53 protein-coding genes and 1 tRNA gene (2 of these 54 running past the window's edge) are annotated in these 55856 nt (G+C 71.2%); 26 read left to right on the plus strand and 28 right to left on the minus strand.

Features of this window, described 5'->3' with window-relative positions; all coding sequences use genetic code 11:
• The 9 genes from pdeM to RC1_RS09755 form a co-directional block, all read left to right on the plus strand.
• On the plus strand, window positions 1–85 hold the 3' end of the coding sequence (pdeM, locus tag RC1_RS09715) for a ligase-associated DNA damage response endonuclease PdeM (RefSeq protein ID WP_049766680.1). 656 nt of this gene lie to the left of the window's left edge; only the last 85 of its 741 coding nucleotides appear in the window; the start codon falls outside the window, past its left edge; its stop codon occupies window positions 83–85.
• Window positions 86–471: 386 nt separating this feature from the next.
• On the plus strand, window positions 472–1941 hold the full coding sequence (locus RC1_RS09720; RefSeq protein WP_012567204.1) for a cryptochrome/photolyase family protein: 1470 nt from the start codon (window positions 472–474) through the stop codon (window positions 1939–1941).
• Between the two features lie 53 nt (window positions 1942–1994).
• Window positions 1995–3332, plus strand: coding sequence for an NAD(P)/FAD-dependent oxidoreductase (locus RC1_RS09725; RefSeq protein WP_012567205.1), 1338 nt, complete (start codon window positions 1995–1997; stop codon window positions 3330–3332).
• Window positions 3333–3340: 8 nt separating this feature from the next.
• The gene (locus tag RC1_RS09730; RefSeq protein ID WP_012567206.1) at window positions 3341–4087 is read left to right on the plus strand and encodes a DUF1365 domain-containing protein; all 747 of its coding nucleotides are present in this window, start codon (window positions 3341–3343) and stop codon (window positions 4085–4087) included.
• A gap of 106 nt (window positions 4088–4193) precedes the next feature.
• Window positions 4194–5444, plus strand: coding sequence for an SAM-dependent methyltransferase (locus RC1_RS09735; protein ID WP_012567207.1), 1251 nt, complete (start codon window positions 4194–4196; stop codon window positions 5442–5444).
• 72 nt (window positions 5445–5516) lie between these two features.
• Window positions 5517–6953, plus strand: a complete 1437-nt coding sequence (locus RC1_RS09740; protein WP_012567208.1) for an MFS transporter — start codon at window positions 5517–5519, stop codon at window positions 6951–6953.
• Between the two features lie 2 nt (window positions 6954–6955).
• Entirely contained in the window at window positions 6956–7534 is a 579-nt protein-coding gene (locus RC1_RS09745) for a DUF3833 domain-containing protein (protein WP_012567209.1), read from the plus strand.
• Between the two features lie 134 nt (window positions 7535–7668).
• The gene (locus tag RC1_RS09750) at window positions 7669–8538 is read left to right on the plus strand and encodes a 50S ribosomal protein L11 methyltransferase (RefSeq protein ID WP_012567210.1); all 870 of its coding nucleotides are present in this window, start codon (window positions 7669–7671) and stop codon (window positions 8536–8538) included.
• A 107-nt stretch (window positions 8539–8645) separates the two neighbouring features.
• Window positions 8646–10667 (plus strand): aminopeptidase P family protein, encoded by a 2022-nt coding sequence (locus RC1_RS09755; protein WP_012567211.1) that lies wholly within the window; start codon window positions 8646–8648, stop codon window positions 10665–10667.
• Window positions 10668–10770: 103 nt separating this feature from the next.
• Here the strand turns inward: RC1_RS09755 and pepF are convergent, their stop codons facing one another.
• The 3 genes from pepF to RC1_RS22135 all read right to left on the minus strand — a co-directional run bounded on the left by pepF (window position 10771) and on the right by RC1_RS22135 (window position 17663).
• On the minus strand, window positions 10771–12738 hold the full coding sequence (pepF, locus tag RC1_RS09760) for an oligoendopeptidase F (protein ID WP_012567212.1): 1968 nt from the start codon (window positions 12736–12738) through the stop codon (window positions 10771–10773).
• A gap of 148 nt (window positions 12739–12886) precedes the next feature.
• Window positions 12887–13966 (minus strand): methyl-accepting chemotaxis protein, encoded by a 1080-nt coding sequence (locus tag RC1_RS09765; RefSeq protein ID WP_049766681.1) that lies wholly within the window; start codon window positions 13964–13966, stop codon window positions 12887–12889.
• A 160-nt stretch (window positions 13967–14126) separates the two neighbouring features.
• The gene (locus RC1_RS22135; protein ID WP_012567214.1) at window positions 14127–17663 is read right to left on the minus strand and encodes a UvrD-helicase domain-containing protein; all 3537 of its coding nucleotides are present in this window, start codon (window positions 17661–17663) and stop codon (window positions 14127–14129) included.
• Between the two features lie 211 nt (window positions 17664–17874).
• Between RC1_RS22135 and RC1_RS09780 the strand changes: the two genes are divergently transcribed.
• Window positions 17875–18234, plus strand: coding sequence for a hypothetical protein (locus tag RC1_RS09780; RefSeq protein ID WP_012567215.1), 360 nt, complete (start codon window positions 17875–17877; stop codon window positions 18232–18234).
• 78 nt (window positions 18235–18312) lie between these two features.
• Here RC1_RS09780 and RC1_RS09785 read toward each other — a convergent pair whose 3' ends face one another.
• Window positions 18313–19452: a GGDEF domain-containing protein gene (locus tag RC1_RS09785; protein ID WP_012567216.1), complete on the minus strand. Its 1140-nt coding sequence runs from the start codon at window positions 19450–19452 to the stop codon at window positions 18313–18315.
• A gap of 175 nt (window positions 19453–19627) precedes the next feature.
• A complete protein-coding gene (locus tag RC1_RS09790; protein WP_012567217.1) occupies window positions 19628–20143 on the minus strand; it encodes a pentapeptide repeat-containing protein in 516 nt (171 codons plus the stop codon).
• A gap of 184 nt (window positions 20144–20327) precedes the next feature.
• Between RC1_RS09790 and RC1_RS09795 the strand changes: the two genes are divergently transcribed.
• Window positions 20328–21395: a homocysteine S-methyltransferase family protein gene (locus RC1_RS09795; RefSeq protein ID WP_041786279.1), complete on the plus strand. Its 1068-nt coding sequence runs from the start codon at window positions 20328–20330 to the stop codon at window positions 21393–21395.
• 12 nt (window positions 21396–21407) lie between these two features.
• Here the strand turns inward: RC1_RS09795 and RC1_RS09800 are convergent, their stop codons facing one another.
• Both RC1_RS09800 and RC1_RS21750 read right to left on the minus strand, forming a co-directional pair.
• Window positions 21408–21821, minus strand: coding sequence for a type II toxin-antitoxin system VapC family toxin (locus RC1_RS09800; RefSeq protein ID WP_012567218.1), 414 nt, complete (start codon window positions 21819–21821; stop codon window positions 21408–21410).
• On the minus strand, window positions 21818–22078 hold the full coding sequence (locus RC1_RS21750; RefSeq protein ID WP_012567219.1) for a FitA-like ribbon-helix-helix domain-containing protein: 261 nt from the start codon (window positions 22076–22078) through the stop codon (window positions 21818–21820). The genes RC1_RS09800 and RC1_RS21750 overlap by 4 nt, the downstream gene beginning before the upstream one ends.
• A 78-nt stretch (window positions 22079–22156) precedes the next feature.
• Between RC1_RS21750 and metH the strand changes: the two genes are divergently transcribed.
• Window positions 22157–24868 (plus strand): methionine synthase, encoded by a 2712-nt coding sequence (metH, locus tag RC1_RS09810; RefSeq protein ID WP_049766682.1) that lies wholly within the window; start codon window positions 22157–22159, stop codon window positions 24866–24868.
• 21 nt (window positions 24869–24889) lie between these two features.
• On the opposite strand, the gene RC1_RS09815 is transcribed toward metH, so the two are convergent.
• Both RC1_RS09815 and RC1_RS09820 read right to left on the minus strand, forming a co-directional pair.
• The gene (locus tag RC1_RS09815; RefSeq protein WP_012567220.1) at window positions 24890–25516 is read right to left on the minus strand and encodes a hypothetical protein; all 627 of its coding nucleotides are present in this window, start codon (window positions 25514–25516) and stop codon (window positions 24890–24892) included.
• A gap of 26 nt (window positions 25517–25542) precedes the next feature.
• A complete protein-coding gene (locus RC1_RS09820) occupies window positions 25543–25752 on the minus strand; it encodes a DUF2188 domain-containing protein (RefSeq protein ID WP_012567221.1) in 210 nt (69 codons plus the stop codon).
• Between the two features lie 168 nt (window positions 25753–25920).
• Here RC1_RS09820 and RC1_RS20085 point away from each other — a divergent pair, with 168 nt between their 5' ends.
• Window positions 25921–26100: a hypothetical protein gene (locus tag RC1_RS20085; RefSeq protein ID WP_012567222.1), complete on the plus strand. Its 180-nt coding sequence runs from the start codon at window positions 25921–25923 to the stop codon at window positions 26098–26100.
• Window positions 26101–26148: 48 nt separating this feature from the next.
• On the opposite strand, the gene RC1_RS09830 is transcribed toward RC1_RS20085, so the two are convergent.
• The 5 genes from RC1_RS09830 to RC1_RS09850 form a co-directional block, all read right to left on the minus strand.
• A complete protein-coding gene (locus tag RC1_RS09830; protein ID WP_184446178.1) occupies window positions 26149–27651 on the minus strand; it encodes a sensor histidine kinase in 1503 nt (500 codons plus the stop codon).
• A gap of 153 nt (window positions 27652–27804) precedes the next feature.
• On the minus strand, window positions 27805–28428 hold the full coding sequence (locus tag RC1_RS20090) for a beta/gamma crystallin-related protein (protein WP_049766683.1): 624 nt from the start codon (window positions 28426–28428) through the stop codon (window positions 27805–27807).
• Between the two features lie 134 nt (window positions 28429–28562).
• On the minus strand, window positions 28563–29066 hold the full coding sequence (locus RC1_RS09840) for a DUF2141 domain-containing protein (RefSeq protein ID WP_012567225.1): 504 nt from the start codon (window positions 29064–29066) through the stop codon (window positions 28563–28565).
• 16 nt (window positions 29067–29082) lie between these two features.
• Window positions 29083–30027, minus strand: coding sequence for a methylenetetrahydrofolate reductase (gene metF, locus RC1_RS09845; protein ID WP_012567226.1), 945 nt, complete (start codon window positions 30025–30027; stop codon window positions 29083–29085).
• A complete protein-coding gene (locus RC1_RS09850; RefSeq protein ID WP_012567227.1) occupies window positions 30024–31013 on the minus strand; it encodes an ArsR/SmtB family transcription factor in 990 nt (329 codons plus the stop codon). Before RC1_RS09850 ends, metF begins: the two co-directional genes overlap by 4 nt.
• 399 nt (window positions 31014–31412) lie before the next feature.
• Here RC1_RS09850 and RC1_RS09855 point away from each other — a divergent pair, with 399 nt between their 5' ends.
• The 7 genes from RC1_RS09855 (at window position 31413) to RC1_RS09885 (ending at window position 37819) form a co-directional block, all read left to right on the plus strand.
• Entirely contained in the window at window positions 31413–32267 is an 855-nt protein-coding gene (locus RC1_RS09855) for an MlaA family lipoprotein (protein ID WP_012567228.1), read from the plus strand.
• 80 nt (window positions 32268–32347) lie between these two features.
• Window positions 32348–32998 (plus strand): MlaC/ttg2D family ABC transporter substrate-binding protein, encoded by a 651-nt coding sequence (locus RC1_RS09860; protein WP_012567229.1) that lies wholly within the window; start codon window positions 32348–32350, stop codon window positions 32996–32998.
• A 141-nt stretch (window positions 32999–33139) separates the two neighbouring features.
• On the plus strand, window positions 33140–33934 hold the full coding sequence (locus RC1_RS09865; RefSeq protein ID WP_012567230.1) for a hypothetical protein: 795 nt from the start codon (window positions 33140–33142) through the stop codon (window positions 33932–33934).
• An 84-nt stretch (window positions 33935–34018) separates the two neighbouring features.
• Entirely contained in the window at window positions 34019–34651 is a 633-nt protein-coding gene (locus RC1_RS09870) for a TetR/AcrR family transcriptional regulator (RefSeq protein ID WP_012567231.1), read from the plus strand.
• The gene (locus tag RC1_RS09875) at window positions 34648–35700 is read left to right on the plus strand and encodes an HlyD family secretion protein (protein WP_012567232.1); all 1053 of its coding nucleotides are present in this window, start codon (window positions 34648–34650) and stop codon (window positions 35698–35700) included. Before RC1_RS09870 ends, RC1_RS09875 begins: the two co-directional genes overlap by 4 nt.
• Window positions 35697–36683, plus strand: a complete 987-nt coding sequence (locus tag RC1_RS09880) for an ABC transporter ATP-binding protein (RefSeq protein WP_012567233.1) — start codon at window positions 35697–35699, stop codon at window positions 36681–36683. Before RC1_RS09875 ends, RC1_RS09880 begins: the two co-directional genes overlap by 4 nt.
• Window positions 36680–37819, plus strand: coding sequence for an ABC transporter permease (locus RC1_RS09885; RefSeq protein ID WP_012567234.1), 1140 nt, complete (start codon window positions 36680–36682; stop codon window positions 37817–37819). The genes RC1_RS09880 and RC1_RS09885 overlap by 4 nt, the downstream gene beginning before the upstream one ends.
• 7 nt (window positions 37820–37826) lie before the next feature.
• On the opposite strand, the gene RC1_RS09890 is transcribed toward RC1_RS09885, so the two are convergent.
• The 3 genes from RC1_RS09890 to ettA all read right to left on the minus strand — a co-directional run bounded on the left by RC1_RS09890 (window position 37827) and on the right by ettA (window position 42125).
• A complete protein-coding gene (locus RC1_RS09890) occupies window positions 37827–39026 on the minus strand; it encodes an MFS transporter (RefSeq protein ID WP_012567235.1) in 1200 nt (399 codons plus the stop codon).
• Window positions 39027–39172: 146 nt separating this feature from the next.
• Window positions 39173–40210, minus strand: a complete 1038-nt coding sequence (locus RC1_RS09895) for an ATP synthase subunit B family protein (RefSeq protein WP_012567236.1) — start codon at window positions 40208–40210, stop codon at window positions 39173–39175.
• 235 nt (window positions 40211–40445) lie between these two features.
• Complete coding sequence (ettA, locus tag RC1_RS09900; RefSeq protein WP_012567237.1) at window positions 40446–42125, minus strand: energy-dependent translational throttle protein EttA; 1680 nt, start codon at window positions 42123–42125, stop codon at window positions 40446–40448.
• Window positions 42126–42388: 263 nt separating this feature from the next.
• Here ettA and RC1_RS09905 point away from each other — a divergent pair, with 263 nt between their 5' ends.
• The gene (locus RC1_RS09905; RefSeq protein ID WP_202795600.1) at window positions 42389–42850 is read left to right on the plus strand and encodes a YaiI/YqxD family protein; all 462 of its coding nucleotides are present in this window, start codon (window positions 42389–42391) and stop codon (window positions 42848–42850) included.
• Window positions 42851–42932: 82 nt separating this feature from the next.
• Here the strand turns inward: RC1_RS09905 and RC1_RS09910 are convergent.
• Together RC1_RS09910 and RC1_RS09915 are read right to left on the minus strand one after the other, a co-directional pair.
• Window positions 42933–43008 (minus strand) — tRNA-Ile (locus RC1_RS09910).
• A gap of 1178 nt (window positions 43009–44186) precedes the next feature.
• A complete protein-coding gene (locus RC1_RS09915; protein ID WP_012567239.1) occupies window positions 44187–44534 on the minus strand; it encodes a DUF4870 family protein in 348 nt (115 codons plus the stop codon).
• A 168-nt stretch (window positions 44535–44702) separates the two neighbouring features.
• On the opposite strand from RC1_RS09915, the gene RC1_RS09920 reads away from it, so the two are divergent.
• Window positions 44703–45332 (plus strand): 2-hydroxychromene-2-carboxylate isomerase, encoded by a 630-nt coding sequence (locus RC1_RS09920; RefSeq protein ID WP_012567240.1) that lies wholly within the window; start codon window positions 44703–44705, stop codon window positions 45330–45332.
• Between the two features lie 90 nt (window positions 45333–45422).
• On the plus strand, window positions 45423–46604 hold the full coding sequence (locus RC1_RS09925) for a DUF3667 domain-containing protein (RefSeq protein ID WP_012567241.1): 1182 nt from the start codon (window positions 45423–45425) through the stop codon (window positions 46602–46604).
• Window positions 46605–46610: 6 nt separating this feature from the next.
• On the opposite strand, the gene RC1_RS09930 is transcribed toward RC1_RS09925, so the two are convergent.
• The 3 genes from RC1_RS09930 to def form a co-directional block, all read right to left on the minus strand.
• The gene (locus RC1_RS09930) at window positions 46611–47627 is read right to left on the minus strand and encodes an MBL fold metallo-hydrolase (protein ID WP_012567242.1); all 1017 of its coding nucleotides are present in this window, start codon (window positions 47625–47627) and stop codon (window positions 46611–46613) included.
• Complete coding sequence (locus RC1_RS09935; RefSeq protein ID WP_012567243.1) at window positions 47624–48418, minus strand: COQ9 family protein; 795 nt, start codon at window positions 48416–48418, stop codon at window positions 47624–47626. Before RC1_RS09935 ends, RC1_RS09930 begins: the two co-directional genes overlap by 4 nt.
• 62 nt (window positions 48419–48480) lie before the next feature.
• Window positions 48481–49041, minus strand: coding sequence for a peptide deformylase (gene def, locus RC1_RS09940; protein WP_012567244.1), 561 nt, complete (start codon window positions 49039–49041; stop codon window positions 48481–48483).
• 258 nt (window positions 49042–49299) lie between these two features.
• Between def and rpsU the strand changes: the two genes are divergently transcribed.
• On the plus strand, window positions 49300–49503 hold the full coding sequence (rpsU, locus tag RC1_RS09945; RefSeq protein ID WP_012567245.1) for a 30S ribosomal protein S21: 204 nt from the start codon (window positions 49300–49302) through the stop codon (window positions 49501–49503).
• A 277-nt stretch (window positions 49504–49780) separates the two neighbouring features.
• Here the strand turns inward: rpsU and RC1_RS09950 are convergent, their stop codons facing one another.
• The 5 genes from RC1_RS09950 to RC1_RS09970 form a co-directional block, all read right to left on the minus strand.
• A complete protein-coding gene (locus tag RC1_RS09950) occupies window positions 49781–50128 on the minus strand; it encodes an HNH endonuclease signature motif containing protein (RefSeq protein WP_012567246.1) in 348 nt (115 codons plus the stop codon).
• Window positions 50129–50248: 120 nt separating this feature from the next.
• Window positions 50249–51673, minus strand: a complete 1425-nt coding sequence (locus RC1_RS09955; RefSeq protein ID WP_012567247.1) for an NAD(P)(+) transhydrogenase (Re/Si-specific) subunit beta — start codon at window positions 51671–51673, stop codon at window positions 50249–50251.
• Between the two features lie 18 nt (window positions 51674–51691).
• The gene (locus tag RC1_RS09960) at window positions 51692–52120 is read right to left on the minus strand and encodes an NAD(P) transhydrogenase subunit alpha part 2 (protein WP_049766684.1); all 429 of its coding nucleotides are present in this window, start codon (window positions 52118–52120) and stop codon (window positions 51692–51694) included.
• 5 nt (window positions 52121–52125) lie between these two features.
• On the minus strand, window positions 52126–53343 hold the full coding sequence (locus RC1_RS09965; protein ID WP_012567249.1) for a Re/Si-specific NAD(P)(+) transhydrogenase subunit alpha: 1218 nt from the start codon (window positions 53341–53343) through the stop codon (window positions 52126–52128).
• Window positions 53344–53674: 331 nt separating this feature from the next.
• On the minus strand, window positions 53675–54397 hold the full coding sequence (locus RC1_RS09970; protein ID WP_012567250.1) for a hypothetical protein: 723 nt from the start codon (window positions 54395–54397) through the stop codon (window positions 53675–53677).
• Between the two features lie 204 nt (window positions 54398–54601).
• On the opposite strand from RC1_RS09970, the gene RC1_RS09975 reads away from it, so the two are divergent.
• Window positions 54602–54811, plus strand: coding sequence for a hypothetical protein (locus tag RC1_RS09975; RefSeq protein ID WP_012567251.1), 210 nt, complete (start codon window positions 54602–54604; stop codon window positions 54809–54811).
• 31 nt (window positions 54812–54842) lie between these two features.
• On the opposite strand, the gene idi is transcribed toward RC1_RS09975, so the two are convergent.
• Window positions 54843–55445: an isopentenyl-diphosphate Delta-isomerase gene (gene idi / locus RC1_RS09980; RefSeq protein WP_083759291.1), complete on the minus strand. Its 603-nt coding sequence runs from the start codon at window positions 55443–55445 to the stop codon at window positions 54843–54845.
• A 312-nt stretch (window positions 55446–55757) separates the two neighbouring features.
• Between idi and chlG the strand changes: the two genes are divergently transcribed.
• Window positions 55758–55856 carry the beginning of a chlorophyll synthase ChlG gene (gene chlG, locus RC1_RS09985; protein ID WP_012567253.1) on the plus strand. It continues 798 nt past the right edge of the window, so the window shows 99 of its 897 coding nt (coding positions 1–99); the start codon lies at window positions 55758–55760; the stop codon falls past the right edge of the window.

Below are 55856 nucleotides of genomic sequence, written 5' to 3' on the forward strand. Positions count from 1 at the left end.
GGCCGCGCGCCTGTCGCCCGGGAGGCCGGGGCCGGCGGCGCTGGGTCCGGCGGCGCTGGCCGCCCGGCAGGCATCGCGCCGCTGAGGGCCGGCCCCGACAAGAGCGGCTTCGAAAAAGCGCGGCCCTGAAAAGGACTGGCCCGGAGCGCGGGGGAACGCTCCGGGCCTTTACGAGCCGCCACCGCTGCGGAGGAGAGGGCGTCCCGGGATAATGCCCGGGCCACCCGACCGGCGACGCCCATGGGTAGTCAATTAGGTACGGATCGGGCTGCTGCAAGCGGTGTTCCGCTGGAAATCTGCACAGCTTGACAAGGGACCCCGCCGGCGTTCCCGAACCGGTCCGGAGCGGCCCGCAGGACCCGCTTTTCTGCGGCCCGGAGCCGTGCAGAAAAGCGGAAGGGACCGGACAAGGCGTTGACGGATCGCCGCGCCGGCACACTTAACGGGATCATTCCTTCGGCTACCCCTTCCATGCGCGCCACCCCCATCCTCGTCTGGTTCCGCCAGGACCTCCGCCTCGCCGACAATCCCGCCCTGAGCGACGCCGCCCGCAGCGGCCGCCCGGTCGTGCCGGTGTTCGTCCTGGACGACGACACCCCCGGCGGCTGGCGGCCGGGCGGCGCGTCGCGCTGGTGGCTGCACCACAGCCTGGCATCCCTGAGCCGGTCGCTGGCGACGGCAGGCTCGCCCCTGGTGCTGCGCCGCGGGCGCGCCGACGTGGCGATCGGGGAACTGGTGCGGGAGACCGGGGCCGGCACGGTTCTCTGGAACCGCTGCTACGAGCCCTGGGCGACGGAGCGGGACAGCCGGCTGAAGGCCGACCTGCGTGCCGCGGGCGTGGAGGTGAAAAGCTTCAACGGGTCGCTGCTGCGCGAGCCGATGACGGTCCGGACCGCGGCCGGGGAGCCCTACCGGGTCTTCACGCCGTTCTGGCGGGCCGTCTCTTCCAGCCCCGACTGGCCGGAGCCGCTGGCCGCGCCCGACCGGCTGGAAGCACCGCCGACGGCACCCGCATCCGATCCTCTGGAGTCCTGGGGCCTGCTGCCGACGACGCCCGACTGGGCCGGCGGGCTGCGGCAGGCGTGGCAGCCGGGAGAAGCGGCGGTGGCGGCCCGGCTCCGCGCCTTCCTGGAGGGCGCCGCCGCCGACTATGCCGAGGGACGCGACCGGCCCGGCAGCGACGGCACCTCCCGCCTGTCGCCCTACCTGCATTTCGGGGAAATCTCGCCCCGGCAGGTCTGGGCGGCGACGCGCGACGCGATGCTGTCCGGCAACCCACCCGAGCACCGGCGGCATGCGGAATCCTTCCTGCGCGAGTTGGGATGGCGCGAATTCTGCTACAACCTTCTGTACCATTTCCCTAAACTTCCGGAACGGCCCCTGAACCCCCGTTTCGAGGACTTCCCGTGGCAGCCGGACAGCGCAGCACTGGATTCCTGGCAGCGCGGACGCACCGGCTATCCCATCGTCGATGCGGGCATGCGCCAGCTCTGGACCACGGGCTGGATGCACAACCGTGTCCGCATGATCGTAGGCTCGTTCCTGGTGAAGCACCTGCTGCTGCCCTGGCAGGAGGGGCAGCGCTGGTTCTGGGACACGCTGGTGGACGCGGATCTGGCGAACAATGCCGCGGGCTGGCAGTGGATCGCCGGCTGCGGCGCCGACGCCGCCCCCTATTTCCGGGTCTTCAACCCGGTGCTGCAGGGCGGGAAGTTCGACCCCGACGGACGCTATGTCCGCCGCTGGGTGCCGGAGCTGGCCGCCCTGCCCGACACGCTGATCCATCAGCCCTGGACCGCCACCGCGGAGACCCTGCGGCGCGCCGGCATCCGGCTGGGCACGGACTATCCCGCCCCCTGCATCGAGCACAAGCGGGGCCGGGACCGCGCGCTGGCCGCCTTCGCCACGCTCAGGCAGGCGGGCGACGCCGCAGACGCCTGAGAGAACGCACCATTGGACGCCTTGGAACCGACTGACGAAGGGAACTGGAGATCATGCGGATCGCTGTGATCGGGGCTGGCATCTCGGGGTTGAGTGCCGCCTGGCTGCTGGACCGGCACGGCCATGACGTCACCGTCTACGAGCAGAACGCCTGTCCGGGCGGGCATTCCAACACGGTGGACGCCCCCGCGCGCAACGGCGGCACGGTGCCGGTGGACACCGGCTTCATCGTCTACAACGAGCACACCTATCCCAACCTGACCGCGATGTTCGAGCATCTGGGGGTGGAGACGGACCGCTCGACCATGTCCTTCGCCGTCAGCCTGGACCGTGGCCGGCTGGAGTATTCCGGCAGCAATCTGGCCGGCATGTTCGCGCAGAAGCGGAACCTGCTGTCGCCGTCCTACCACCTGATGCTGCGCGACATCATGCGCTTCTACAAGGCGGCGCCGAAGCTGCTGGACGACCCCGCGGTCACCGGCATGACGCTGGGCGAGTATCTGGTGCGTGAGCGGTTCGGCCACCGCTTCATCTACGACCACCTGCTGCCCATGGGGGCGGCGATCTGGTCGTCCACCATCGCGGAGATGCTGGCCTTCCCGCTGCACTCCTTCATCCGCTTCTTCCACAACCACGGCCTGCTGAACCTGAAGCGCCGGCCGCAGTGGCGCACGGTGCGGGGCGGCAGCCGCAGCTACGTCGCCAGACTGGTCTCGCAGCTCCGCGGCCCGGTCCACACGGGCCGCGCCATCAGCTCCCTGCGCCGGACCCCGGCGGGGGTGCAGGTGCAGGACGCCGAGGGCCTGTCGGAGCTGTACGACCACGTCGTCATCGGCGCCCACGCCGATCAGGCGCTGGCGATGCTGACCGACGCCAGCGAGGACGAGCGCCGCATCCTGGGCGCCTTCCGTTTCCAGTTGAACCGCGCCGTGCTGCACCGCGACCCGGTGCTGATGCCGCGGCGGCCGAAGGCCTGGTCGAGCTGGAACTATCTTGCGAACGGGACGCGCGACCGGCAGGCCAAGGTCAGCGTCACCTACTGGATGAACCTGCTGCAGAACATCGACCGGCGCAGCCCGCTGTTCGTCACCCTGAACCCGATCGTCGAGCCGCAGCAGTCCCTGAAGATCAAGGAGTTCATCTACGACCACCCGATGTTCGACGCCGCCGCGGTGAACGCGCAGCAGGAGCTGTGGCGCATCCAGGGCGTGCGCCGCACCTGGTTCTGCGGCGCCTGGTTCGGCTACGGCTTCCATGAGGACGGGCTCTCCGCCGGGCTCGCGGTGGCCGAGGCGCTGGGCGCCAAGCGGCCGTGGAGCGTGACCGACGCCTCCCCCGCCGGGCGCAACGCCCGGCCGCGCGGGGCCGAACTGGCCCCGACCGCCGGATGAGACCGCCCATGGGGGAGCATGCGCTCTATCTCGGCCGCGTCATGCACAGCCGGCTGCGGCCGTTCCGGCACAGGTTCGACTACCGGGTCTATTCGCTGCTGGTGGACCTGGACGGGCTGGACCGGCTGCCCTGGCCCCTGCGGCACAACCGCTTCGGCCTCCTGTCCATCGACGACCGCGACCATGGCCGCCGCGACGGCTCCCCCCTGCGCCCCTGGGTGGAGGAGGAGCTGGCACGCCACGGCATCCGCCTGGACGGGGGGACGGTCCGGATGCTCTGCTTTCCGCGGGTGCTGGGCTACGCCTTCAACCCCCTGACCATCTATTTCTGCCACGGCGCGGACGGCCGGCTGGCGGCCCTGCTGTACGAGGTCAAGAACACCTTCGGCGACCAGCACGTCTATGTCTGCCCCGCGGACGGTGACGCAAGCGGGCCGGTAACGCACGCCCAGGCGAAGGAGTTCCACGTCTCCCCCTTCATCGGCATGGACGGGGAATACCGCTTCCGCCTGCGGGTGCCCGATGAGCGCCTGTCCATCCTGATCCGCCAGACCGACCCGGGCGGCGACCTGCTGCTGGCGACCTATACCGGGCAGCGGGCGCCGCTGACCCGCGGGGCACTGCTGGGGGCGTTCCTGACCCACCCGCTGCTGACGCTGAAGGTGATCGGAGCGATCCACTGGGAAGCGCTGCGGCTGTGGCGGAAGGGGGCGGTCTTCCACCGGCGGCCCGACCCGCCGGTCCGCACCGCCTGATGCGCCGGGGCCGGCGGTCGGACGGAAGAACGGACGGCCCCGGCAGCGGACGGGCAGACAGACCAAGCAAACAAACAAAGAACCAGTCCCATGGAGGTTGAGAGAGATGACCGAGAGCAGCCTGACCGGCGGGGGAACCCTCGCGCGCGGCTACCGGCCGTCGCGGACCATGCGCCTGCTGCTGGCGACGGCGCGGGCGCTGCGCATCGGCAGCCTGACGGTGGTCCTGCCCGATGGCACGACCCACCGTTTCGAGGGGACGGAGCCCGGCCCGTCGGGCGTGCTGGCGGTGCATGACGACCGCGTGGCGCGGCGGCTGCTGACCGGCGGCAGCCTGGGCTTCTGCGAATCCTACCTGGACGGCGACTGGTCCAGCCCGGACGTGCCGGCGCTGTTCGAGATGGCGCTGCTGAACGAGGAGATGCTGGGGCGGACGCTGCACGGCCGGCCCTGGTACAGGCTGGCCTCGCACCTTGTCCACGCGCTGCGGCCGAACACCCGCACGGGCAGCCGGCGCAACATCGCCTACCACTACGACCTGGGGAACGAGTTCTACGGGCGCTGGCTGGACGAGACGATGACCTATTCGTCCGCCGTGTTCGCGGGGGAGGCCGACGGTGACGCCGCCGGGGCGGCCGGCCCGGCGCTGGCCGAGGCGCAGCGGCGCAAATACGCCGAGATCGCCCGCCGCATGGGGCTGGAACCCGGCCACCATGTGCTGGAGATCGGCTGCGGCTGGGGCGGCTTCGCCGAGTTCGCGGCGGGCGAGGTCGGGGCCCGCGTCACCGGCATCACCATCAGCCCGCGCCAGTTCGCCTTCGCGTCGGAGCGCATCCAGCGGGCCGGGCTGGGCGACCGGGTGGAGATCCGGTTGCAGGACTACCGCGACACCGCCGGCCGCTTCGACCGCATCGCCAGCATCGAGATGTTCGAGGCGGTGGGCGAGCGCTACTGGCCGGACTTCTTCGGCACGGTGCGCGGGCGGCTGGCCGAGGGCGGCCGGGCGGCGCTCCAGATCATCACCATCGCCGACCGGCATTTCGAGCGCTACCGCCGCGGCGGCGATTACATCCAGCGTTACATCTTCCCCGGCGGCATGCTGCCCTCCCCCACCGCCCTGCGGCGGGAGGTGGAGACGGCGGGCCTGCGCTGGCGCGAGGCGGCCAGCTTCGGCCCGCACTACGCCCGCACGCTGGCGGAATGGAACCGGCGCTTCCAGACCGCCTGGCCCGAACTGTCCGGCATGGGCTTCGACGGCCGCTTCAAGCGCATGTGGGAGCAGTATCTCTGGTACTGCCAGGCGGGCTTCAAGGCCGGGTCCATCGATGTCCTGCAGGTCGCGCTCGCCCGCGACTGATCCCCTCCCCTCTTCGGGCCGGACGGCGGCCATCCGCCTCCGGAAACACTGACGCCAGTGGGAGCGACCGCGGTGAGGGAAGCAAAGACGGGCGGGGGCACGGGCGCCGGCTCGGGCGGCGGCGCGCGCCTGTCGGCGTGGCGGCTGCTGGCCTACGGGCTGCCGGCCCTGCCGCTGGCGGCGCTGACGCTTCCCGCCTTCGCGCTGGTGCCCAAGCACTATGCCGGGCTGGGGCTGCCGCTGGGCGCGGTCGGGCTGGCCATCCTGCTGGCGCGGCTGTGGGACGTGGTGACGGACCCCCTGGTCGGCTGGCTGAGCGACCGCACCCGCGGCCGCTTCGGCCGGCGCCGGCCGTGGCTCATGGCCGGGTTGCCGCTGGTGCTGCTGTCGGTCTGGATGCTGTTCCAGCCGCCGGCCGGTGCCGGCATCGCCCACCTGACCGGCTGGAGCTTCGCCCTCTATCTCGGCTGGAGCATGATCTTCGTGCCCTACGCGGCCTGGGGGGCGGAGCTGTCGGGCGACTATGACGAGCGCACCCGCATCGCCGCCTGGCGCGACGTGCTCTTCCTCGCCGGTTCCATCGCCGCCCCCGTGCTGGTCACCGCGGCCGGCGCGGGCGAGGCGGGCAGCGAGGGGGCGGCGCTGCTGGCCCTGGCAGTCTTCATCCTGGCGGCACTGCCCGCTGCGGTGCTGCTGGCAGTGTTCGCCGTGCCGGAACCGGAACTGCCGCCGACCCGGCCAAGGACAGGGCTGCGGCGCGGCTGGGTCGTCCTTGTGCGCAACGGGCCTTTCCGCCGGTTGCTCCTGGCCTATTTCCTGAACGGGTTGGCGAACGGCCTGCCCGGCCAGCTCTTTCTCTTCTATGCCGCGCATGTGCTGGGAGAGGGGGAGCGGGCGGGCATCCTGCTGCTGGCCTATCTCGTCCCCGGTCTCCTGGCGGTGCCGCTGTGGTTGGCCCTGAGCAGACGCTTCGGCAAACATCGGGTCTGGTCCTGGGCCATGCTCTGGGCCTGCGGCTGGTTCGCCCTGGTGCCCTTCCTGGGGCCGGGCGATTTCGGGGGCTTCCTGGCGGTCTGCCTGATGACGGGGGCCGTGCTGGGGGCCGATCTGGTGCTGCCGGGCGCCATGCAGGCGGACGTGGTGGACCGCGACACGGTCCGCACCGGAACGCCGCGGACCGGGCTCTATTTCGCGCTCTGGGGGCTGGCCTGGAAGCTGGCGCTGGCCCTGTCGGCCCTGGGGCTGACTGTGGCCGGCCTGTTCGGCTTCGCCGACCGGCCCGGCAACCCGCCGGAGGCGCTGGCCGCGCTGACGGCGATCTACAGCCTGCTGCCCATCCTCTTCAAGCTGGGGGCCGTCGCCCTGCTCTGGCACTGGCCGGTGACGGCGGAGGTCCAGGCCGATCTCCGGCGGCGGATCGAGGCGCGGCGCGCCCGCTCCCCGGCCACGTCCCAGGCCATGTCCCAGGCCACGCCCCCCGCCCCACCCCTCCCCCCTGACATCGGATAGCCATGCTCCGCCGACTTCTCCTTCTCGCCGCCACCGTCGCGGCCCTTGCCGGATGCAGCAACATGAAGCCTGAACAGTTCGCCGGCACCGAACCGGCCCTGCACCTGGAGGAGTTCTTCCAGGGCCGATCCCGCGCCTACGGTCTGGTCGAGGACCGCTTCGGCAATGTCCGCCGCCAGTTCGTCGTGGACATCGAGGGGCGTTGGGACGGCAAGGTGCTGACCCTGACCGAGGATTTCGTCTGGAACGACGGCGAGACCGAGCGCCGCGTCTGGGAGCTGACGAAGCTGGACGAGCACACCTGGGAAGGCCGCACCGCCGACGCCATCGGCGTCGCCACCGGGCGGCTGTTCGGTCAGGCCTACAACATGAACTACGACTTCAACCTGAAGATGGGCGAGCGCCGGATGAAGGTGCATTTCGACGACTGGATGTTCCTGCAACCCGACGGCGTGCTGCTGAACCGGGCGACCATGAGCAAGTTCGGCATCGATCTCGCCACCATCACCATCGCCTTCCGCAAGGAGGGGGCGACCGCGGCCCTGCCGCAACCGGCGCCGGCCGAACGCGCCGCCGAGTGAGGCCACGGGTAACGCGCGTGAAACCCTTCGCCCGGCGCGGACTTGTTTCCGACGCCGGGCGCGGTCTATAGAGGCGGACCGGCCCGGGGAGCGGTTCCCCGGACCCGCCCTGCCCTGCCCTGAAGGAGTGGTCCATGCAGCCCATGTGGCGCGTCGCGTTCGAGGTGCCGGAGGCGATGGCCCCGCTGTTCGCCGAGATCGTCGAGCCGCACATGGACGCGGTGGCCACCTTCGAGTTGCAGGAGGGCGGCAACTGGCTGATCGAGGGGACCTCCCACGCCGAGCCGGACGGCAGCCGCCTCTCCACCAAGCTGGCCATCCTGGCGGCCTCGCTGGGCCTGCCGGAGCCGGCCCTGACGATCGAGCCGATCGCGCCGATCGACTGGGTGACGCAGACCTATCTCAGCTTCCCGCCGATCCGGGTCGGCCGCTTCTTCGTCCATGGCAGCCATCACAAGACTGGGGTGCCGGCCGGTTGCGTCGGCCTCCAGATCGAAGCCGCGATGGCCTTCGGCTCGGGCGAGCACGCCACCACCCAGGGCTGCCTGAAGGCGCTGGACGATCTCAGCCGCAGCCTGCCGCTGGGCCATGCGCTGGACATGGGCTGCGGCTCGGGCATCCTGGGCTTCGCCATCGCCAGGCTGTGGCGGATGCCGGTGCTGGGCGTGGACATCGACGACCTGTCGGTGGAGATCGCGGCCGAGAACGCCGTGCTGAACCGGGTCGCCCATCTGGTCGATCTGCGGGCCGGCAACGGCTATGACACCCCGGAGGTGCGCCGCCGCGCGCCCTTCGACCTGATCGTCGCCAACATCCTGGCGAAACCGCTGGCGCGGATGGCGCCGCAGCTCCGCCGCCATCTGGCGCCGGGCGGCACGGCGGTGCTGTCGGGCCTGCTGCGCCGGCAGGAGAACATGGTGCTGGCCGCGCACCGGGCGCAGGGGCTGCATCTGGTCCGGCGCTACCGCATCGGCGACTGGTCCACGCTGGTTCTGCGCCCGTGAGGGCGCTTGCGGGGCTGCCCGGCGGGCACTAGGGTCTAGCGGTCAGGCCGCGGGCCGGGTCGCGGGATCCGGGCCGCAGCCGCCCCTCCGACCGTGAGTGACCAGCCTTGGATGCCGTCCGATCCGCCTATCGGGGCGATGCAGAACTGGAGCGCCTGTTGCAGGGCGCCGGGATCGACCGCAGCGTCGCGGAGATCCGCGACCTGATCGCCGGGGTCAACGCCGCCCCGGACGGGGAGCATCCCGACCGCTGGCTGGCCCTGGTGGGGGAGGACCTGCCGGCGGAGCTGGCCACCCAGCTCCGGCTGCTGCGCCGGAGCATCCCCCACCCCGCCGCCCCGGAGGCCGGCGACCATGCCGCCCGGCTGGCAGCGCTGCGGGCCGAGTTGCACCGGCGCGGGCTGGACGGCTTCGTCATCCCGCGCGGGGACGAGCACCAGGGCGAATACGTTCCCCTGCGCGCCAACCGGCTGGCCTGGCTGACCGGCTTCACCGGCTCCGCCGGCATGGCGCTGGTGCTGAAGGAGAAGGCCGCCATCTTCATCGACGGCCGCTACACGCTCCAGGTCCGGCAGGAGGTGGACAACGCCACCTACGAATACCGCCACCTGATCGACGAGTTCCACGGCGACTGGGCGGCCGGACTGCTGCGCACCGGGCAGAAGCTGGGCTTCGATCCGTGGCTGCACACGGTCGGCTGGGTCGAGCGGATGCGCAACGCGCTGGCCCGCTGCGGCGCCGAACTGATCGCCGTGGACGACAACCCCATCGACACCGTCTGGCACGACCAGCCGCCGGCGCCGCTGGGGCTCGTCACCGCGCACCCCGAGCGCTACGCCGGCAAGAGCGCCGCCGACAAGCGGGCCGAGGTGGCGCGCGAGCTGGAGCGCAGCGGCACCCGCGCCGCCGTGCTGACGCAGCCCGACAGCATCGCGTGGCTGCTGAACGTGCGCGGCTCCGACGTGCCCTGCACGCCGCTCCCGCTGTCCTTCGCGCTGGCGCGCGACAGCGGCGAGGTGGACTGGTTCGTGGACCGGCGGAAGCTGGCGCCGGGACTGGAGGAGCATCTGGGCAACCAGGTCGCCGTCCGTCCGCCGGAGGAGCTGGGGGACGAGCTGGACGCGCTGGGCAAGGCCGGCGCCAAGGTGCGGGTGGACCCCGGCAACAGCGCCGTCTGGATCTTCGACCGGCTGCACGTCACCGGCGGCCGGGTCGAGCGGGAGGCGGACCCCTGCATCCTGCCCAAGGCCTGCAAGAACCCCGTCGAGATCGCCGGCGCCCGCGCGGCGCATGTGCGCGACGGCGTGGCCATGGCCCGCTTCCTCTGCTGGCTGGAGCAGGAGGCGCCGGCCGGCCGGCTGGATGAGATCGCGGCGGCACAGCGGCTGCTGGCCTTCCGCCGCGAGGGCGAGCTGTTCCAGGACCAGAGCTTCGAGACGATCTCCGCCGCCGGACCCAACGCGGCGCTCTGCCACTACCGGGTCAGTGAGAAGACGAACCGGCGTATCGAGAACAACAGCCTCTATCTGGTGGACAGCGGCGCCCAGTACCTGGACGGCACCACCGACATCACCCGCACGGTCGCGGTGGGCGAGCCGACGGCGGAGATGAAGCGGCTGTTCACCCTGGTGCTGAAGGGGCACATCGCCATCAGCACCGTCCGCTTCCCCGGCGGCACGACGGGGTCGCAGCTCGATGCCCTGGCCCGGCAGTATCTCTGGGCGGAGGGGCTGGACTACGACCACGGCACCGGCCATGGCGTCGGCAGCTTCCTGTCGGTGCATGAGGGGCCGCAGCGCATCGCCAAGATGCACAATCCGCAGCCGCTGCTGCCGGGCATGATCCTGTCCAACGAGCCCGGCTACTACCGGACCGGCGGCTTCGGCATCCGCACCGAGACGCTGGTGCTGGTCACGGCGCTGGAAGTGCCGGGGGCGGAGCGGCCTGTCCTGGGCTTCGAGACCCTGACCCTGGCGCCGATCGACCGCCGGCTGGTGGAGCCGTCGCTGCTGACCCCGGCGGAACGGGACTGGCTGAACGGCTACCATGCCCGCGTCCGGCAGGAGATCGGGCCGCGGCTCGACGACGCCACGCGCGGCTGGCTGGAGCGGGCGACCGAGCCGGTGTGACGGCCGGCCCGTCCCGCTCCTTCCCGAAACTCCCGCCCGAACGGAAAAGGGGCGCCGGCTGGCAGGCCGGCGCCCCTTCCCTTTTCCGGACCCGCTTCCGGGCTCAGCGCCTGGCCGGCTTGGCGGCCTGCTGGTCCAGGATCTTCTCCATCTCGTCCATGATGGTGTCCATGCGCTTGATCAGCGCCTGGTAGGGGGTCGGCGACGCCATGTCGAGGCCGGCCTTCTTCAGGAGCTGGTAGGGGTATTCCGAGCCGCCGGCCCGCAGCACGGAGAGATAGGCGTCGCGCGCCGTCTCGCCCTTCTGCTCCACCTGCCCCGCGAAGTAGGCCGCCGCCGCCATCGACGTGGCGTACTGGTAGACGTAGAAGGGCCGGTAGAAGTGCGGGATGTAGGCCCATTCCGCACAGTAGGCCGGGTCGATCTTCATCACGCCCTCGGCATCGCCGTGGTAGCGCTTGAGCAGGTCGCAGTAGATCGCCGTCATGCGCTGGCCGCTCAGGGCCTCGCCGCGCTCGACCGCGTCATGGGTCGCCAGCTCGAACTCGGCGAACATGGTCTGGCGGAAGAAGGTGCCGCGCATCCCCTCCAGCGCATAGCCCAGGTAATAGAGCCGCTCCTGCGGAGTCTCGGCCCGGGACAGCATGTAGTCGGACAGCAGGATCTCGTTCGTGATGGAGGCGATCTCCGCCACGAACAGGGAATAGTCCGCCGTCTCATAGGGCTGGCTGGCGTTGGCCAGCTTGGTGTGCATGCCGTGGCCCCACTCGTGGGCGAAGGTGCTGACCCCGTCGAAATTGTCCTGGTGGTTCAGGAAGACGAAGGGATGCACCCCGTAGACGCCCGTCTGGTAGGCGCCGGACTGCTTGCCCTCGGCCGGGTAGACATGCATCCAGCGGCCGTCCAGGGCCTCCTTCAGCTTCGCCTGGTATTCAGGGCCGAGCGGCTTCACGGCCGCGAGCGTCAGCGTGCCCGCCTCGGCGATCGGGTACTTGCGGTCGATCCGCACGACCGAGGGGTAGATGTCGTAGTAGTTCAGGTCCGGCAGGTCCAACATCCGCTGCCGCAGCTTGAAGTAACGGTGCAGCGTCGGCAGGCCCTTGTTCGCCTCGGCCACCAGGGTGCGATAGACCTCCTCCGGGATGTCGTTGTCGGCCAGGGAGGCGGCGACGGCGCTCTTGTAGCCGCGCAGGCGCGCGTTGATCGTGCCCGCCTCCACCCGGCCCGCCAGGGTGGACCCGAAGGTGTTCGTGTACTGGCCGAACTTCGTCCAGAAGGCGTCGAAGGCCTGCTTGCGCACGGCCCGGTCGGGATGCTCGCGCAGGCGCTGGTAGCCGATCTGGTTGAGCTTCACCTCCTGCCCCTCGACCGTGAGGGTCGGCCAGTCGATATCGACGGTGGCGAGCAGGTTGTAGGTGGTGCCGGGCGCGTACATCACCGGGGCGAAGGCGGCCAGCGCGGCTTCCGCCTCCTTGGACAGCGTATGCGCCTTGGTGCGCAGGATGTCGCGCAGGCGGAAGGCGTGCGGGGCCAGCCCCTTCTCGGCCTTGATGAAGGCTTCCACCTTCTCGGCGCCGATGTCCTGCACCTCCGGCGACAGCCAGGAGACGGCGGCGCCGAAACGGCCGCCGAGCTGGCGGATCAGACCCGCCCGCTCCTGGTTGCGGGCGTCGCGGCTGTCGGTGGAGGCCTGGGTGGAGGCATAGACGGCCAGCCGCTCGAACCGCTGCGACAGGGCCGAGATGCGGTCCAGAGCCGCGCGCATGGTGGCGGCGTCCTTGCCCAGCGTGCCGCGCAGCGCCTCGATCCCGGCCAGGTCCGCCAGCACGGCCTTGCGCTCGGCGTCCCAGTCGGCATCCGTCTTGAACAGCGTCGTCAGGTCCCAGACATAGCGCGGGTCCGGCGTCGCCGCCGGAGCGGCCGCGGGCGCCTCGGCCGCATCGGTGCCGCCGGGACCGGCGACGGCCGTCGCGGCCTGGGCCGTGGCAAGGCACAGGGGCGTCAGCCCGACGAGGAGGGCGAGGGTGGCGGCGCCGGCAAGGCGGACGCGCAGCGGGGATCGTGAAGCCATTGTCTGCCATTCCCTGTTCGGACCGCACGGCACCGGAGCCGCACGGATGTTCTGCGTCCGACGGGTTATAGCGGCGCGGCGCCGACGGTTGCGGACCGAAATTGTAACGGGTCGGTTTCGCCCGCCCGGACGGGAGCGCCGCGGCGGGTCAGCCGGGCGGGGCCTGGACGATGCAGCCGTACCAGCCCAGCCCGCGGTAGGTCTCGTAACCCGGCGTCAGGGCGAAGCCGACGGTGTTGCCGTCCTTGTCGCGATAGTGGCCCAGCGGACGGCCGCCCGTGTCCAGCGGGAAACCGGCCGTCAGGATGCCCTTGCCGTCGGAGGCGGCGATGATGCGCAGCCGGTTGTCCAGCAGCAGCACGCGGGTGCGGCCGGCCTCCTCCCCGGAGAGGCGGACGCCGCGGCAGACCGTCTCCGCCTGCGGACCCCAGTCGAAATGGATGCCCAGCACGCCCTGCGCGGTGCCGCCGCGGGCGCCGTCGGGGAAGATGGGGGCGGCGTAGGTCGCCGTCTGGCGGCCGCCCAGGGCAGGGCTCGCGGTGATGTCGGCGACGGCATAGTCGTCGCCGCTGCGGCTCTCCAGCGCCTGGCGGAACCAGGGTTCCTGCCCGACATCCAGCCCGGCGACGCGGAAGCGGTCGGGCCGGCCGCTGGCGATGACCCGGCCGTCGCGGCCGACGATCCAGAGGTCGAGATAGACGGTGTAGGCGTCCAGGATCACGCCCAGCCGCCGGCCGGCATGCTCCGCATCGGCCGGGGCTGCCGTCTCGGCGGCGCGGACGATGGCGCTGTCCGTCGCCCACCAGCGCACGTCGCAGGTGCGCTCGTAGAGGTTCCGGTCGATGATCTCGATGGCGTTGAGCGCAAGGTCGGCGAGACGCTGACCGCGCACCTCCTCGATCATGCGGGCGCCGAGCAGTTCCAGGTCGCGCACCTTGGCCGACAGTTCGGTGTCCAGCTCGTAGGCCACCTGCTCGATCCGGGTGGAGACGGACTTGACCTCGTTGGCGACGACGGAGAAGCCACGTCCCGCCTCGCCCGCCCGGGCCGCCTCGATCAGCGCGTTCAGCGCCAGGATGCGGGTCTGCCCGGTGATCGCCCGGATCGCCTCCGTCCGGGCCCGGACGGAACTGCCGACATCGGCCGCCAGCTCCATGATCCGTTCCGGACTCGCGGCCGAGGCCTCGGCCCCCCTGGCTTCGACCGACGCCGCGAATTCCGACACCATCGTATGCATGTCCTGGCCGCCCCCGCCCCAGGTAAGATCAGGGCGGAGGATTGCAGGCGACTTGCCGTTCCTTCAAGGGAATTCGTTTGAATTCATAAGTCTTTATCCTCCAGGCGGCGAAGGGTCCCAGGGGGAAGTTTCAGGATTGCCTGATAAACCCTCAGCCTGCCTGTTCGGCGGGCACGACGAAGCTGTCCATCACCTTCTTGACGCCCGTGGCGTCGAACTTGATCTCCAGCTTGTCGTTCTCCACGGCCACCACGGTGCCGTAACCGAATTTCTGGTGGAAGACGCGGGAGCCCGGATTGAAGGGCCGGTCGGGGCGGGAGCGCGGCGCCACCTGACAGGCGGTGCCCTCGATCACCCGGCCGCGCGCCGGCGCCTGCGCCGCCTGCCGGCCCATGCGGTTGAAGCGGTCGCCGAAACCGGACCAGCCGCCGCCCGCCGATGCCCCCCCGAACCCGCCGGAGCCGAATCCGCCGGACCCGAAGCCGGCGCCGCCGATGCCGGGGGCGTTCTCCACCTCGACATGCTCGGCCGGCAGCTCGTCCACGAAGCGCGACGGCAGGGAGGTCGCCCAGGAGCCGTGGATGCGCCGGTTGGCGGCGTGGCTGACATGGACGCGGATGCGGCCGCGGGTGATGCCGACATAGGCCAGCCGCCGCTCCTCCTCCAGCCCGGCGATGCCGTTCTCGTCCAGCGTCCGCTGCGAGGGGAACAGCCCCTCCTCCCAGCCGGGCAGGAAGACGACATCGAACTCCAGCCCCTTGGCGCCGTGCAGGGTCATCAGGCTGACCTGCTCCAGCCCGGACGCCTCGGCATTGTCCATCACCAGGGCGACGTGCTCCAGGAACCCGGTCAGGTTCTCGAACTCGCCCATGGCGTTGATCAGTTCCTTCAGGTTCTCCAGCCGGCCCGGCGCCTCGGGCGACTTGTCCTGCTGCCACATGCGGGTGTAGCCGCTCTCGTCCAGGATGGCCTGGGCCAGATCGGTGTGGGGCGTGCGGTCGATCTGGCCGCGCCAGCGCGCGATGTCCTCCATCAGGGCGCGCAGGGTGCTGCGGACCTTGCCGCGCAGCTCGTCCGTCTCCGTCAGCCGCCAGGTGGCCTCGGCCAGCGAAACGCCCAGCGTGCGCGCGGCGACGTAGAGCTGGCGCAGCGTGGCGTCGCCGATGCCGCGCTTGGGCACGTTGATGATGCGCTCGAAGGCCAGATCGTCGTCGGGCTGGGCGACGATGCGCAGATAGGCCAGGGCGTCGCGGATCTCCTGCCGCTCGTAGAAGCGCGGGCCGCCGATCACCCGGTAGGGCAGGCCCAGGGTGATGAAGCGCTCCTCGAACTCGCGGGTCTGGAAGCCGGCGCGCACCAGCACCGCCATCTGGCCGAGCGACAGGCCCTTGCGTTGCAGCGCCTCGATCTCGTCCCCGACCCAGCGCGCCTCCTCCTCCGCGTCCCAGAGGCCGCGGACCCGCACCTTCTCGCCGCCGTCCACCTCGGTCCAGAGCTGCTTGCCCAGCCGGCCCTGGTTGTTGGCGATGATGCCGTGCGCCGCCCCCAGGATGTGCGCGGTGGAGCGGTAGTTCTGCTCCAGCCGGATCACGCGGGCGCCGGTGAAATCGTGGTCGAAGCGCAGGATGTTCCCCACCTCCGCCCCGCGCCAGCCGTAGATCGAATTGTGGGTGATGATGCCGTTGGCGATGAAGTTGTGGGTCCGGCTGACGTCGATGTCATGGACGGTCGCCACCCCCGGTTCCGTCCTCACGGAACGGACGATGGCGAGCCCGCCATCGGCCCGGAACATCGCCATCCCAGGCCGGACGGAACCGGCCGGGATCATCGGGAGGCTCGACCGGACGCGCGCCGGCGCGGGCGCCGCTGTCAGCAATTCGCCATCGTCCGGCGCCGGGCCAGGGTCCAGGTCGGTCCCGGCCTCCCCGCCAGCCCCGAAGCGACCGAACTGAACGAGGGCCACGTCACCGTCGAAGGCCCGCCGGATCTGCTCGACCGTTGCCATGATGCGTCCGAGGTCGGCCATGGCCGTCTCGTACCGCCAGCCCGGATTGCTCTTCTTGGACGGGCGGATCGAAAGCCCGAGCGAGGCCAGGACGGCCGCGTCGTCCGGGTCGCTGCCGATGACCGAGATACGGTGGAGAGCCGCCGCGGCCCGGTTGTCGCCACAGAGCGTCACGGTCACGTTCCGCCGCCGGCCCGTATGGGCCTGCGGCCGGTAATGGGGATAGTCCCGGGAAAGGCCGAAGCGGGTGAGCACCGCCTCCCCGGCCGTCTCCGTCGGCCGCTCCTTGAACAGACGGTCCAGAATCGACTGGTCGTGGACGAGGCCGGCGGTCGATCCGCCCTTGCGGGCGACGAACGGGAAGGTCGGGATTCCGTAATCCAGCGAGAGGGTGTATTCGAGGAACCGGGCCTCGTTCTCGGAACCGTGGACCGCCAGGACCCAGACCGCGTCGGCATGCTCCTGCCGGCACCGCAGTTCATAGCCCAGAACGGGCTCGATCCTGGCGCGGGTGTAGGTCTGCGAGGTGCCCAGCCGGAAACCGTACCCCCGCTTGTGCATGAGATAGGTGAAGTAGAGCTGCGGCGTGACGCCGAGCCGGTAACCGGCGAAATGCCGGTGCTCCGGCGTGCTGACGAGCCGTGTTCCGTCCTCCAGTTCCACCGTCACCAGATCGCCGCTGTAGCTCCGCGCATAGGTGCGGGAGACGACGGAAGCGCCGCACGCCCCGCCCCCCCGGGCCGACAGGACGGCATCCCCGGCCCCCACGGTCTCGATGGGCCGTTCGCTCCCGTCCGCCATGCGGATCAGCGTTCCCGCCACAAGGCACTGGTCGTCATCCCCGACGCAGCAGATGTTCCGGTGCGCCTGGGCCAGCAGGCGGAGCCAGAGGTACTGGGCGACGTTGGTGTCCTGGTACTCGTCCACCAGGATGTAGCGGAAGCGGTCCTGATACTCCCGCAGGACGTCGTTGTGCTTCTGGAACAGGGCGATGTTGTGCAGCAGCAGGTCGCCGAAGTCGCAGGCGTTCAGGCTCAGCAGCCGGTCCTGGTACTGGCGGTAGAGGTCGATCAGGCGGCCGCCGGCCATGTCGCCGGCATCCTCGCGCTTCAGCCGGTCGGGGGTCAGCGCCTTGTCCTTCCAGCGCTCGATGGCGCCCAGCAGGACGCGCGCCGGCCATTTCTTGGAGTCGATGTTCTCCGCCTCCATGAGCTGCTTCAGCAGGCGGATCTGGTCGTCGGTGTCCAGGATGGTGAAGCTGGGCTTCAGCCCGACCAGTTCGGCATGGCGGCGCAGGATGCGCGCGGCGAGCGCGTGGAAGGTGCCCATCCACCAGCCCTCGGTGGGCACGCCGACCAGCGCCTCCACGCGCTCGCGCATCTCCCGCGCGGCCTTGTTGGTGAAGGTCACCGTCAGGATGTTCCACGGGCCGGCCCGGCGCGTCACCAGCAGGTGGGCCAGCCGGGTGGTCAGGACCCGGGTCTTGCCGGTTCCCGCCCCCGCCAGCACCAGCACCGGCCCGTCCAGCGCCTCCACCGCCTCGCGCTGCGCCGGGTTCAGGCCGGCGAGATAGGCCGGCTCGGCACCGGCTGCGGGCACGGGAACGGAGGCGGGCGTCGTCGCGGACGGCGCCGTGCTGGCAGGCCGGCCGGTCGGGGGCGGATCGGAGAAGAGGTCGCTCATGCGGGAACATATACAGCACAGGGCCGGGAGCGTCTTCCCCCGAGGCCCCCGAGACACCCTGTCGCCCTGTCTGCCGGCTTCCCCCCGCACCGGACGGGATGCCGGCTCCCTCCCCGACCTTTGCGCAGGGCGCCCCTACCGTGCGAGAACATTGCAGAACGCCCGCCGGAATGGAAAGATGCGCGGCCACGCAGGCTCCAGGAGTGAACCGATGCCCGTTCGGCTGTCCGACCCCGCGACGCTGGAGGCGATCCGCATCCTTGCCGACGTGCTGGACGAGATCGCGGGTCCCGAGAAGCTGGAATGCCTGATGGCGGCGAACGCGCTGCGCCAGGTGCTGGAAACCCAGTCGGAGACCGCCCTGAACTTCGCCCGGCAGGCGTTCGAATCGCTGGACCCGCAGGTGCGCCGCCAGATCCAGACGGACGCCACGGACAGCGCCGTCCGGGTGATGCAGGAGACGCGCAAGGCCCGCGCCTCCGGTGCCATGCCCAAGCGCCCGCCGGGACCGAGCAGCCCCTTCCTGGATGCCATCAACAGCGGCGGCATGAAGACCGAACGCAAGTGGTGAGCGCCCCGATGCCGTGCGGCGGCTGAGGGCCGTGCGGCGGCTGATCGGCAGCGGCGCGCCGTCAACGGCGTCCGGCGCTCAGCGTGTCCCGGTGGCCCTGCCCTGGGACGCCGCCCCCTTCTCCGGCCCGGCCCTGCCGGGAACCTGCGGGTCGGGCGCGGCGACATCCTCCGGCGGCTGGGCGGCGAAGTCCGCCGCATCCGCCACCACCCGGTTGCGCCCACCCGCCTTGGCGGCATAGAGCGCGGCATCCGCCCGCTGCACGAAGGCGGCCAGCGTCTCCCCCGGCCGGTAGATGGCAACGCCCGCCGACAGCGTGATGCTGCCCATCGATTCGCCCGAGGTGCGCTTGACGATCTGGCGGCCGGCGGTGGCGCGGCGGATGCGCTCGGCCACGGAGACGCCGGCGGTCAGCGGCGTGTCCGGCATCACCAGCGCGAACTCCTCCCCGCCGAAGCGGGACGGCGTGTCGCTGCCGCGCACGCTGTCCGCCAGGGTTCGGGCGACCAGACGCAGCACCTGATCGCCGGCGACATGGCCGTGGGTGTCGTTGAAGAGCTTGAAGCGGTCGATGTCGATCATCGCCAGCGCCAGCGGCCGGCCCGATTCCATCGCCTGCCCGGCGGCGGCGCGCAGCACCTGGTCGAAGCGCTTGCGGTTGGCGATGCCAGTCAGCGCGTCCGTCAGCGCCTCCTGCCGGACCACGGCCAGATCGTGGCGCATCGACTCGATCTGCACGGCGCTTTCGGAAAGCTGCGCCTCCAGCGCCTGGTTGTTGCGGGCCATCCGCGCCGTCTCGTCCGCGACGGAGCGGACCAGCGCCTTGAGCTGCTCCAGCGTCGCGGCGAGGTCGAGCTGCCCGCGGGCGGTCGCCAGGACATCGTGGTAGCGGCCGACATCGGCCCCGGCCTCGCGCAGGGCGGCCATCACCGATTCGAGGGCGGAGCCCAGCTTCTCGCTGGCGACATGGACGGCGTCGTGCTCCGCCTCCATCCCGAAGAAGCGCTCGTAGAGGTCGGCGCAGTGCGCCTCCCCCACCTGGGCCTGATTCGTTTCGAGGATGTCGATGGCCCGGCTGAGCGCGGGGAAGCGGCCGCTGAAATGGGCGTACCAGACCGTGTAGTGCTCCGGCGTGGGGGCCACGCCGTTTGCCCGGAGGCGCTCCAGCGCCGCCGCAGAGAGCTGCGCCGCCACTTCCTTCGTTTCCGCGAACAGCACGTCAGCGTCCCCCCGCCCCGGCCGCATGGCCGGACCCACGCAGGATACGGCGCTGCCCCACGCCCGCCAAGCCTGCGGCGGTATAATCCGACGTTTGTGTTTTAAGAGTCGTAACGGGGGGTATGCCCCGACCCCGCGACAGGTCGGCGCTGTCCGCTGTGCGGGGAAGCGGGGCTCAGTTGCACTGGCCCACGGAAGGCGCGGCGCAGACCCGCCTGCCGTCGATCCAGAGCGCCCCCGACAGATCGGCATTGCGCAGATCCGCCCCGTCCAGCCGGGCATCCGTCAGGTCCGCCTTCGTGAGATCGGCGTTCACCAGCTTGGCGTTGCGCAGATCCGCCCCCTTCAGCGACGCCCCCGCCAGCACGGCGCGGGTGAAGTCGGCCTCGATGAAGCGGGCGCCGTCCAGCGTCACACCGCCCATCCGGGCGCTGACGAACTTCGCCCGGTAGGCGTCGGCGCCGGCCAGGGTGGCGCCGGTCAGATCAGAACGCTGGAACGTCGCCTCCCGCAGCATGGCGCGGGAGAGATCGACGCTGCGAAGATCGCGTCCGTCATGATAGCAGCGCCGCCAGTTCACCTCCGGCATCGCCGGGTCCGTGCAGGCGGCCTGCGCCGCCGACGGCAGGGCCGTCAGCAGCAGGATCGGGACCAGAAGGCGGAGAAAGGGGGACAGGCGGGCGGGAACCATGGCGCAAGAGATAGTGTGTCCGGCCGCCCAAGCCAACCGGAACCCGCCCAGGACAGGAAATTTCCGGAACACATAAAGATATCTTTATGTTTGCATGTCCCGATCCGGGCCTGTATGAAAAGCAGACGTGCCCAGTGCGGGCGCCGGCCGGTCCGGCGCCCCGGTTCCGTCGGTGGAGGAGTGGATGACCCGGGAGCAACGGTTGGCCAAGCTGCGCGGCATCGCCGCACGGCGCATCCTGGTGATCGACGGGGCGATGGGCACGATGATCCAGCGCCACCATCTGGACGAGGCCGGCTACCGCGGCGAGCGGTTCAAGGACTGGCCGCGCGACGTGAAGGGCAACAACGACCTGCTGAGCCTGACGCGGCCGGACATCATCCGCGACATCCACGCCCAGTATCTCGCGGCCGGCGCCGACATCATCGAGACGAACACCTTCAACTCCACCTCCATCAGCCTCGCCGACTACGGCATGGAGGCGCTGGCCTACGAGCTGAACGTGGCCGGCGCCAAGCTGGCACGGGAGGCGGCGGACGCGGCCGAAGCCGCCGACCCGTCCCGCCCCCGCTATGTCGCCGGCGCCCTGGGGCCGACCAACCGCACCGCCAGCATCAGCCCGGTGGTGACCGACCCCGGCTTCCGCAACGTGGATTTCGACGAGCTGCGCGGCGCCTATGCCGAGCAGACCCGCGGCCTGATCGACGGCGGGGCCGACGTCCTGCTGGTCGAAACCGTGTTCGACACGCTGAACGCCAAGGCGGCCCTGTTCGCCGTGGAGGAGGTGCTGGAGGAGCGCGGCCTGGACCTGCCGGTGATGATCTCCGGCACCATCACGGACCGCTCCGGCCGCACCCTCTCCGGCCAGACGACGGAAGCCTTCTGGAACAGCCTGCGCCATGTGCGGCCGTTCAGCATCGGGCTGAACTGCGCCCTGGGGGCGGACCTGATGCGCCCCTACGTGCAGGAGCTGGCGCGCGTGGCGGACGTGCCCGTCTCCGCCTACCCCAACGCCGGCCTGCCCAACGAGTTCGGCGGCTACGACGAGACGCCGGCGCAGATGGCGCAGTCCCTGCATTCCTGGGCGGCGGACGGGCTGGTCAACATCGTCGGCGGCTGCTGCGGCACGACGCCGGATCACATCCGCGCCATCGCCGAGGCGGTGAAGGACGTCACCCCGCGCGTGCCGCCGGTGCCGGACCGGGCGATGCGCCTGTCCGGCCTGGAGCCCTTCACCATGGCGGCGTTCTGAGCCGATGACGGGTCAGTCCGCCCACGGATCGAGGAGGGGGATGCCGCAGTCCGCGAAATCGCGCGTGTTGCGCGTGGCCAGGGCATGCCCCTGGGCACGGCAGATGCCCGCGATCTGCATGTCCATCAGCCCGACGGTGATCCCCCTGGAGCGGCGCACCGCCATCAGCCGGCCCGCTTCCTCCGCGGCAACGTCGTCGAACGGCAGGACGCCACCGAGCAGCCCCCGGAGATCGCCGAACCGCCGCTCCAGCAGCGTCCTGCGGCGCCCGGCCGGTAACCGGCCCAGCCCATGCCGCACTTCAAGGATGGTGATCGCCGTCAGGCAGAGCCCGTCGGGGGGATACCTGTCCAGCCAGGCAGCCACGGCCGCATCGGCCCTCTCCGCCATCACGGCGGAGAGGACGTTGGTGTCGAGGACGATCACTCACCGGACCTTGCGGCCGGCGCCGGATCGCTCCTCAGCTCTTCAAGCTCCCCCTCCCGGAAGCCGGTTCCGGAACCGGAGAACAGACGCACGATGCGGGTCCCCGTGGGGAGCGACGGATCGTCATCGGGCAGTTCCCGGTCAGCCTGGAGGATCGCCTTCGCCTCTTCCTCCAGGGTCCGCCCATGGGCCGACGCCCTCAGGGAGAGGCGATTGCGGAGATCTTCATCGATCTCCAGCACGATGCGCGTATCCATCGGCACCTCCCTTGCCGGTTGCGTTCCCAATCTAGCACCGCCCCGCCCGCGCCCCAAGGTCAACCCCCGAGCCGCCCCATGACCACCGACAGCACCACCCCCCGCACCGCCCTCTTCGTCAATGTCGGCGAGCGCACCAACGTCACCGGCTCGGCCAGGTTCAAGAAGCTGATCCTGGAAGGCAACTTCGAGGCGGCGCTGGACGTCGCGCGCGAGCAGGTGGCGAACGGCGCCCAGGTCATCGACGTCAACATGGACGAGGCGATGCTGGACAGCGAGGCGGCGATGGTCCGCTTCCTGCGCCTGATCGCCAGCGAGCCGGACATCGCCCGCGTGCCGGTGATGATCGACAGCTCGAAGTGGAGCGTCATCGAGGCCGGGCTGAAGAACGTCCAGGGCAAGCCCATCGTCAACTCCATCTCCCTCAAGGAGGGGGAGGAGCCGTTCATCGAGCACGCCCGGAAGATCCGGCGCTACGGCGCGGCCGTCGTCGTCATGGCCTTCGACGAGAAGGGACAGGCCGACACCCGCGACCGCAAGGTCGAGATCTGCAGGCGCAGCTACGACATCCTGGTCAACCGGGTCGGCTTCCCGGCCGAGGACATCATCTTCGATCCCAACGTCTTCGCCGTGGCGACGGGCATCGAGGAGCACAACAACTACGCCGTCGATTTCATCGAGGCGGCCCGCCTGATCCGGCGCGCATGCCCCGGCTGCCACATCTCCGGCGGCCTGTCGAACGTGTCCTTCAGCTTCCGCGGCAACAACGCCGTGCGCGCGGCGATGCATTCGGTGTTCCTCTACCACGCCATCCCGGCCGGCATGGACATGGGCATCGTCAACGCGGGCGAACTGCCGGTCTATGACGAGATCCCGGCCGAGCTGCGCGAGCGGGTCGAGGACGTGATCCTGAACCGCCGGCCGGACGCCACCGACCGGCTGCTGGAGGTGGCCGACAAGTACAAGGGCGGCGCCGCGAAGAAGGAGGCCGACCTGTCCTGGCGCCAGCAGGACGTGCGGGCGCGGCTGACCCATGCGCTGGTCCACGGCATCGACGAGTACATCGACACCGACGTGGAGGAGGCCCGCCGGCAGGCGGACCGACCCCTGTCCGTGATCGAGGGGCCGCTGATGGACGGCATGAACGTCGTCGGCGACCTGTTCGGCGCCGGCAAGATGTTCCTGCCTCAGGTGGTGAAGTCCGCCCGCGTGATGAAGAAGGCGGTGGCCTACCTGCTGCCCTTCATCGAGGAGGAGAAGGCCGCCGCGGGCGGCGGGGGCGGCAGCGATTCCGCCGGCCGCGTGCTGATGGCGACCGTGAAGGGCGATGTCCACGACATCGGCAAGAACATCGTCGGCGTCGTGCTCCAGTGCAACAACTTCGAGGTCGTGGATCTGGGCGTGATGGTGCCCTGCGCGAAGATCCTGGAGGAGGCGCGCCGGCACAAGGTGGACATCATCGGCCTGTCCGGCCTGATCACCCCGTCGCTGGACGAGATGGTGTTCGTCGCCAAGGAGATGGCGCGGGAGGGCTTCGACATCCCGCTGCTGATCGGCGGCGCCACCACCAGCAAGGTCCACACCGCCGTGAAGATCGACCCGCACTATGCGGGACCCGTGGTGCATGTGCTGGACGCCAGCCGTGCCGTGGGCGTGGCGCAGAACCTGCTGAGCGCGGACGCGAAGACGGGCTACGCCGGCGGGATCAAGGCCGACTATGCCCGCATGCGCGAAGCGCACGAGCGCAATCAGTACGGCCGCGCCCGCCTGTCCCTGGCGGACGCCCGGGCCAACCGCTTCAGCCCGGACTGGTCGGCCTACGCGCCCGTGCGGCCGGCGGCGCCCGGCGTGACCGTCTTCGAGGATTACGACCTGGCGGAGCTGGCGACCCGCATCGACTGGAAGTTCTTCTTCGAGGCGTGGGAGCTGGCCGGCAGCTTCCCCGCCATCCTGGACGACGAGATCGTGGGCGAGTCCGCGCGCGGCCTGTTCAAGGACGCGCAGGTGATGCTGCAACGGATCATCGGGGAGAAGTGGCTGACCGCCCGCGGCGTGATCGGCCTGTTCCCGGCCAACAGCGTGGGCGACGACGTCGAGATCTACACCGACGAGAGCCGCACCACCGTGCTGACCCGGCTGCACTTCCTGCGCCAGCAGATGGCGCGCGAGCCGGGCCGCGAGCGCGCGCATCTGTGCCTTGCCGACTTCATCGCCCCGAAGCAGAGCGGCGTGCCCGACTGGATCGGCAGCTTCGCCGTCACCGCCGGGCACGGGCTGGAGGAGCGCGCCCGCGCCTTCGAGGCGGCGCACGACGACTACAACGCCATCCTGCTGAAGGCGCTGGGCGACCGGCTGGCCGAGGCCTTCGCCGAGCGGATGCACGAGCGGGTCCGCCGGGAGTTCTGGGCCTACGCCCCGGACGAGACCCTGAGCAACGAAGAGCTGATCGCCGAGGCCTACCGCGGCATCCGCCCCGCGCCGGGCTATCCCGCCTGCCCCGACCACACGGAGAAGGCCACCCTCTGGCGCCTGCTGGACGCGGAGAAGGCCGCCGGCATCAGCCTGACCGAGACCTTCGCCATGATGCCGACGGCCGCCGTCAGCGGCTGGTACATCGCGCATCCCGAGGCGAAGTATTTCGGGCTGGGCAAGATCGAGCGCGACCAGGTGGCCGACTATGCCCGGCGCAAGGGCATGGAGGTGGCGGCCATGGAACGCTGGCTGGCCCCGAACCTGAACTACGACCCCGACGCCGACGCCCGCGCCGCCGCCGCCCCCGCGGCGGCGTGAGGCGGTCCCCTCAGCGTGCTGTCAGTGTGGCCGCGGATTGCCCGTGACCCAGTCGCGCATGCAGTCCATCAGCTCCGGCACCGGCAGGGCTTCGATGTTGGTGTCGGAGTAGCCGCGGCTGCGCAGCCGGTCATAGGTATCGCCCATGAACTCGTTGAAGCGGCCGAACAGGGCAGCAGGCCCCGGAACCTGCCGGAGCCCGGCGACGCCGACGAGCCAGTTGCGCACTTCCGTGAGTGCCAGCTCCGGCTCGTTCCGGTGGACCGCGATGTCGGAATTCGACAGGTCGGAGATGGCCGCCTGGAAGCGGTAGCGCTCGGCCTCCAGGATCAGGCACCGCTTAACGCCGAATTCCGGCGGCCCGAAGAGGCGACTGCCCACGTCGAGCCCCAGTTCGAACGGCATGTTGAGGCGGAAGAACTCCCCTTTCCGCCGTGCCTTGAGGCGGGACAGGTCGTGGATGCCGAACCGCGACTCCCGGATCAGACGGACGATCTTGGCAATCCGGGCTTCGCCGGAATCCAAACTCTCCAGGGCGATCCGGGGAACCAGCCCGAGATCGACGACGCAGAAGAGGATCGGCCGGAGAAGCGGGAGATATTCGTCGTCGAAGGGACAGTTGATGAAGACGCTGGTCTCGAACGACATGCGCGGCCAGCGGTCCCTGGGGCTACCTACCGGGCCGGACCGAAGCTGTCGCGGCCGACGACCACGCCGTCACGGCGATGGATGTACAGCTCGCCCTGCGCCTTGCGGGCCTTGTCGGTGGCATAACGGATCGCATCGGCCTGGCTGTCGAACCGACGGGAGGCGCGCGCTGCCCCGGACCGCCGGACATTCCAGCTTCCGTCCGCCGAAGGGATGACGTGGTGGGCGTTCTTCATCGGGGAACTCCGACAACCGTCCGATCAGTCTCACTCAACCATAAGGCGGGCGCAAGATCGGATCGAGACGGGCCTCCGCCCCCTCCCCCTCATGACCCGCGCGACAGGCGGCCCTGGCGCCTGTTGCAACGGACCGCCGCTGCTGCGGCAGCAAGGGAGGAAACGGGGATGCGGGCGGTTCTTTCGTCGATTCTGGGTATCGTGTCCGGGCTGTCCGCCCATCACGTCGCGGACGGCCTGATCCAGGCGCCGCAGGCCGAGGCGCAGGCCTTCGCCGTGCTGGCGGGGATCGCCGTCGCGGCGTTCTACACCCACGCGACGGCACCGGAAGCGACCGAGGAGGAATGACCCCGGCCCCCGGAACGGCTCCGGCCCGCGGGCAGCGTGGGCCGGCGGTCAGCGGACCAGGGAGGTCCGCGGCAGGGCGATCCTGAAGCAGGTTCCCGGCCCGGCGCGGTCCACGCTCAGGCTGCCTTCGAGCTGGCCGACGAGGCTGCGGATCAGCAGCATGCCGAGCGCCCCCTGCGGTGCCGGAATCGGGTCGGGCAGGCCGCAGCCGTCATCGGCGACGCTCAGGAGAAAACCGTCCGGCGTCTGCCGGAACGCGACCTGCACAAGGCCCGGGCAGCGCCGCTCGAAGGCGTGGCGGCAGGCGTTGGTCACCAGTTCGTTGACGACCAGCCCCAGCGGCACCGCGCTGTCGATGGCAACCGGCTGGGAGTCGCAGTCCGCCTCGATGCGCCACTGATCGTCCTTGTCCGCCATCACCTGCTGGATGTCGGCGCACAGCTCCGTCAGATAGCCGCCGAGGTCGATCCGGTCCACGGAGCGGCCGGAATAGAGACGGCGGTGGACCAGCCCCATCGTCTGGATGCGGTGGTAGATCTTGCCGAGATGCTCCTTCACGGCGGCGTCGGCGGAGCGGGCGGACTGCAGGCTGACGATCGTGGCGATGCGCTGGAAGCTGTTGAAGACCCGGTGGTTCATCTCCTGCAACAGCAGATCCTTCTCGCGCAGGGTCACCTCCAGATTCCGCTCCGCCTCCCGCCGGGCGGAGACGTCGGTATAGGTGCCGATCCATTCCAGCACCGTCCCGTCCGCCGCGCGCACCGGCGCCCCGCGGGCGACGAAGGGACGATAGGTGTTGCTCTCCGCGTGCCGGACGCGGCCTTCCGTCCGGTAGACCGCCCCCTCGGCGCAGGCCCGGGTCCAGGAGTCCAGCACGGCGGCGCGGTCGTCGGGGTGCAGGGCCTCGACCCAGCCGAAGCCGCGGTGCGCGTCCCAGCCCTGGCCGGTGTAGCGCTCCCAGCTCTGCTGCGGCTCCACGAAACGGCCCAGCGCGTCCGTCGTCCAGATGATGGAGCTGGTGGCGCCGACCAGGCTGCGCAGCCGCTGCGCCCCGACCCGCACGCCGGCCTCGGCCGCGCGCAGGGCGCTGATGTCGCGCCAGGCGATGATACCGCCGGTGATGCCGCCCTGCCGGTCCAGGATCGGGCCGGCGTTGCAGAGCACCGGCAGCAGCCGGCCGTCGGCATGGCGCAGCAGCCATTCCTCGTCCGTCACCGTCTCCCCGTTGCGCACGGCGCGGGTCAGCGGCTGGTCCTCGGCAGGAACGGGGCGGCCGTCGCCGACCCGGAACAGCGGCAGGGATGCCGCCCCGGCGTCACCGCCGGAGCACAGGACGTCGCGGCCCAGCATGTCCAGGGCAAGATCGCTGGCCCAGCGGATCGCGGCCGTGGGAGCCTCGGCGATGGCGATGCCCTCCGGAATCCGGGACAGGATCGTCCGCAGAAGAAGGTCCGTCCCGGCCGGCAGGCCGGTCGCGGCCCTGCCGGCCTGTCCCGCCAGCATCGTCAGCAGAGCCCGGGTGGATCCGGGGTCGGTATCGGTCTCGCTCATCATCCCCTTGGCGGATCGCCGGTCACGGGTCCGGATGGGGGATGGTGGAAGGGTTTGCCGTCCCCGCCAATCAGCCGTGGGGCGGAGCGGCACCGGGCCAACGGCGTATGACCTTGGGCCGTATCGGCCCGACCGGCCGGGACCGGACCGGTGTCACTGCCAGATGTGAACGCGGCCGTTGCTGCATCGGAAGCGCCAGGCCTCCCGGTTCCACCAGATCGTGCCGTCGTCCGGCCGGCCGGAGAAGCTGGCGCGGGCACGGTAGCCGAAACGGTCCACGAAGCCTTCGTACACCTTGGCCTGACAGCGGCTCAGGCCGCCGGAGCGGTCGTCGTCCCAGTGGATGCCGTCATCGTGCCGCGGCGGCCCCCAGCCCCAGGGCGGCGGGGGCGGCGACGGGTCGTTCCAGCCGTAGCGCGGCCGGTCGTTCCAGCGATCATCCCAGCGGTCGTCACGCCGGCCGTAGGCGTCCAGCTCGCGCAGGGAGGAGATCTGGCGGAACATGCCGATCTGGCCCAGATCGCCCACCCGCGATCCGGCGCGCAGCACGGTGCAGTCCTTGAAATTCTTGTGGCGGCAGACTTCCCAGGTTCCGGAGCTGACGACCAGTGACCGGGCGCGGTCGTTCCAGGGCGGATACTCGGCCAGATTCCCGATAGCGTAGCGGAGCGTCGTGCGCTCGCCGCGGAAGTCGGCCTCGGAAAAGAGCGTGATCGAGCCGGCGGCGGCCGATCCCGCCCACATCGCCAGGGCCACACCGGCCAAGAGACTGCGCATCATCCTTCACCTCGATGCCGGTCCCCGGCGCCTGGGCGCCTCGGGGGACAGCCGGGGAGAAGTCTGGCGGGGGTTTATGGCGCCTCAAGGGCATCCCCGGGGCGCCGACCGGGCGGCGGCAGGGCGCTGTCGGGTCACCGCCGCAGGGCGATGGCTGCCGTGACCGGCTGGTCGCCGACCGGGATGGCCGCCGCCTCGAAGGACGGCGGTCCCATGCTGCCGATGGCATCGTTGCTGAAGCCGAACGGTTCCCGCGGGATACCCAGGAATCCGGTATCCAGCCGGGCATTGCCGTTCAGGTCCTGGATCACCCGGATCAGGTAACGGCCGGGCGGCAGGTCGGCCAGGGGGGCCGTCAGCCGGTCGCCCTCGGGCCGCAGACGCGCCTGTGCCACGGGGCCGGTGCCACGGCCATAGGCCTCGGCGCTGTCGAACACCTGCACCAGCACCTCGCCGCGGCCGCCGTCGGGCAGCGTGGCGAGGTTGGTGACGGTCAGGCTGAGCTGCGTCGCGGAGGCCGCGGGCGCCAGCCCCGCCGACAGTGCTCCCGTCGCCAGCGCTCCCGCCGTCAGCAGCAGGGCCGCAGCCGGCAGAGCGCCGGTCCGCCGTTCACCGCTGGAGGAACCGCCCGCCGTCATCCGCCCGCCCCCAGGCTCACGCCGTCGGCGGGCGCTTCGCCCGGACCCCGAGCATGTGGCAGATGGCGACCGTCAGTTCGGCCCGGTTCAGGGTGTAGAAGTGGAACTGCTTCACCCCTTCCCGCTCCAGATAGCGGCACTGCTCCACCGCCACGGTGGCGGCGACGAGCTGGCGCGTCTCCGGCGTCTCGTCCAGCCCGTCGAACAGGTCGGTCATCCAGGCGGGAACGGCGCAGTTGCACTTGCCGCCCATCTCCACCGCCTTGGCGAAGTTCATGATCGGCATGACCCCGGGCACCAGCGGGATGTCGATGCCGCGCGCCGCCGCCTTGTCGCGGAAGCGCAGGAAGGCATCGGGGTCGAAGAAGAACTGGCTGATGGCACGGCAGGCGCCGGCATCGACCTTGCGCCGGAGATTGTCGAGATCGTCCTCGGCGCTGCGCGCCTCCGGATGCACCTCGGGGAAGCAGGCGACGGAAATCTCGAAGTCCGCCACCCGCTTCAGGCCGGCGACCAGGTCGGCGGCATAGGCGTAGCCGCCCGGATGCGGCTGGTAGCCGGTGCCGCCCAGCCCGCCCGTGCCGTCGGGGCGCGGCGGCGGGTCGCCGCGCAGGGCGACGATGTGGCGGATGCCGGCATCCCAGTAGGCGCGGGCGACGGCGTCGATCTCCTCTTGCGTGGCGGCGACGCAGGTCAGATGCGCGGCGGCCGGAATCCCCGTCTCCGCCTGGATGGCGGTGACGGTGGCGTGCGTGCGCTCGCGCGTCGAGCCGCCGGCCCCGTAGGTGACGGAGACGAAGGCCGGGCCCAGCGGTGCCAGCCGGTGAATGGACTGCCACAGCGACTCCTGCATCTTCTCCGTCTTCGGCGGGAAGAACTCGAAACTGACGCGGAGGCCGGAGGGCGACTCCAGAAGCGGCTTCGGGGGGGCCACGGCATCCACGAGGTCTGCGAGGCTCATGACAGGGCTCCGGACACGAATTCGATCGGGGTTTCGGGAACGGCGACGACGCCCGGGTCGGCCGGGCGTACCGCGCGCCAGATGGTGACGGTCAGCGGGTCGCCGGGCAGGTGGACGACGGGGCCCGGCAGCAGCCCCGCCTGGGCCAGCCAGCCCGCCACCTCGGCATCGTCGAAGCCCAGGCGGCGGTGCGCATGCTCGCTGCGCAGCACCTCCTGCTCATGGCGGGCGAAGTCCACCGCCACCAGCACGCCGCCGGGCCGCAGCAGGCGCGACGCCTCATAGAGCACGTCCGACGGCTCCTCCGCATAGTGCAGCACCTGATGCACGATGATGGCGTCGAAGCTCTGGGAGGGCAGCGGAAGCTGGTACATGTCGCCCAGCCGGACCTGACAGTTGCGCAGGCCCGCCCGCTCCAGGTTCACCCGCGCCACGGCCAGCATCTCGCGGCTGCTGTCCACGCCGATGGCGCGGCCGACGCGGGGACCGAACAGCTCCAGCATGCGGCCGGTGCCGGTGCCGATGTCCAGCAGGTCCTGCACCCCCTCCGTGGGGACGAGGCGCAGCAGCATCTCCTCCACCTCCCGCTCGGGGACGTGCAGCGACCGGATCTCGTGCCAGCGGGCGGCGTTCTCCCGGAAATACTGGGCCGCGGCCTCGCGCCGGGCCCGCCGGATCGTCTCCAGCCGCTCCAGATCCAGGGCCAGCGTCGGGTCGTCGCCGGGGATCGCGTCCACCAGCGTGTGCGCCAGCTCGGCGCAGGGGCCGCGCTCCGCCAGCCGGAAATAGGCCCAGATGCCCTCCCGGAAGCGGTCCAGCAGCCCGGCCTCGCAGAGCAGCTTGAGATGGCGGGAGACGCGCGGCTGGCTCTGGCCCAGGATCTGGGTCAGCTCGCTGACCGACAGTTCGCCATGGGCGCACAACGCCAGCATGCGCAGCCGGGTCGGCTCGGCCGCCGCCTTCAGCGCGTTCAGCAGGAACTCCATCCACCTCCTCCGCGCCGGCCCGTCCGCACCAACCGCCGGCCTGCCTGTCCTATCGTCCTGCGGGTCCCGGCGCCCCGCCAGGCTGGCCGGTCCCGAGCCACAGAGGCTTAAACACATAAAGATATCTTTATGACCCCGCCGACCCACGGGCAAGGGCTTTTGCGCCCCTCGTTTCCGGGAGCCTCGCTTCTGCGTCCCTGGCCCCCCGACGGCGCCCGCAGGAACCGGCTGAGGGAACACTTTCGTGAAATCCGGGTTCGTTAGCGTACCGCCCGACGACGGCACCGCATGCCAGACCGTCGAGCCCGGCGGTTGTCATGCCCCCGCGCTTCCTTATATCGCCTCGGAATGCTGGAAGCCCGCCGAAATCGCCCCGTCCGCTGGGAGTCCCGTTCCGCCATGCCGATCCCGCATCCGATCAGGCTTGTCGCCGCCGCCCTTCTGACGGGCGCGCTGCTGAGCGGGTGCGCGTCGAACCGGACGGATGACCGGCCGGGCGGCGCAGCACCGGCCGACGGCACCCTGTCCGCGTCCACCTCGGCGCCCGCATCCCTGACCGTTCCGCCGGGCGGCGGGGCGCCGGCCGACACGCGGTCCGTCAACGATCCGCTGGAGCCACTGAACCGCGGCATCTTCTGGTTCAACGAGGCGGTGGACACGGTGCTGATCCGGCCGCTGGCGGTGATCTACAAGACCGTGCTGCCGGACCCGGTGCAGGTGGGCGTGCGCAACGTGCTCCAGAACCTGCGGGCGCCGCTGGACCTGACCAACCAGCTCCTGCAAGGCGACTGGGACGGGGCGGGAACCGTCACCCAGCGGTTCGTCATCAACAGCACGGTAGGGCTGGCCGGGCTGATCGACGTGGCGGCGAAGAACGGGCTTCCCTACGAGTATGAGAGTTTCGACCAGACGCTGGCCGTCTGGGGCCTGCCGGAGGGCCCGTATCTGGTGCTGCCGCTGCTGGGTCCGTCCTCCCTGCGGGACGGCCCGGCCCTGTTCGCGGAGACACTGGCCGATCCCTGGAACAACTACGCGAACAACACCGGCGAAGAGTGGTTTCCCTATGTCCGGTACGGGCTGGCCGCCGTGGACACCCGGGCCGGCTATATCGACGTGATCGACGATCTGAAGGCGAACAGCTTCGACTACTATGCCGCGATGCGGTCACTTTATCGCCAACGACGGGACAACTGGATCCGCGACGGTGCGCCGGCGCCCGACCAGTATCCCGACATTCCGGACTATGAGGACTGAGCGTGATGCGCATCACTGAGTCCGGACGCCAGATTTCCCAGGATGGCAGAGTCATGACAAGCAATACTCCTATCGTGAAGATGAATCGCAGCCTTGTCCTCCGCACTGTCTTCGTCTCGGCGCTGGCCGCGGCGACGGTTCTGACCGGCACCCTGACCACGGCGGCCCTGCGGCCCGCTGTCGCCCAGGCGCAGGCCCAGGGGGCGGGCGATTTCGTCGAGTCCCTGGGCGACCGCGCCATCGCGGTGCTGGCCGACCCGAAGGTCACGGACGAGCAGGCGGTTGAGGAATTCCGCCGCCTGCTGAACGAGAATTTCGATGTCACCACGATCGGCCGCTTCGTGCTGGGCCGCTACTGGAACACGGCCAGCGAGGCACAGCGCCAGGAGTACATGAAGCTCTTCGAGCGCATGATCGTCGAGGTCTACGCCCAGCGGTTCAACCAGTATGCCGGGGAGACCTTCGAGGTGACCGCGTCCCGCGCCGACGGCACCAAGGACGCCATCGTCAGCAGCCAGGTGCTGCGGCCGAACGGACCGCCGGTGAAGGTGGACTGGCGCGTCCGCGCCCGCGACGGCGGCTACCGCATCGTCGATGTGGTGGTCGAAGGGGTGAGCATGAGCGTCACCCAGCGGTCGGAGTTCGCCTCGGTGATCGAGAGCAACGGCGGCAACATCGATGCGCTGCTGGACGCCCTGCGCAAGCGGGCGCAGACCGCCCAGGCCCGGTAAAGCCAGACCCGGCAACCGCTTCTTCTGTGCCCGCGGGCCGGTTTCCCGGCCCGCCGATGACGGCCCCGCCTTCCCCGAGGCGGGGCCGTCGGCGTTTCCAGGCACCCTTGCGCCGGCGGGACGCACCCCTACACTGCCGGGATGCTGCGCGAACTGGCCGACTCCTGGCTGACCGACTGCCCCGCCCCGCTGCGCCGGCTGGGCCATGCCTATGCCGCGACGGCCTGCGCCGCCCGCGGCCGGCGCTGCGCCCGCGCCTGGGCGCCGCACCGGGAGCGGACGAAGGCGGCGATCCGGGCGGCCGTCGCCGCCAGCGCCTGCCACCGCACGGTGCTGGTGCTCGGCTCCGGTCCCCTGGCCGACGTGCCGCTGGCGGACCTGACCGGCCGCTTCGGGCGCGTGGTGCTGGCCGACGCCGCCCAGCCGCCGGCCGCGCGGCTGGCAGCCTGGCGCGCCCGGAGGGGCGCCGTCACGCTGGCGACCCTGGACCTGACGGGCACGGCCGCGGCCCTGACCGACCCCGCCAGCACGGCCCCGCCCCCGCCGGGCTGTGCCGCCTTCCTGGACGATCCCGGGATCGACCTCGTGCTCTCCGTCAATCTGCTCTCCCAGCTTCCCCTGCTGCCGCTGGCGGCGGCGCTGCATCGCTGGCCGGAGACGGATGCGGACGCCTATGGAAGGGCCGTCATCGCCGCCCATCTGGCCCATCTGCGCGGCTTCCGCTGCCCGGTCCTGCTGGTGACCGACATCGCGCGGACCACCCTGGACCGGGACGGGCGCGTCGTGGAGCGGGAAGACCCGCTGTTCGGCGTGTCCCTGCCGGCCGGCACGGTGGAGGACTGGGACTGGGAGCTGGCGCCCGCGGGCGAACTGCCGGGTGGACGGACGCACCGGACCCGGGTGCGGGCGCTGCGGCTGGATACCGCCTTCCCCTGACGACGGGCGCCTGACGGGCCGCCCTTGACAGCGGGACAGCCTCGGCACATTAATGACTGACCAGTCAGTAATTAATGTGCCCCCATGCCGGACCCCCTGCCCCGCCGCCGCAAGGAGACCCGCCCCGCCGAACTGCTGGAGGCGGCGCTGGACCTGTTCGCGGAGAAGGGATTCGCCGCCACCCGGATGGAGGACATCGCCGCCCGCGCCGGGGCGTCGAAGGGCACGCTCTATCTCTATTTCCCGTCCAAGCAGGCGGTGTTCGAGGCGCTGGTGCATTCCGCCCTGCTGCCGAACATCGAGCGGCTGGAGACCGTGGTCGCCGGCTACGAGGGCCGCATGTCCGAGCTGCTGCGGACCACCCTGCGCATCCTGGGCCGCCTGCTGGAAAACCGCCGGCTGATCGTCCTGCCCAAGCTGGTGCTGGCGGAAGCGGCGAACTTCCCGGACCTGGCCCGCTTCCACAAGCGCGCCGTGGTGGACCGCGGCCTGGGCCTGATCGCGTCCATCCTGGAGCGCGGCATGGCGCGCGGCGAGTTCCGCCGCCAGGACCCGCTGCTGGTCGCCCGGCTGTATGTCGCCCCCTTCCTGATGATGGTGATGTGGCGGACGACCTTCGAGCCGCTGGACGACGCCTTCGCCATCGATACGACCCGCCATCTGGAAACGCATCTGGACATCCTGCTGCGCGGCCTTGCCGCGGAGGAGACGCCATGACCCGCCGCCCCCGGCCGCCGCGCGCGGCGCTGGCGCTTCTTCCCCTCCTCCTGCTGGCGGCCGGCTGCGGCGACGGTGGCGAAAGCGGCTTCCAGGGCTATGTCGAGGGGCAGTATCTGCGCATGGCCGCACCGGAGGGCGGCTGGCTGGTCGATCTGGCGGTGGCAGAGGGCGACAGGGTCGTCCCCGGCCAGCCCCTGTTCGCCCTGGAAGACACCCAGCAGCAGGCCGCCCTGGCCGAAGCGAAGGGCCGGCTGGCCCAGGCCATGGCGCAGCTCGCGGACCTGCGGCTGGGCCTGCGGCCGGAGGAGATCGCCCGGATCGAGGCGCGGCTGCGGCAGGCGGAGGCGCTGGCCACCTACACCGCCGCAGAATTGCGCCGGCAGCAGGATCTGGCCAGCCGCGACGTGGCCGCCCGCGCCCGGCTGGACCTCGCCCGCTCCGACGCGCGGCAGGCCGAGGCCGAGGTCGCCGCCGTGAAGGCGGAGCTGGCGACCGCCCGCCTGCCCGCCCGCAGCGACGCCATTCAGGCAGCCGAAGCCGCCGTGGAGGCCGCCCGCGCCGCCGTCGCCCAGGCCGAGTGGCGGCTGGCGCAGCGCCGCGTCGCGGCCCCGGCGGCGGCGCTGGTGGAGGATACGGTGCGCCGGCCGGGCGAATGGGTGCCGGCCGGTGGCCCCGTCGTCACGCTGCTGCCGCCGGAGCAGGTGAAGCTGGTCTTCTTCGTGCCGGAACCGCAGCGCGCCCTGCTGCACCCCGGTGACACGGTGGCACTGTCCTGCACCGGCTGCCCGGACGGGCTGAGCGCGCGGGTCAGCTTCGTGGCGCCGGAGGCGGAGTACACGCCACCCGTCATCTACAGCCTGGAAACCCGGGCCAAGCTGGTCTTCCGGGTCGAGGCCGAACCGCAGGGATCGGCGCGGGACCTGCTGCCCGGCCAGCCGGTCACGGTCCGGCGTACAGCGATCGGCGTGGCCGGACGGATCGGCATCGTGGAGCTTGTGCTGCGGGCCATCGTCCGCGCCGGCAGCCTGGTGGGAGGCGCGCCATGAGCGCCGCCCCGGCCATCGACGTCACCGGGCTGACCAAGCGCTTCGGCCCGAAGACGGTCGTGGACGGCTTCTCCATCCAGGTACGGCGCGGCCAGATCTACGGTTTCCTGGGCCCCAACGGCAGCGGCAAGACCACCACCATCCGCATGCTCTGCGGCCTGCTGCTGCCGGACGGCGGCAGCGGCACCTGCCTGGGCTTCGACATCGTGCGGGAGGCATGGCAGATCAAGCGCCGCGTCGGCTACATGACGCAGCGGTTCAGCCTCTACGAGGACCTCTCCATCAAGGAGAACCTGGACTTCGTGGCCCGCCTCTACGGCCTGCCCGACCGGCCGGCGCGGGTCGCGGCGGCGCTGGACCGGCTGGGGCTGGCACACCGCCGCGACCAGCTGGCCGGAACCCTGTCGGGCGGCTGGAAGCAGCGTCTGGCGCTGGCCGCCTGCATCCTGCACGGGCCGGAGCTGCTGCTGCTGGACGAACCGACGGCCGGCGTCGATCCCAAGGCGCGGCGGGAGTTCTGGGACGAAATCCACACGCTGGCCGCCGACGGCATGACCGTGCTGGTCAGCACCCACTACATGGACGAGGCGGAGCGCTGCCACCGCATCTGCTATCTGGCCTATGGCCGGCTGCTGGCCGACGGCACGGTGGAGGAGGTGGTGCGCGGTTCCGGGCTGCGCACCTGGTACGTCGCCGGGCCGGACGCCCGCATCGCCGCCCTGGCGCGCGAGCTGGCGGGCCGGCCGGGGGTGGAGATGGTGGCCCCGTTCGGCGCCGCCCTGCATGTCAGCGGCAGCGACAGCGCGCGCCTGGACGCCGCCGTCGCCGCCTTCCGCGACGAGCCGGAGCTGCGCTGGCGCGAGGGCGGGCCGGGGCTGGAGGACGTCTTCATCCATCTGATGAACGGGGTGCGCGACCAGTTCGCGCCCGCCGCCGGCAAGGCCGCCGCTGCCGCCGGTCCCGCCCGGAGGGCCGCGTCATGAGCCGCCCCGGCTTCGCCCCCGGCCGTCTTCTGGCGATGATGGTCAAGGAGTTCATCCAGATGAAGCGGGACCGGCTGACCTTCGCCATGATGGTCGGCATCCCGGTGCTCCAGCTCACCCTGTTCGGCTTCGCCATCAACTCCGACCCCAGGCATCTTCCGACCGCCGTCCGGGTGGCGGACCAGGGCCCCTTCACCCGCACGCTGCTGACGACCCTGGAGACCACGGGATATTTCCGCATCGTCGCCGTGACGGCGGACGAGGCGGAGGCCGACCGGCTGCTGGAGCGGGGGGAGGTGCAGTTCGTCGTCACGATCCCGGCCGGCTTCGCCCGCGATCTGGTCCGCGGCGACCGGCCCCGCCTGCTGGTGGAGGCGGACGCGACTGACCCCGCCGCCACGGGCAACGCGGTCGCGGCCTTGCAGCAGGTGGCGCTGATCGGGCTGGCACCGGACCTGACGGGGGCGCTGGCCGGGCTGGCGCCCACCCCCGCCCCGTTCGAGCTGGCGGTCCACCGCCGCTACAATCCGGAGGGGTTGACCCAGTACAACGTGGTGCCCGGTCTGGTCGGCGTGGTGCTGACCATGACCATGGTGCTGATGACGGCGCTGGCCGTCACCCGCGAGCGGGAGCGCGGCACCATGGAGAACCTGCTGGCCATGCCGATCCGCCCGGCGGAGGTGATGCTGGGCAAGATCCTTCCCTTCATCGGCGTCGGCTTCGTCCAGGTGGTGCTGGTGATGGCGGCGGCCCGGCTGCTGTTCGGGGTGCCGATGGTGGGCAGCCCGGCCGTGCTGCTGCTGGCGCTGCTGGCCTTCATCGCCGCCAACCTGTCGGTCGGCTTCCTGTTCTCCACGGTGGCGAAGAACCAGCTTCAGGCGATGCAGATGACGTTCTTCTTCTTCCTGCCGTCGATCCTGCTGTCGGGCTTCATGTTCCCGTTCCGCGGCATGCCGGACTGGGCGCAGACGGTCGGCGAGGTGCTGCCGCTGACCCACTTCCTGCGCATCGTCCGCGGCATCATGCTGAAGGGCAACGGGCTGGCCGAGGTCTGGCCCAGCCTGTGGCCGCTGCTCCTGTTCCTTGCCGTGGTGGCGACACTGGCGCTGAACCGCTACCGGCAGACCCTGGACTGAGGCCGGGTCAGGCGGCACCCGTCACGGTCTGCGGCAGGCGGGCGTCGCGGATCGGCAGGTGGACCAGGGCCGCGAAGAAGGCGAGCGCGACCGAGGCCCACCAGACGGCGTCGTAGCTGCCCAGCCATTCCACCGACAGCCCGCCGGCCCAGGCGCCCAGGAAGGCGCCGATCTGATGGCCCAGGAAGACCAGCCCGAACAGGGTGGAGACATAGGTCGGCCCGAAGATGCCGGCCACCACCCCCGTCGTCAGCGGCACCGTGGAGAGCCAGAGGAACCCCATCGCCGCCGCGAAGGCCAGGGTCACGGCCGGCGTCTTGGCCGAGAGCAGGAAGGCCAGCAGCACCAGCCCGCGGGCGAAGTAGATGCCCGACAGCAGGACCTTCGGCCGGTACCGACCGCCGAGCTGCCCGGCCGCGAGGCTGCCCGCCACGTTGAACAGCCCGACCAGAGCCAGCGACCAGGCCCCGATCTCCGGCGCCAGCCCGCAGGCCGCGACATAGCCGGGCAGATGCACGCTGATGAAGGCGACGTGGAAGCCGCAGACGAAGAAGCCCGCCGTCAGCAGCCAGAACCCGTCATGCCGCGACGCCGCCCGCAGGGCCTGCCCCAGCCCGCCGCCCGGCAGGGTCCGGTGCGCCGGCGGCGGGCCGCCCAGCGCCAGCGCCAGGACAGGGATCGCCAGCGCCGTCAGGGCCAGCGCCAGAAGCGCCCCCTGCCAGCCCAGCCCGCCGATCAGGCCCTGCCCCAGCGGCACGAAGGCGAACATGCCGAAGCTGCCGCCCGCGCTGGCGAGGCCGAGATAGAGGCTGCGCCGCGCCTCCGGCGCTGCCCGCGCCACCGTTCCCAGCACGACGGAGAAGCCCACGGCCGCCAGCGCCGTGCCGATGAACAGCCCGGCCCCGAGCTGGAACAGCGGCAGCGAGCCGCCGAACCCCATCAGCAGCAGCCCCGCGACGAAGGCCACACCACCCCCAGCGACGACGATGCGGGGTCCCTTCACATCGGCGAGCGCCCCCACGAGCGGCTGCGCCACGCCCCAGACGAGCTGCTGCAGCGCCAGCCCGAAGGCCAGCCCGGCCAGCGACCAGCCGGTGTCCGCCGCCATGGGGGCGAGCAGGAGGCCGAAATCCTGACGGATGCCCAGGGCCAGGGCGAGAGCCAGCGACCCGCAGGTCAGCACCAGCAGCGGACGGGTGGGGGCCATGGCGGTTCCCGGCTCGGGCGCCCCGGCGGACGGTCCGGGACGGACGGCCCTGTTCCGGAGCTGCCCCAGAAAGGTGGAGCGGAACGGCCGCCGTGGCAACCGGAACGACAGGCCGGTCCGCCTCCCGGATGCCCCCGGAGAAGCCGTCAGTGCTCCTGCACCTGCGGCTGACCGCGGGCCCGGCGCAGCGCCTCGCTCACCCGGGGCGGGCGGTCCCGGCCGTCGTCGGGATCGGCGATGCGCTCGCGCTCGGCCTGCTCGCGGGCCGCCTGTTCCCGGGCCGCCTGGTCGCGCTGAGCCTGCTCGCGCGCCTCGCGCTCGGCCCGTTCCTGGGCGGCGCGTTCCTGGGCGGCGCGTTCCCGGTCCGCCTGTTCGCGCGCGGCCTGTTCCCTCTCGGCGCGCTCCCGCATCTCCTCGCGGCGGCGCGCTTCCTCATGGGCGCGGCGTTCGGAGTCGGCCTGCCGGCGGGCCTCGTCCTCCGCCCGGCGGCGCTGCGCCTCCTCCCGGGCCGCCTCCTCCCGTGCCCGGCGCAGCGCCTCGTCCACCCGCGGCGGCCGGTCCCGGCCATCGTCGGGATCGAAGCGGTCGGGATCGGGACGCGGCGGCCGCGGGTCGGGCCGGGGATCGGGCCTTGGATCGGGCCTTGGATCGGGCCGGACGACGGGGGGCGGCGGCGGCCGGTGGTCCACCACCGGCGGGGGCGATGGCAGCGTGCCCGGCCGGTAGAACACCTTCAGACCGCGGCCGTAGCGGGTGCAGTCGAACTGGTCGGTGCCCGGCTGCGCCCGGCCCGTGGTGTAGGCGTAGGTGGGATCGTCGCAGACGCTGTTGCGGGCGAAGGTCCCTTCGCGCTTGCCGCTGACATACTTGCCGCGCAGCCCGTTGCCGTAGAGCAGGCAGTCGTATTCGTCGGTGCCGTGGTCGGCCTTGCCGCCATTGGAGGTCTCGTAGCGCGGATCGTCGCAGCGACCGTTGTAGCGGTAGTCGCGCACCCGGTCGTCGCGGTCGTCGTCGCGGTACCAGGACGGGGGATCGTAGTAGTCGGAAGGCGGCGGGCGGCTCGGCGAGGGCGGACCCCAGACCACGTCCTCGCCGGGAACGGGCGGCACGCAGGCCGCGAGCAGCAGGGGAAGGGCGAGGGCCGGGAACGGGAACGCCGGACGCGGCCGGCCGGGAGCGGACATGCTGGGGACTCCGGTCTGGGACGGCAACGGGCCGCCAGCCCCCATAGCACAGCACCGCAGTGGTGGATATCGGGCGGAGATGCGACGCGATGGTGGCAGACTCCGCCCGTAAAAACGGAAACCGCCGCCGGGCGGGCACCCGGCGGCGGTTCCGAAGGCAGTGGCGCGGCCGGCAGGGCCAGCGGCAGACTGGCCTCGCGGCAGACTGGCCGCGCTGAAGGCAGGCCGCGACGGATCAGGCGCGGACGAGCGGCTTGTACTTGATGCGGTGCGGCTGGTCGGCCTCCGCCCCCAGGCGGCGGTGACGGTCGGCCTCGTAGTCGGCGTAGTTGCCCTCGAACCAGACCACCTGGCTGTCGCCCTCGAAGGCCAGGATGTGGGTGGCGATGCGGTCGAGGAACCAGCGGTCGTGCGAGATGACGACGGCGCAGCCGGGGAAGGCCACCAGCGCCTCTTCCAGCGCCCGCAGCGTCTCCACGTCCAGGTCGTTGGTCGGCTCGTCCAGCAGCAGGACATTGGCGCCGGACTTCAGCATCTTCGCCAGATGCACACGGTTGCGCTCACCGCCCGACAGCACGCCGACCTTCTTCTGCTGGTCGGGGCCGCGGAAGTTGAAGGCGCTGACATAGGCGCGGCTGGGCATGGACTTCTTGCCCAGTTCGATCATGTCCAGCCCGTCGGAGATCTCCTCCCAGACGGTCTTCTTGTCATTCAGCGTGTCGCGGCTCTGATCGACATAGCCCAGGCTCACCGTGTCGCCGACGCGGAAGGCCCCGTCGTCGGGCTTCTCGCTGCCGGTGATCATGCGGAACAGGGTGGTCTTGCCCGCGCCGTTCGGGCCGATCACGCCGACGATGCCGCCCGGCGGCAGGCGGAAGGACAGGTCGTCGATCAGCAGCCGGTCGCCGAAGCCCTTCTTCAGGTTCTCCGCCTCGATCACCAGATTGCCCAGCCGCGGCGGCGTGGGGATGACGATCTTGGTCTCGGTGACGCTTTCCTTCTGGTTCGCCTGGGCCAGCATCTCCTCGTAGGACTGGATGCGGGCCTTCGACTTGGCCTGACGCGCCTTCGGGCTGGCGCGCACCCACTCCAGCTCGCTCGCCAGGAACTTCTGCCGGGCGTCGTTCTCGCGGCTCTCCTGCTCCAGGCGCTTCTGCTTCTGCTCGAGCCAGGAGGAGTAGTTGCCCTCGTAGGGGATGCCCGAGCCACGGTCCAGCTCCAGGATCCAGCCGGTGACCGCATCCAGGAAGTAACGGTCGTGGGTGACCATCACGACGGTGCCCGGATAGTCGGCCAGGAAACGCTGGAGCCACGCCACGCTCTCGGCGTCCAGATGGTTGGTCGGCTCGTCCAGCAGCAGCATGTCCGGCCGGGACAGCAGCAGCTTGCACAGCGCCACGCGGCGCTTCTCGCCGCCGGACAGCTTGGCCACCTCGGCCTCGCCGTCGGGGCAGCGCAGCGCGTCCATGGCGATCTCGACCGTGCGGTCCAGCTCCCAGGCGTTGGCGGCGTCGATCTTCTCCTGCAGGTCGGCCTGCTCGGCCAGCAGCGTGTCGAAGTCGGCATCGGGGTCCGCCATGAGGTTGGAGACCTCGTTGAAGCGGTCCAGCAGCGCCTTCGTCTCGGCCACGCCGTCCATGACGTTGTCGCGGACGTTCTTCGTCGGGTCGAGCTGCGGCTCCTGCGGCAGGTAACCGACCTTCACGCCGTCGGCGGCCCAGGCCTCGCCATGGTAGTCCTTGTCGAGCCCCGCCATGATCTTCAGCAGGGTGGACTTACCGGCGCCGTTCACGCCCAGGACGCCGATCTTGGCGCCGGGATAGAAGCTCAGCCAGATGTTCTCGAAGACCTTCTTGCCACCGGGGTAGACCTTGGTCACACCCTTCATGACGTAGACGTACTGATAGCTGGCCATGGACGGCGTTCCTTCGGTTCCGGGGTGATCGCGGGGGCGCCACTGCGGCGGGCGGGTTGTACCCCAGCCAGGGCGCACCGCGCAACGGCAGCAGGGACGGGGCCGCAGGGCAGGCGGCGGCAGGACAGGCAGCGGCAGGAGAAACGCCCCCGGCTCCCGCAACCGCCCACGGCCCGGCCGGTTCCGTCCGGCTCCCGGGTTCCCAGCCGCCCCCCGACCTGCTATCCCCGGCGCACGCGACCCGACCGGACCGACCGCCCATGCTGGACATCTTCATCGACGCCGACGCCTGCCCGGTGAAGGAGGAGACCTTCCGCGTGGCCCTGCGCTACGACCTCCGGGTCTTCCTCGTCGCCAACGCGCCGCTGCGGCTGCCGCCGCAGGGGCGGGTGGAGCTGGTCGTGGTGCCGGGCAGCTTCGACGCCGCCGACGACTGGATCGCCGAGCGCATCGACCAGGGTGACATCGCCGTGACCAGCGACATCCCGCTGGCCAAGCGCTGCCTGGACAAGGGCGCCCGCGTGGTGCCGCCCAACGGGCGCCAGTTCACCCCGGCCAACATCGGTGCCGCCCTGGCGAGCCGGGCGCTGATGCAGGACCTGCGGGAGATGGCGCGGGCCGACGGCACGGCCCTGCGCGGCAACGCCCCCTTCTCCGCCCAGGACCGCTCCCGCTTCCTGCAGGAACTGGACACCGTCATCAACGCGGTGCGCCGGGGCCGCTGACGACCCGAAGAGCTGTCGGCCGGGAGATATGCGGGCCGGGAGATAAGCGGCCCGGGAGATAAGCGGGGAGTGTGCGGGGTGCTGGTGGGCCCGGCAGGATTCGAACCTGCAACCAGACCGTTATGAGCGGCCGGCTCTAACCGTTGAGCTACAGGCCCCCACCCGCACGGGAAGCTTCCCGGTGGCAGGACGCCCTGGGGAAGCGCCGTGCCGGGGAAGCGCCGAGAATGTGCATCGGCCGCGGGAACGATTCAACCCCCCCGGCGCGATCCCCAGGCGTGATCCCCAAGGCGTGATCCCCAAGGCGCGATCCCTGCCCGGGCGGCCGGCGCCCTCCCCCCTTCCCCTTCACGGCTTCCTCCGGCCGGCAGGGAAGTCCCCGGCGGCCCCGGATAAATCCACCAGCGGGACTGTGGTCTTTTCCCTTGATCGCCTCCAGCGCGATCACAGTGAAAGAGCGGTCCCCGGCCGTGTATCCGGAGACAAAAGCGGTTGCAATACGAAACCCGTGTGATAGCGTCATGGAAAAAGGGGAAAAACGATCCCGATAGAGCTTTGCGGATACAGTCTTTTCAAAGGCTGTTCATGCTGCGATTGCGAAATGCTCTTTCAGGCACATCGGTCTGTCAGGCACATCGGACGGCACCCGCTGGACCGCATGCTGCTGAAGACCGGGGTGCGTGATCGACACGGGATCCGGAACGGGGAGGGGCACCCATGGCTTCGACCATGCGGGCACGGGCGCCGGGAACCGGCGCACCGGAGGCAAGACTTTGCGCAGGCAGACTCTGCGCAGGCGGACTGCGCGCCGGCAGAGTCAGCGAGGACAGAGTCAGCGAGGACAGAGTCAGCGAAGGCAGACACCGCGGCCACCGGCTCCCGGCCGGCCGGGAGCGGGCAGCCGGAACGCGGACACCCGTGGCGCGGGTCCCCATGGTGCGGGTCCCCATGGTGCGGGCGCAGGCGTCTAGGGCGACCGGCCCCCGCCCGCCATCGTTTCTCCCCTTCCCCGCCCGTCCCGGCGCCGTCGCGTCCGGGAGCCCGGTCACCGTGACCGGGCCTCTTCTTCCTCCCGCCACCTTCTTGCCGTCACCTTCGTCGCCCGCCTGCTCGCAAGGGCGCCGAACCAAGGGATGCAGGTCCCCATCGCCCGGCACCGCCAGCGGCGCCGGACAGCGATGACCGACGGGGAGAGGGGCGGCCGGTCCCCGACCGGCAGCCCCGCGACGGCCGGGGGAGGTGGGCGCGTCCCGCCTCCCCCTCTTTTTGCCTGCGGCCCCGGAGCTTGCCTGTGCCCCGGAGCTTGCCTGTGCCCCGGAGCGGCCGGCGGGCCCCGTCAGTCGTAGGGCCGCCGCTCCGACAGGCGCAGCAGGCCGCGGACGACGACATAGAGATTGTAGACGAATGTCAGGACCAGGATCGGGAAGCCGATCAGGACGGGGGTCAGCACCCAGCCGACGGCGTAGCCGATGAAGACGATGATGCCGCTGCGGATCAGCGCCGCGAAGTGGCTCTCATAGATCGTGCCGATGGCATCGCCGCGCTTCACCACGGCGATGATGAAGCCGATCGGCCCGGTGACCCAGGAGGTCAGCAGACCCACGCCGTAGCTGATCCAGGCGATCAGGACGGCGTTGTGCAGCGCCTCCCGGCGGCGGGTGCTGTAGGGATCGGCGTGGCTCATCGGGTCCTCTCGGCTGGACGGTCCGGCGGCGCACGGTACACCACCGGGCAGGCCGGTCAACCATACCGGCGCTGTTCCCCTCCTGCGAGGCGGCCCCTTCGCGCCCTCTTGCGCGCCATCGGACGGGCTGGCATGGCTTGGCGGTTCCTTCCGCCACGGTGAGCCACGATGCCTGCGCCTGTCACGGTCGATTTCTACTACAGCCCGGCCAGCCCCTACGCCTATCTCGCCTCCACCCAGATGTTGCAGCTCCAGATCGAGACGCGCTGCCGGGTGGACTGGTATCCCGTCTCGGGGCGCATGCTGATCGCCAAGGCCGGCTACGATTACGGCAGCCTCCAGGGCCGGTCCGGCCAGTTCAATCCGGAATACCGGCGCACCGATCTGGAGCGCTGGGCCCGGCTCTACGGCGTGCCCTGCCGCGATTACAGCCGCGTCACCATCCAGGACCCGGTGCGGCTGGCGCTGGCCTGTGTCGCCGCCCGCCGCTTCGACGCGGGCCAGGTGTTCGCCCGCGCGCTGATGAAGGCGGTCTGTGTGGACGGTCCCGACGTGATCGACGATTCCGTGCTGATCGCCATCGCCAACGACACCGCCGGGATCGAGCCGCACCTGTTCGCGCCCATGCTGGACGATCCGGAGACCGCGGCGATCCACCAGGGCCTGATCGACACGGCGGTGGCCGCCGGCTGCTTCGGCGTGCCCAGCTTCGTCGTGGCCGGCCGGGAGGTGGTGTTCGGCAACGACCGCCTGCCGCTGCTGCGTCAGGCGATCCGCGAGGCGCAGCAGGCCGGCTGACCCCGGCCGCAAGGGGCGGTCTCAGGGGACGGCCACTGGGGACGGTCACTGGGGACGGTCACTGGGGACGGTCACTGGGGGGAGGCGAGAATGATCGGGAACGATGCCGTCGGGACGGCCGCGGGCGAGACGGCCGCCACCCTGGCCGCGGCCGAACTGGCCCTGGGCGGCAGCGGCCGGCCGGAGGGAGCCGGGCCCGAGGCTGGCGCGCCCGAGGCTGGCGCGCGCTGCCGCAACTGCGGCACGCCTGTCGCCGGGCGCTTCTGCACCACCTGCGGCCAGTCCCTGCGGGACGATTCCCGGTCGCTGTGGAGCCTGGTCAGGGAGGCGCTGGAGGGGCTCTACAATTTCGACGGACGGGTGCTGCTGACGCTGCGGCACCTGTTCCTGCGCCCCGGCCTGATGACGGCGGACTGGAACGCCGGCAAGCGGGCGCGCTACGTACCGCCGCTGCGGCTCTACCTGTTCACCTCGCTCCTGTTCTTCCTGACCCTCTCGCAGGCGAACGTCGCGCTGCTCGTCGTCGAGATGGCGCCGGCAGAGGGGGCGGGAAACCCCGCGGCCACGGCACCCGCCGCTCCTGAAGGCGAGGCGGCAGGCTCCGCCGATGCGGGACCGGGGGCCGATGCGGGATCGGGGGCCGATGTGGCGGCGGGGTCGGTGGTCGTGACGACGGACAGGGCCGCGCGCTTCCGCTTCCTGGTGGACCTGGATACCTGGAAGCCCCCGGCGCAGATCGACATGGCGCAGGTGCAGCAGAGCCTGGACGAGAACCTCCGCATCAAGACCGGCGATCCGGAGTCCGAAGCCGCGGTGCTGGACTGGGTGCGCCGGCTGTTCCACGGCATGGCCGTCAGCGTGGACCAGCCGCAGTCGCTGAACCGAATCATGGGCGACAAGCTGGCGAAGCTGATGTTCGTGCTGATGCCGGTCTTCGCGGTCCTGCTGGCCCTGCTGTACCGGCGGCAGCACCGCTACATGGTCGAGCATCTGGTCTTCGCCCTGCACCTGCACACCCTGGTCTTCGCCACCGTGATGCTGGCGGTCTGGCTGCAACAGGTGCCGGGCACCGTGCTGGCGCCGGCGGTCGGCTGGGCGATGCAGGGCTTCCCCGTCCTGGTCGGCGCCTATCTCTGGCTGGCGCTGCGCCGGGTCTACGGCCAGGGGGTTGTGAAGACGACGGTGAAGGGGGCGCTGCTGGGCGCGACCTATTTCGTCATCGTCTCCACGGTTCTGGTCGCCACCCTGGTGCTGAGCCTGCCCGAGGTCTGATCCCGGTCAGAGCAGGCGCGTCTCCCCGATGCGCAGCAGCCAGGCGTCCGCCTCGGCATAGCCCGCCGCCCGGGCGGCGGGGCCGAAGCGGGCCGGCGGCTCGAACGGCTCCTCCTCCGTCAGCAGCACCGTGCCCCAGTGCATGCCCAGGACACGGGCCGCGCGCAGGTCGCGGGCGATGGCGACGCCCTCCTCCGGGTCGGCATGGACGGCCCGCATGATCGAGCGGGGCTGGTAGGCCCCGATCCCGACGATGGCGAGATCGACGGGACCGTAGCGCTCCCCCAGTTCCGCGAAGACGGGGCCGTGCGCGCTGTCGCCGCCGAACCAGACGCGCCGTCCCCCGGCCTCCAGCAGGTAGCTGCACCAGAGCGTGCGGTCGCGGTCGAACAGGCCGCGGGCGGAACCGTGGATGGCCGGCAGCGCCGTGACGGTCACCCCGCCCGTCTCCAGCCGGTCGTGCCAGTCCAGCTCCGCCACCGTCCGGTAGCCCAGCCGGTGCAGCATCCGCCCCAGCCCCAGCGGCACGGCGGCGGGCACGCCGTGCCGGCCGGGCAGCGCCTTCAGGGTACGGGTGCAGAGATGGTCGTAATGGCAGTGCGAGAGCAGGAGCAGATCCACCGGCGGCAGCCGGTCCACCGGAATGCCGGGCGGCGCGTAGCGGCGGGGGCCGAAGCCCCGGAGCGGGCTGGCATGGTCGGACAGCCAGGGATCGCAGAGGATGGTGCGGCCGCCCAGCCGGATCAGGAAGGCGGCATGGCCCAGCCAGGTGACGCTGTCCCGTCCCGCCGCGGCTGCGAGCCCCGCCAGCGCCGCCTGCGGGGACAGGACATGGCCGTCGGGCAGCGGCACGGGCTGTTTCCGCCGCCGGTTCAGGCGCTTGAGAAAGGCGCCCATCTCCCGCTCCCAGCCCGGCTCGCGCACCGGGCTGCCGGGCGGGTTGCGGAAGCCGCGGTCGGTGTGGTGCTCCGGCCGGCCGCCCGCGGCAGCGGCGCGGGTCAGCCCGACGGCGGGACGGCTCACCGCGCCTGACGCCGCAGATGCTGCATCAGCCGCACGGGCGACGGGAAGGCGTCGAGCATCTTGCCCAGCCCGCCCAGATTGCCGGCCTTGGAGAGCCCCTGGCCCAGCGTCATGACGTTGGCGATGCGGCGGTCGAGGAAGGCCCAGGTGGCGGCGTCGTCCTCGGAGCGGTCCTCCAGCCAGTAGAGCACGGTGGAGGTCTGCACCCCCGCCAGCAGCAGGCGCTTGGTATAGAAATTGTGATCGGTGGAGCGGTCGCCGGCCGCCGCCCACATGGCATCCACCGTGCGGTAGAGCAGCCGCGGCCCCGCGCCGGCGTTCTGCGGCAGGGCCAGCACGGCGACGCTGCGCCGGACCGCCTCCTTGTAGGGGGCCAGCACCTCCAGCCGGGTGCGGACGGCCAGGGTGATGCGGTCGCGGATCTTCAGTGCCGGCAGGTTCGCCTCGGCCAGTCGCTCCATCATCTGGCGGTCGGCCCAGGTGCTGAAATGCTCCACCGCCTGGATGACGCCGCCGGGGAAGCTGGCCGGGGCCGCCTCCGGCTCGTAGCCGGCCGCTTCGGCGCCGCGGCGCATGGTGCCCAGGGTCCAGCCGTCGAACGGCACGTCCGGCAGCATGCCCAGCAGGATGGCATCGCGCCGGGCGGTCAGCTCGTCGTCGTCCCCCGCCCGGATCTCCTCGGCCGCGGCGGCGAACTCCAGGGCGTCGGCGGAGAGCGACTCCGCGGACGACACGGGCACGGACTCGGCCGCGGCCTGGGCCTCCGGAATGGCATTGGGCGTCGTGGTCATGATTCTCCCCGGGGGCGGTTCCGACAGGTGACAGAGTGACTATAGGGCCGGCGACGTCCGGTTCAAACCCGCCCGGACGGGCCGCGGACGGTCGGGTCGGCCCCGAAATAGCGCATTTCCTCGGTGAAGGTCAGCCGCGTGAGGTCGGGCATGCGGTCGATGTAGAGGATGCCGTCCAGATGGTCGATCTCGTGCTGGACGACGCGGGCATGGGTGCCGCTGGCCTCCCGCTCCACCGCCGTGCCGTCCAGGGAGAGGCCACGGTAGCGGATGCGGGCGAAGCGCGGCACCACCCCGCGCAGGCCGGGAATCGACAGGCAGCCCTCCCAGCCCTCCACCATCTCTTCCGACAGGGGCTCGTAGGCGGGATTGACCAGCACCTGCGGCTCCATCGGCAGATCGCCGGCCCCGCCGGTCGCACGGTCGCCGGGGACGCGGAAGACGACGATCCGCCAGCCGACATGCACCTGGGGGGCTGCCAGCCCGATTCCCGGCGCATCCACCATGGTCTCGATCATGTCCAGGGCGAACTGGCGCACCACGGCGGGAATCGGGGTTTCCACCGGCTGCGCCGGGCGGCGCAGAACCGGGTGGCCCATGCGGGCGATCTTCAGAATGGCCATGCCGTTCCCTCTCCCTCGTAGTCTGTGCTCGCAGGATGATGGCTCGCAGGCTGGTGGCGCGCAGGCTGGCGGCGCGCAGACTGGCGGCCGCTTTCCGGAGAACCGGCCGCCCGGCGCTTATATCCCGACCGCGCCCCCTTCCCAAGCCCGGCCGACCATGCTATACGAGCGCCACTGGATCGGCGGGCGCCGCGACCTGTGGGGTCGCGTTCGCCCATATTCCTTTGAAAACCCGTAACCTCGGAGCGGTGACCACCCGTGCAAGTTCTGGTTCGTGACAACAATGTTGATCAGGCCCTGCGCGCGCTGAAGAAGAAGATGCAGCGCGAGGGAATTTTCCGCGAGATGAAGCTGCGCCGCAATTACGAGAAGCCCTCGGAGAAGCGCGCGCGTGAGAAGGCCGAGGCGATCCGCCGGGCCCGCAAGCTTCTCCGCAAGCGCCTGGAGCGCGAGGGCTACTAAGACCGGTCCGGGTCTGAAGCCGGTCGGCGCGCCCGTCCGATTCAGGTGTGACAAACCCGGCCTGACAGTCCCGGCCTGACCGTCGAGCCGCCCTGCTTCCGCGGGGCGGCTTTTGGCGTTCCGAATCCGGCACTCTGCCCTGGAGCATGCCGGCGCGGCCATCCGTCCGGTGCCTGCCCTGCCCGCCCCTGCGCTTTCCACCCTGCGCGTCTCATCGGTCCCGCAGCGCCCGCCTCCTGCCCGGCCGCGTCTGGCCGCGCTCTCTTCCCTGCCCTCCCTAGTCGCGGCCCCGGCGCCGGCCCTGGCGCTTGAAAGTGGCCTTGGTGAATTCCGGCGGCCTGCCCGCGACCCAGCGGATGAAGGCCGCGATCGCCGGATGCGCCCGCAGCGACTCGATCGTGCCGTAGCGGTCGCGCAGGTCCCGCTCGCTGAACTCGGCATGGATGCGGCGGTGGCAGACCCGGTGCAGCGTCACCGTCTCCCGCCCGCCCAGGGAGCGCGGCACCAGATGGTGCTCCTCCAGACTCGGCCCTTCCAGCATCTCCCGACCGCACAGGGGGCACGGACCCAGGCTGCGCCCGGACAGGGCGGGCAGCTCCGGCGGCAGCGGCGGCAGGCGGGGCATCGTCACCTCCGGTCGGGTCGGAGCGGGGCGCCCCGGCATCGCCGGCGCCGCCCGCACAGGCAAAGGGCCGCCCGGTTGCCCGGGCGGCCCTTGCCGCAGGATATGTGGCCGGTGCGCCGGTCAGTGGCCGCCGGAGAGCGACTTCACGATCTCCTCGGTCATCTTCTTGGCGTCGCCCAGCAGCATCATGGTGTTGGGGCGGAAGAACAGCTCGTTCTCCACGCCGGCATAGCCGGCACCCATGGAGCGCTTCACGAACAGCACGGTCTTGGCCTTCTCGACGTCCAGGATCGGCATGCCGAAGATCGGGCTGTTCGGGTCCGTCTTGGCCGCCGGGTTGGTGACGTCGTTGGCGCCGATGACGTAGGCCACGTCCGCCTGACCGAAATCGCGGTTGATCTCGTCCAGTTCGAACACCTCGTCATAGGGCACGTTGGCCTCGGCCAGCAGCACGTTCATGTGGCCGGGCATGCGGCCCGCCACCGGGTGGATGGCGTACTTGACATCCACCCCCTCGGCCTTCAGCAGGTCGGCCATCTCGCGCAGGGCGTGCTGCGCCTGCGCCACCGCCATGCCGTAGCCGGGGACGATGATGACCTTGGAGGCGTTCTTCATGATGAAGGCCGCATCCTCGGCGCTGCCCGCCTTGTAGCTGCGGTCCAGGGCGTCGGCACCGGCCGCGGCCGCCGAAGCGTCGCCACCGAAACCGCCCAGGATCACGTTGATGATCGAGCGGTTCATCCCCTTGCACATGATGTAGCTGAGGATGGCGCCCGAGGCGCCGACCAGGGCGCCGGTGACGATCAACAGGTTGTTCTGGAGCGTGAAGCCGATGCCCGCCGCCGCCCAGCCGGAGTAGCTGTTCAGCATGGACACGACCACCGGCATGTCGGCGCCGCCGATCGGCAGGATCAGCAGCAGGCCGAGCGCCAGCGCCACGACGATGATCATCCAGAACACGGTCTCGCTCTGCGTGATGCAGAGGACGAGGACCAGGAACACCAGCAGGCCGCCGAGGCCGGCGTTCAGCTTGTGCTGCCCCTCGAAGATCAGCGGCTTGCCGCTGATGCGGCCGTCCAGCTTGAGGAAGGCCACCACCGAGCCGGTGAAGGTGACCGCGCCGATGGCCACGCCGAGGCTCATCTCGATCAGGGAGCCGATGTGGATGGCCCCCGGCTCGCCGATGCGGTAGCTCTCCGGCGAGTAGAAGGCCGCGGCGGCGACGAACACGGCCGCCAGACCGACAAGGCTGTGGAACGCCGCCACGAGCTGCGGCAGATCCGTCATCTTGATGCGCTGGGCGATGAAATAGCCGATCGACCCGCCGATGCCGATGCCGAGAATGATCAGCAGGCTGCGGCCGGGATTCAGGGAGATCCCGGTCAGGGACTCCTGCGCGATCAGCGTGGTCACGATGGCGATGCCCATGCCGATCATGCCGAAGCGGTTGCCGTCCTGCGCCGTTTCCGGGCTGGACAGGCCGCGCAGGGCCATGATGAAGCAGACGGCCGCCACGAGATAGGCGAAGGAAGCGAATGCGAACATCGGTGTCGCCCTCCCGGCTTACTTGCTGCCGGCGCCGGCGGGCGCCTTCTTCTTGTACATCGCCAGCATCCGCTGGGTGACCAGGAAGCCACCGAAGATGTTCACGGAGGCCAGGATGACGGCGGCGAAGCCGAAGCCCGCCGACCAGCCCGACACGCTGGCGCCGGTGGCGATCAGGGCGCCGACGATGATCACGGAGGAGACGGCGTTCGTCACCGCCATCAGCGGCGAGTGCAGCGCCGGCGTGACGCGCCAGACGACGTAGTAGCCGACGAAGCAGGCCAGCACGAAGACGGTCAGGCCGACGATGAAGAAGGGCACGCCCTCGACCGGGACGGCGGCGGAGAGCTGGTTCGCCTGATCGGCCAGCTCGGCCGCCTTGGCCGAAAGCTCGCTGGCCCGGGTAGCCAGTTCGTTCGCGTTTTCCGCAATATCCTTCGGGTCCATGGCGGTCACTCCTCGGCGCCGGTGTTGCTGTCGGAGGCGGGGGCCGGCGCGACCGGGGCCGCCGGGGCGGGCGCCGCGGGCGCGAAGGCCGGATGCACCACCTGTCCGCCGCGGGTCAGGGCCGTGCCCTTCACCACCTCGTCATCCCAGTTGAAGGCCAGCGCCTTCCTGTCCTTGTCGATGAACGGGGTCAGGAACGCCAGCAGGTTGCGGGCATAGAGGGCGGAGGCGTCCACCGCGATGCGGCTGGGCAGGTTGACCCGGCCGACGATGGTGACACCGTACTTGCGCACGACCTCGCCGGGGACGGAGCCCTCGACGTTGCCGCCCTGCTCCACCGCCATGTCCACGACGACCGCGCCCGGCTTCATCGTCCGCAGCATCTCGTCCGTGACCAGCACGGGCGCCTTGCGGCCGGGGATCAGCGCCGTCGTGATGACGATGTCCTGCTTCCGGATCGTCTCGGCGACCAGGGCGCGCTGCTTCTCCTGGTAGGCGGCCGACATCTCCTTGGCGTAGCCGCCGGCCGTCTGGGCCTGCTGGAACTCCTCGTCCATGACGGCGATGAAGGTCCCGCCCAGGCTCTCCACCTGCTCCTTGGTGGCCGGGCGCACGTCGGTCGCGCTGACCACGGCGCCCAGGCGCTTGGCGGTGGCGATGGCCTGGAGGCCCGCCACGCCGACGCCCATGATGAAGGCGCGGGCCGGCGGCACGGTGCCGGCGGCCGTCATCATCATCGGGAAGGCGCGGCCGAACTCGTTGGCGGCCTCCAGCACGGCGCGGTAGCCGGCCAGGTTGGCCTGGCTGGACAGCACGTCCATGCTCTGGGCGCGGGTGATGCGCGGCATGAACTCCATGGCGAAGGCGTCGATGCCGGCATCGGCATAGGCCTTCACGCGGGCCGCATCGGCATGGGGGGAGAGGATGGCCACCAGGGTGGCGCCCCTCTTCATCAGCGCGATCTCGTTGACACCCCCCTCGCCCGGGCCGATCGGTCGCTGCACCTTCAGGACGAGGTCGGCGTCCCGCAGGGCGGCGGCCGCGTCCGGAGCGATGGTCGCGCCGGCGGCGGCGAACGCCTCGTCCGTGATCGCCGATCCCAACCCGGCGCCGGTCTCGACCACCACTTCGGCGCCCAGCGCCAGGAATTTCTTGACGGTCTCGGGCGATGCCGCGACGCGCAGCTCATTCGCCCGCCGTTCCTTGGGAATGGCGATTTTCATGCGCTCTCTATCCCCTTTCGTCTGCGCCCGGCGGCCCGGTCACCTGACGGGTGCCGGCCGGCCCACACTCTTTTTGCGCCGGCACCATGCCCCATCGGACCTTCTTTGTGAAGCCGCAGAGCCGGCGCCTCCGGCCTTATGCCGCGCCGCGGCCGGCGGCGGAAGCGCCGTCCGCGCCGGCCCGGGGCCGGAGGGCATCCGGGGACTTAATGTCGCGCCTGCTTCCGTATGGGGTACGGGCCGGGCGCACCGGCCGGCGCGGGCCGCCCAGACGGAACGGGCCGTCCCTGCCCGGGACGGCCCGTCCGCCGCCATTTCCGCGGGGATCGCGTCAGCCGCCGACGCCGCTGGCCGCCGTGGTCCCGCCGGCGCTGACCCCGCCGGGGCCGGTCGCGCCGGCTCCCGCACCGCCGGACATGCCGGAAGCGCCGCCCGGCCCGTAGCCGTCGCGCTGGAGGTTCAGCCCGTCCGGGGTGCTCCGGCTGTCCGCCCGCGCATCCGTCTGGCCGCCGCCGGCGCCGGTGGACGATCCCGTGCCGGAGGGCGCATCGCCGGTGGCCCCGCCCCGCAGGCCCGACGCCCTGTCGCCGGCCCGGCCCCCGCCCTGTTCGTCGGAGGATCGGCGGTCGCCGCTGCCGAGGCCGACCTCATCGGAGCCTGCTTCCGTTCCGCTACCGGAACGGTTTGTCGCGCCGCCGGCTCCGGCCCCACGATCGACGGTGCCCGACCAGTCGGTCGCCGCGCGTCGTCCCGAGGCGTTCGTTCCGTCACCGGATCGGTCTGCGCCGGCGCTGTCCCGGTCCGCCCCCGGAGCCGCGGCGCCAGCGGCACGCGACGGGGCGGTCTGGCCCGGCATCCCCTCGTCGCTGAGGCCGCCGCGGTCGGCGATGCCCGGCCGGTCGGTGCCCGACGCCGCGGCGGCGCCGCTCTCCCGGCTCTGCGCCTGGCCCTGGCCGGACCCGCCGTCCTGCGCGGCCGCGGCGCTGGCGAGGGGGGCGCCGGAGAGGGCGAGACCGGCGGCGGCGGAAAGAAGAAGCATCCTGCTGAAGCTCATGGGATCAGGTCCTCCGGTGGCGGTGGTCGCCCTCCCAACCGCCCGGACACCGGGGCGTTCCCGGCCATGGCCGGCCGCTGTCCGCGGCCCTTGACCCGGCCCCGGCGGACGCAGACACTCCGCGCCGGCACCGGTCTCACGGCCGGCAGCATCCCTTTCCGGTCCGGCCTTGTCCGGCCCGAAGTCCTGACCAGAGATCCTGGAATGAGCGAGCCCGTCCCCGAGAAACACCCGCTGGCCGATGCCGCCCGCACCCTGTTCAAGGAGCTGACCGAGGCCGGACGGCCGGTAGTCGGCGTCGGCATGGGCGAGGGGCGGATCATCCTGCGCATCAGCGCACCCGACCACGGCGCCCCGGAAGAGTACCGCGGCTATCCCGTCATCATCCTGACGGACGAGGGCATCCGCCGCTGAGCGGGGACGCCCCCGTCCCGCCCGGTCCCGGTCAGAGGCCCGCCCGCACGACGGGCAGATGCTCCGTCATGTAGAGGCGGAACCAGTAGGTGTAGGCGTCGGGGTTCGCCTCGATGTCGGCCAGCAGGGACGGCTCGTCCGTCCAGGCGATGGCGTCCACCTCGTCCGGGTTGGGCCGCACCGCCCCGGCATGCTCGCCGGCGAACAGGGTCACCATCTCGTTCTCGTGCAGGCCGTTGCCGAAATCGACGGCATAGTGCAGCCGCCCCAGCGGCCGCAGGGCGCAGGTGAAGCCGAGTTCCTCGAACAGGCGGCGACCGGCGGCTTCGGCCAGCCCCTCGCCCGGCCGCGGGTGGCCGCAGCAGGTGTTCGACCAGAGGCCGCCGGAATGGTACTTCACCGCAGCCCGGCGCTGCAGGAGCTGACGCCCCTGCGGATCACGCACGAACACGGAGAAGGCGCGATGGCGCAGGCCCTCCTGGTGGGCGAGAAGCTTCGGCGCGATCCCGGTCTCCCGGTCGTCGGCGTCCACCAGGATCACCCGCTCCGCCGCATCGCCGACGAGCGCGCCGGCCGACGCCCCGCCGGAGGCGGAGGCGGAGGCAAGGGGTCCGGGGGGGTGCTGGGAGGTCATTACGGTTGCCATCCTCATCCACGGGTGGGTCGGCCGGCGGCGGGCGGGCCCGTCCCTGCCGGTCCGGAAGGGGGCCGGAAAGGGGGTGGCGTCCAGCGGTCGCACCGCTGCGGGGTTGACGGCGGCCGCCTTCCCAGGCCCTTTGCCGCGGAAGCTAGAGGCGCGGATTTCCCCCGTCAATCGACGGGGGCTCCCCGCGCCCCGGACGCCCCCTGGAAGGAGTGACGCACCCCTTCAGGGAGGGCTCCCGGCCCCGCGTGACAACTGTAAATTTGAGTTGACACTATACAGTGTCAAGCAAAAGATGGCGCCATGCAGTACCCCAAGCCCTCCGCCGTTCTTGAGCTTCTGAAACCCATCACCTGGTTCCCGCCGATGTGGGCCTTCGGGTGCGGGGTGGTGTCCTCCGGC

Source organism: Rhodospirillum centenum SW (genome assembly GCF_000016185.1).
GTDB classification, from domain to species: domain Bacteria; phylum Pseudomonadota; class Alphaproteobacteria; order Azospirillales; family Azospirillaceae; genus Rhodocista; species Rhodocista centena.

Coding starts and splice junctions, on each gene's coding strand:
- RC1_RS09720 (WP_012567204.1), top strand. CDS start 472: ATGCGCGCCACCCCCATCCTCGTCTGGTTCCGCCAGGACCTCCGCCTC.
- RC1_RS09725 (WP_012567205.1), top strand. CDS start 1,995: ATGCGGATCGCTGTGATCGGGGCTGGCATCTCGGGGTTGAGTGCCGCC.
- RC1_RS09730 (WP_012567206.1), top strand. CDS start 3,341: ATGGGGGAGCATGCGCTCTATCTCGGCCGCGTCATGCACAGCCGGCTG.
- RC1_RS09735 (WP_012567207.1), top strand. CDS start 4,194: ATGACCGAGAGCAGCCTGACCGGCGGGGGAACCCTCGCGCGCGGCTAC.
- RC1_RS09745 (WP_012567209.1), top strand. CDS start 6,956: ATGCTCCGCCGACTTCTCCTTCTCGCCGCCACCGTCGCGGCCCTTGCC.
- RC1_RS09750 (WP_012567210.1), top strand. CDS start 7,669: ATGCAGCCCATGTGGCGCGTCGCGTTCGAGGTGCCGGAGGCGATGGCC.
- pepF (WP_012567212.1), bottom strand. CDS start 12,738: ATGGCTTCACGATCCCCGCTGCGCGTCCGCCTTGCCGGCGCCGCCACC.
- RC1_RS09765 (WP_049766681.1), bottom strand. CDS start 13,966: ATGGTGTCGGAATTCGCGGCGTCGGTCGAAGCCAGGGGGGCCGAGGCC.
- RC1_RS22135 (WP_012567214.1), bottom strand. CDS start 17,663: ATGAGCGACCTCTTCTCCGATCCGCCCCCGACCGGCCGGCCTGCCAGC.
- RC1_RS09780 (WP_012567215.1), top strand. CDS start 17,875: ATGCCCGTTCGGCTGTCCGACCCCGCGACGCTGGAGGCGATCCGCATC.
- RC1_RS09790 (WP_012567217.1), bottom strand. CDS start 20,143: ATGGTTCCCGCCCGCCTGTCCCCCTTTCTCCGCCTTCTGGTCCCGATC.
- RC1_RS09795 (WP_041786279.1), top strand. CDS start 20,328: ATGACCCGGGAGCAACGGTTGGCCAAGCTGCGCGGCATCGCCGCACGG.
- RC1_RS21750 (WP_012567219.1), bottom strand. CDS start 22,078: ATGGATACGCGCATCGTGCTGGAGATCGATGAAGATCTCCGCAATCGC.
- metH (WP_049766682.1), top strand. CDS start 22,157: ATGACCACCGACAGCACCACCCCCCGCACCGCCCTCTTCGTCAATGTC.
- RC1_RS09815 (WP_012567220.1), bottom strand. CDS start 25,516: ATGTCGTTCGAGACCAGCGTCTTCATCAACTGTCCCTTCGACGACGAA.
- RC1_RS09820 (WP_012567221.1), bottom strand. CDS start 25,752: ATGAAGAACGCCCACCACGTCATCCCTTCGGCGGACGGAAGCTGGAAT.
- RC1_RS20085 (WP_012567222.1), top strand. CDS start 25,921: ATGCGGGCGGTTCTTTCGTCGATTCTGGGTATCGTGTCCGGGCTGTCC.
- RC1_RS09830 (WP_184446178.1), bottom strand. CDS start 27,651: ATGAGCGAGACCGATACCGACCCCGGATCCACCCGGGCTCTGCTGACG.
- RC1_RS20090 (WP_049766683.1), bottom strand. CDS start 28,428: ATGCGCAGTCTCTTGGCCGGTGTGGCCCTGGCGATGTGGGCGGGATCG.
- RC1_RS09840 (WP_012567225.1), bottom strand. CDS start 29,066: ATGACGGCGGGCGGTTCCTCCAGCGGTGAACGGCGGACCGGCGCTCTG.
- metF (WP_012567226.1), bottom strand. CDS start 30,027: ATGAGCCTCGCAGACCTCGTGGATGCCGTGGCCCCCCCGAAGCCGCTT.
- RC1_RS09850 (WP_012567227.1), bottom strand. CDS start 31,013: ATGGAGTTCCTGCTGAACGCGCTGAAGGCGGCGGCCGAGCCGACCCGG.
- RC1_RS09855 (WP_012567228.1), top strand. CDS start 31,413: ATGCCGATCCCGCATCCGATCAGGCTTGTCGCCGCCGCCCTTCTGACG.
- RC1_RS09860 (WP_012567229.1), top strand. CDS start 32,348: ATGAATCGCAGCCTTGTCCTCCGCACTGTCTTCGTCTCGGCGCTGGCC.
- RC1_RS09865 (WP_012567230.1), top strand. CDS start 33,140: ATGCTGCGCGAACTGGCCGACTCCTGGCTGACCGACTGCCCCGCCCCG.
- RC1_RS09870 (WP_012567231.1), top strand. CDS start 34,019: ATGCCGGACCCCCTGCCCCGCCGCCGCAAGGAGACCCGCCCCGCCGAA.
- RC1_RS09875 (WP_012567232.1), top strand. CDS start 34,648: ATGACCCGCCGCCCCCGGCCGCCGCGCGCGGCGCTGGCGCTTCTTCCC.
- RC1_RS09880 (WP_012567233.1), top strand. CDS start 35,697: ATGAGCGCCGCCCCGGCCATCGACGTCACCGGGCTGACCAAGCGCTTC.
- RC1_RS09885 (WP_012567234.1), top strand. CDS start 36,680: ATGAGCCGCCCCGGCTTCGCCCCCGGCCGTCTTCTGGCGATGATGGTC.
- RC1_RS09890 (WP_012567235.1), bottom strand. CDS start 39,026: ATGGCCCCCACCCGTCCGCTGCTGGTGCTGACCTGCGGGTCGCTGGCT.
- RC1_RS09895 (WP_012567236.1), bottom strand. CDS start 40,210: ATGTCCGCTCCCGGCCGGCCGCGTCCGGCGTTCCCGTTCCCGGCCCTC.
- ettA (WP_012567237.1), bottom strand. CDS start 42,125: ATGGCCAGCTATCAGTACGTCTACGTCATGAAGGGTGTGACCAAGGTC.
- RC1_RS09915 (WP_012567239.1), bottom strand. CDS start 44,534: ATGAGCCACGCCGATCCCTACAGCACCCGCCGCCGGGAGGCGCTGCAC.
- RC1_RS09920 (WP_012567240.1), top strand. CDS start 44,703: ATGCCTGCGCCTGTCACGGTCGATTTCTACTACAGCCCGGCCAGCCCC.
- RC1_RS09925 (WP_012567241.1), top strand. CDS start 45,423: ATGATCGGGAACGATGCCGTCGGGACGGCCGCGGGCGAGACGGCCGCC.
- RC1_RS09935 (WP_012567243.1), bottom strand. CDS start 48,418: ATGACCACGACGCCCAATGCCATTCCGGAGGCCCAGGCCGCGGCCGAG.
- def (WP_012567244.1), bottom strand. CDS start 49,041: ATGGCCATTCTGAAGATCGCCCGCATGGGCCACCCGGTTCTGCGCCGC.
- RC1_RS09950 (WP_012567246.1), bottom strand. CDS start 50,128: ATGCCCCGCCTGCCGCCGCTGCCGCCGGAGCTGCCCGCCCTGTCCGGG.
- RC1_RS09955 (WP_012567247.1), bottom strand. CDS start 51,673: ATGTTCGCATTCGCTTCCTTCGCCTATCTCGTGGCGGCCGTCTGCTTC.
- RC1_RS09960 (WP_049766684.1), bottom strand. CDS start 52,120: ATGGACCCGAAGGATATTGCGGAAAACGCGAACGAACTGGCTACCCGG.
- RC1_RS09965 (WP_012567249.1), bottom strand. CDS start 53,343: ATGAAAATCGCCATTCCCAAGGAACGGCGGGCGAATGAGCTGCGCGTC.
- RC1_RS09970 (WP_012567250.1), bottom strand. CDS start 54,397: ATGAGCTTCAGCAGGATGCTTCTTCTTTCCGCCGCCGCCGGTCTCGCC.
- RC1_RS09975 (WP_012567251.1), top strand. CDS start 54,602: ATGAGCGAGCCCGTCCCCGAGAAACACCCGCTGGCCGATGCCGCCCGC.
- idi (WP_083759291.1), bottom strand. CDS start 55,445: ATGACCTCCCAGCACCCCCCCGGACCCCTTGCCTCCGCCTCCGCCTCC.